Below are 55952 nucleotides of genomic sequence, written 5' to 3'. Positions count from 1 at the left end.
GGGTGGGGACCGGCGGCGAGGGGGGCTGCGGCGGCGGAGTGGGCTCCGGGCCCGGGGGCTGCGGAGTCGGGACCGGTGAGGGGTACGGGTCGGGTGGCTGCGGGTCCGGGCCGCCGGGCGTGGGTCCCGGTGGTACGGGCTCGGGGTACGGGTCGGTCATGGGGTCCTCCGGCCAGTCGGTCGACGTCGGCTCTGGACTACTCCCCGCGTACCCGACGCCCGGCCCGCCACTCACCCGCCCGGGGACGGCGACGGCCCCGGGCGGCCCTGCCGCGGGCCGTCGCGTGCCGTCTCGGCTGCCCGTCGCCGGGCCCGGCCAGGGGCTCGGCGGCACCGGCACCGTGGTCTTCGTGAGGTGTGCGGCCGGAGCCATGGAGCCCCGGGCAAGGACGGTCGCGCCGGTGCCGGCGGCCGAGCCGATCGCGGCCGCCGCACGGCGGGCGCGTTCGTCGTCGGTGTGGCCGGCCTCGAAACGCTCCCAGGCACCCTCGACGAGGGGGTGCGTACCCGGGCGGGGAGCCCTGCGGCTCCGGCCTCCTCCCGGATCAGTGACGCCGTGGGGCCGTGGAGGCCGTGGGGCCGTGGGGCCGTGGGGCCCAGGATGCTCCGCTCCCGGCAACTGCCTTGACCGGTGCAGCGGCCGGCTCGTCCGCCACCGCCACCCGGCCCCCGCGGCGGGCCCGGACGTTCTGCCGGGGCTCAGAAGCGGCCCGGGTGCTCCACCAGCCAGTGCTTCGCCGCGCGCAGCAGCCGAGGGTCGGCCGCCGGGGCCTCGTCGGGGTGGCGTTCGGCCCACTTGACGACGTACGGGCACAGGGGGGCGACGACGATGCCCTCGCGCGCGGCGAGGGCGTACAGCTCACGGGCCAGCGAGCCCGCGATGCCCTTTCCCTCGTGGGCCGGCTCGACGATGGTGTGCACGGGGACCAGGGCGCGCGCGGGCGATGCGAGGACGAAGTACTCGATGTGGCCGACGACTTCACCGTCCGTGCCCCCGCCGGTCGCCTCCAGGCGACCGGCGGCCCGGTCGTCGCGGATCTCGATCTCGCTCATCGGCACGCTCCTGGTCCGAGGGGGTGAGGATCAGGCCGGGACGGCCTGCGGGCTGCGCTCTTGGTCCGAGCCCGGCACCGGCTCGGACAGGTCGGCGCCCAGGGCCACGATGCGGTTGTCGCGGTCCACGTGCACGACCCGGGGTTCGAGTGCCCTGGCCTCGGCGTCGCTCACCTGAGCGTAGCTGATGATGATCACCAGGTCGCCGGGGTGGACGAGATGCGCGGCGGCGCCGTTGATCCCGATCACGCCCGACCCCCGCTCGCCTTCGATGACGTACGTCTCCAGACGCGAGCCGTTGGTGATGTCCACGATGTGCACCAGCTCGCCGGGCAGCAGGTCGGCGGCGTCGAGCAGCTCGGCGTCGATCGTCACGGAGCCGACGTAGTGCAGGTCGGCCTGGGTGACGGTGGCACGGTGGATCTTGGACTTGAACATGGTACGCAGCACGAGGACTCCCGGTTCGTCTGCTCCCTGCCTGCGTGTGCAGGTCAAGGGCGGTCCTCGGAGGCTACCCCGGATCGCTTGGCCGGTCAGCCGCCGTCGGGTGTTCCGGGACTCACATTGACGTGCCGCGGAAACCGGCCTCGCGCGCCGCGGACGGCGTGCCGCCGTCGTGCCGGTGTCAGGCGTGCCGCCGCCGTGCCGGTGTCAGGCGTGCCGCCGCCTCAGGGTCTCGGTGTGGAACGCCGCCGTACGGTCGGGCCGGTCGTCGCCGAGCAGGTCGGGGGCCACGTCGTCGCCAGGGCGGGCCGGGTGCCGGGCGAGGACCGTGGCACCACGGCGACTGCTGGATACCCCTGTTCGTCGTCCTGGAACGCGGGCACGAGCTCACCGACGAGCTGCGGGCCGACGTCGCGGCCGCGGTTCGCCCGGCCCCCGGCCGACACCGGACCCCCGTCGCCCGGCACCACGGGCGCCGTCGCGCCGGAGCGCACCGGGGCGGCTACGCCACCGGCTCCCCCGCGGCCGAGATGTCCGCCACGCCCGCGGACTGCTGCTCGAACTGGGTCCGGTACAGCTCCGCGTACCGTCCGTCCGCCGCGAGCAGTTGCTCGTGCGTGCCCCGCTCCACGATCAGCCCGGCCTCGACCACCAGGATCACGTCCGCCGCCCGCACGGTGGACAGGCGGTGGGCGATGACGACGGCGGTGCGGCCGGCCAGGGCCTCGGTCAGGGCCTCCTGGACGGCGGCCTCGGAGGTGTTGTCGAGGTGGGCGGTGGCCTCGTCGAGGATGACCACGCGCTGGCGGGCCAGCAGCAGACGGGCGATGGTCATGCGCTGGCGCTCGCCGCCGGAGAGGCGGTAGCCGCGCTCGCCGACCACCGTCTCCAGGCCGTCCGGCAGGGACCGGACGAGATCGTCGAGGCGGGAGCGGCGCAGCGCGTCCCACAGCTCGGCGTCGGTGGCCTCGGGGGCGGCCAGCAGGAGGTTGGCGCGGACCGAGTCGTGGAAGAGGTGGCCGTCCTGGGTGACCATGCCGAGCGTGGCCCGCAGCGAGGCGGCCGTGAGGTCGCGGACGTCGGTGCCGCCGATGCGCACCGCGCCCTCGTCCACGTCGTACAGGCGCGGCAGCAGTTGCGCGATGGTCGACTTGCCCGCGCCGGAGGAGCCGACGAGGGCGATGGTCCGGCCCGGTTCGGCGCGGAAGGAGATGCCGTGCAGGACCTCGGCGCCGCCGCGGGTGTCGAGCGAGGCGACCTCCTCCAGGGAGGCGAGGGAGACCTTGTCGGCGGAGGGGTAGCCGAAGCGGACGGCGTCGAACTCGACGGAGACCGGGCCGTCGGGCACGGCACGCGCGTCCGGCTTCTCCTCGATCAGCGGCTTGAGGTCGAGCACCTCGAAGACGCGCTCGAAGCTGACCAGGGCGCTCATCACCTCGACGCGTGCGCCGGCGAGCGCGGTGAGCGGCGCGTACATGCGGGTCAGCAGCAGCGCCAGGGAGACGACGGCGCCCGGCTGCAGGCTGCCGCGCAGGGCGAACCAGCCGCCGAGGCCGTAGACCAGGGCGAGGGCCAGCGAGGAGACCAGGGTCAGGGCGGTGATGAACACCGACTGGGCGGTGGCGGTCCGCACACCGATCTGGGCGACCCTGCGGGCCCGCGCGGCGAACTCCACGGACTCCTCCTCGGGACGCCCGAAGAGCTTGACCAGGGTGGCGCCGGGGGCGGAGAACCGTTCGGTCATACGGGTGCCCATGGCCGCGTTCAGTTCGGCCGCCTCCCGCTGCATGCGGGCCATCCGGCTGCCCATGCGCCGGGCGGGCACCACGAAGACCGGGAGCAGCACCAGGGCGAGCAGGGTGATCTGCCAGGACAGGGTGAGCATCACCACCAGCGTGAGCACCAGTGTGACCAGGTTGGTCACCACGCCGGACAGGGTGTTGCTGAAGGCACGCTGCGCGCCGATGACGTCGTTGTTGAGTCGGGAGACCAGCGCGCCCGTACGTGTGCGTGTGAAGAACGCGACCGGCATCCGCTGCACATGATCGAACACAGCCGTCCGCAGATCGAGGATGAGCCCCTCGCCGAGCGTCGACGAGAGCCTCCGGCCGAGGATGCCCAGGGCCGCCTCCGCGACCGCGATCACCGCGATGAGCAGGGCCAGGCGTACGACCTTGCCCTCGTCGTCGCCCGACACGATCGCGTTCACGACGCGTCCGGCCAGGACCGGGGTCGCGACGGCGAGCAGTGCCGTCACCACCCCGAGCAGCACGAACTGCGCCATACGGGCGCGGTGCGGACGGGCGAAGGCGGCGATACGGCGCAGCGTGGCACGCGCCACAGGACGCCGTTCCTGCTGGGCGGTCATGACACTGTGCAGCTGTGTCCACGCTGTGGTCTCCATGCTCATGGGAGAGAACGTAGAACCTCAAGAGCCGTCGAGGTCAACACTCCCGCCGCTCCGTCCCCTCGCACGAAGGACTCCATGGCTCTGCGTCCCCATCCGCTTCCCGTCCGTAAGACGCTGTCCGCGATCCCGCAACCCGCAGTTGGCGCGGTGCGGAGAACCTCTCCGGATGTGACCGCGGTTCAACTCCCCCAAGGCCCTCCGCCGGGACGACTCCCCCGTCGCGTCCCGGTCCGCCAGATCCTGTGCCTGGTTCCGCTGCTGCTGGTCGCCGTCGTCGCCGTGCGGCACCGGTCGGTTCTCGCGGAGGGCTTCGGTCATCTGCGGGCCGCAGAGTGGCCGTGGCTGCTGGCGGCGGCCGGAGCGACCTGTCTGACCTGGGTGGCGGCCGCGTTCACCCGGCAGGGCGCGGTCGTCGACCGGCTGCCCAGGCGGCGGCTGCTGGCCACGCAGTTCGCGGCCGGCTCGGCCAACCACCTGCTGCCGACCGGTCTCGGCGCGGGGGCGGTGAACCTGCGCTTCATGACGGTCTGCGGCATTCCGCTCGCCCGCTCCTCGGCCGCCCTGGCCCTGTATCTGCTGGCGGAGTCGGTCACCCGGGTGGCGCTGCTGATCACGCTGCTGCTCGCCTTCCCCGGCGCGCTGCGCCTCGACAGCCTGCTGCCCCGGGGTGCGACGGGCCCGCTGCTGGTCACGGCCGCCGCGGTCGCGCTCGGGGCCGCCACGCTCCTGGTGCTCGTACGGCGGCTGCGGACGCCGGCGCTGTCCTTCCTGCGGACGGCGCTGGGCGAGCTCCGCTCGGTGCACGCCCGCCCCTCCCGGGCGCTGGCCCTGTGGGGCGGTTCGCTCGCCTTCCCCGCGCTCCAGGCGGCCGGGCTGGTGCTGGTCGGCCTGTCGCTGGGGCTGCCGGTGCCGCCGCTGCACATGGCCGTGGCGTATCTGGCGGCCACGGTCGCCGTCGCGGTGGTGCCGACGCCGGGCGGGATCGGGTCGGTGGAGGCGGCGCTGATCGTGGCGCTGGTGGCGGCGGGCGCCCCGGTGGCCGTGGCCACGGCCGTCGTCCTCACCTACCGGATCATCACGGTGTGGCTGCCGCTGGTGCCGGGGGCACTGACGCTGGGCGCGCTGGTGCGGCTGAAGGTCATCTGAAGCAGGCAGGAGCGCCCCGGGCACGGGCGTCACCCCCACCCGCAAGAAGCCCCGCTCCGCAAGGCGCACCGATCCAGCCCAAGGCCATCCGCCCCGACGGACCGTCGCCGGTCCTCCGAACCGGGCCCACGTCACCACGGCACGGGCTCGCCGTCGCGGAAGAAACCCCGCTCCGCCCGCCGCCCGGCAGGATCGGCCCGGTGGAAACAGCGCTCACGGTGACACCGGGGCCCGACACCTACGAACCCGACGCCTCCCCCGGGCGCACCGATCCAGCCCAAGGCCATCCGCCCCGCCGGACCGTCGCCGGTCCTCCGAACCCGGCCCACGTCACCACGGCACGGGCTCGCCGTCGCGGAAGAAGCCTCCGCTCGGGCCGTCGTCGGGGACCACGCGGTGGCCGCGCCCGGCGAGCCGGCGTACGACCTCGTAGCCGATGCCGCGGTTGGCTCCGGTCACCACGGCGACGGGCGGTGCCGCGTCCTCGACCGCCATCGGGAACACTCCCTCGGTGGGGAACTTCAGCCTCGCACAGGAAAACACGCACAGGAAAAGGGGACCCGAGATGCCGGTCCGTACCGAGCGCCAGGGACACGTCACCACCGTCGTCCTGTCCCGCCCCGAGGCCCGCAACGCGGTGGACGGGCCGACGGCCGCCGAACTCGCCGATGCCTTCCGGGAGTTCGAGGCGGACGAGGAGGCGCGGGTGGCGGTGCTGTGGGGCGAGGGCGGCACGTTCTGCGCGGGCGCCGACCTCAAGGCGATCGGCACCGAACGGGGCAACCGCGTCACGGAGGACGGCGACGGCCCGATGGGCCCCACCCGGCTGCGGCTGTCCAAGCCGGTGATCGCCGCGGTCGCGGGCCACGCGGTGGCCGGCGGTCTGGAGCTCGCCCTGTGGTGCGACCTGCGGGTGGCCGAGCAGGACGCGGTCTTCGGCGTGTTCTGCCGGCGCTGGGGCGTACCGCTCATCGACGGCGGCACGGTCCGCCTCCCCCGTCTGATCGGGCGGAGCCGCGCGATGGACATGATCCTCACGGGCCGCCCGGTCCCGGCCCAGGAGGCGTACGACATGGGCCTCGCCAACCGCGTGGTCCCCACCGGCACGGCGCGCGTCGAGGCGGAGGCCCTGGCCGCCGCGATCGCCCGCTTCCCGCAGGCGTGCCTGCGCGGCGACCGGGCGTCGGTGCTGGAACAGGAGGGCCAGGACGAGACGGCGGCCCTGCGCGGCGAGCTCCGGCACGGCAGGAGCGTGCTGGCCCAGAGCCTGGAGGGGGCGGCCCGGTTCGCCTCGGGAGCGGGGCGGCACGGGTCGTTCGGGGACGTGTGACGGCTCCGGCGGAGCCCGACGCGGTCCTGTTCCGAACCCGGTTGCCGGGTACGGCAGGATGGGCGGCCGTACTGTCGACATACGAGCAGGTGGATACGTGACGACACTTCACATCCGGTACTCCGCGGCGCCGTCCGCCGCAGATCTGCTGTCCGGAGGTGACCGGTGAACCGCGCAGTCACCGTGCACGACCTGGTCATCGCCGGAATCGCGGTGGCCGCGGGCCTGCTGGCCGCGTTCCTGCTGCGCATCCTGATGCGCTGGCTGGGCAAGCACGCCGAGCGCACCCGCTGGAGCGGGGACGACGTGATCGTCGACACGCTGCGTACGGTGCTGCCGTGGGCGGCGGTCGTCGGCGGGGCCGCCTCCGCGGGCGCGGCGCTGCCGCTGACCGCGACCGTGCAGCACCACGTCAACCAGGTGCTGACGGTGGTGCTCATCTTCGCGGTCACCGTGACGGCGGCCCGGGTGATCGCCGGGCTGGTGCGAGCGGTCACCACCTCCCGCTCCGGCGTCGCGGGATCGGCCACGATCTTCGTGAACATCACCCGGGTGCTCGTCCTGGCCATCGGCTTCCTGGTGCTGCTGCAGACGCTGGGCATCTCCATAGCGCCGCTGCTCACCGCCCTGGGCGTGGGTGGTCTCGCGGTCGCGCTCGCGCTGCAGGACACGCTCGCCAACCTCTTCGCGGGCGTCCACATCCTCGCCTCCAAGACCGTGCAGCCCGGCGACTACATCCGGCTGAGCAGCGGTGAGGAGGGCTACGTCGAGGACATCAACTGGCGTCAGACGACGGTCCGCGCGCTCTCCAACAACCTCGTCGTCATCCCCAACGGCGAGCTCGCCCGGACGAACATGACCAACTACATGCGTCCCGAGCAGCGGCTGACGATCCTGGTGCAGGTGGGCGTCGCCTACGACAGCGACCTGGACCAGGTCGAGCGGGTGACGACGGAGGTCATCGGCGAGGTGATGACCGAGGTCGACGGCGCGGTGGCCGAGCACGAGCCCGCGATCCGCTTCCACACCTTCGGCGACTCGCGCATCGGCTTCACGGTGATCCTGGGCGTGGGCGAGTTCAGCGACCAGTTCCGCATCAAGCACGAGTTCATCAAGGCGCTGCACCGGCGCTACCGCGAGGAGGGCATCCGCATCCCCTCGCCCGCGCGCACCGTGGCGCTGCAGCAGGGCTCGGTGGTGATCCCGCAGCAGCGCCACGCGGAGGCGGGCGACGCGAGCGCCGTCCGCCTCGACTGACCTACGAGGTCGCCGAGTTGTCGTGGTGGCCGCTCGTCCGCCCGTGGGACGCGAGCGGGTGTCACGGGCGGGAGCGTCCGGTCCGGGTGACCGGGCATCCGCGGCGTCCCGGTGCCGTACCGCCACGCGGCAGGAAGCCGGACCGGCCCCGGCCGCGGACCTCCGCGGCGCCGGCGACGGAGCCCCGCGCCGTCGCCGCGGGAACCGCCCTTTCGGCTGCACCGGCGGCCTGACCGCCTGCACCGGCGGCCTGCCCGGTCGCGCCGGCCGCCCGCCCGATCGCGCCGGCGGCCGCCGCGGACGGGCCCGGGGGCGGTTCCGCCGCCCGGATCGGGGGGCCGGAGTGCGGGACGTGTGGCCGACCCCTTTCGAGCCCGCCTCGATCACGAGATATCTTGATGTCGAGCAATGTTGCAGACGTGGAGCGGAGCACCCGGTGACTGACTCGACCATCTTCTATACGCACACTGACGAGGCCCCGGCCCTGGCGACGTATTCCTTCCTGCCGGTGGTCCAGGCGTACGCCTCGCAGGCCGGTGTCGCCGTGTCCACGCGGGACATCTCGCTGGCCGGGCGCATCATCGCGGTCTTCCCGGAGTACCTCACCGAGGACCAGCGCATCCCGGACGCCCTGCACGAGCTGGGCGAGCTGGCCAAGACGCCCGAGGCCAACATCATCAAGCTGCCGAACATCTCGGCGTCGATCCCGCAGCTCAAGGCCGCCGTCGCCGAGCTGCAGGGCCAGGGCTACGCGCTGCCGAACTACCCGGACGACCCGAAGACCGACGAGGAGCGGGAGATCCAGGCCCGCTACGACAAGGTCAAGGGCTCCGCCGTGAACCCGGTCCTGCGTGAGGGCAACTCCGACCGCCGCGCCCCCGCCTCGGTCAAGAACTACGCCAAGACCCACCCGCACCGCATGGGCGCCTGGTCCTCGGACTCCAAGACCGAGGTCGCGACGATGGGGCGGGACGACTTCCGCTCCACCGAGAAGTCCGTGGTCGTCTCCGAGGCCGGCTCGCTGCGGATCGAGCTGGTCGGCGAGGACGGCACCACCACCGTGCTGCGCGAGTCGGTACCCGTCCTCGAGGGCGAGGTCGTCGACGCCTCCGTGATGCGCGCCGCCGCGCTGAACGAGTTCCTCGCCGCGCAGGTCGCCCGCGCCAAGCAGGACGGCGTCCTGTTCTCCGTGCACCTCAAGGCCACGATGATGAAGGTCTCCGACCCGATCGTCTTCGGCCACGTGGTGCGTGCCTTCTTCCCGAAGACCTTCGCGAAGTACGGCGAGGCGCTCGCCGCGGCCGGCCTGTCCCCGAACGACGGCCTGGGCGGCATCTACAAGGGCCTGGAGGCCCTGCCGGAGGGCGCCGAGATCAAGGCGTCCTTCGACGCCGAGATCGCCGACGGGCCCGAGCTGGCGATGGTCGACTCCGACCGCGGCATCACCAACCTGCACGTTCCGTCCGACGTGATCGTCGACGCGTCCATGCCGGCCATGATCCGCACCTCCGGCCACATGTGGGGCCCGGACGGCCAGGAGGCCGACACCCTCGCGGTCCTGCCCGACTCCTCCTACGCGGGCGTCTACCAGGCCGTCATCGAGGACTGCAGGGCCAACGGTGCCTACGACCCCTCGACCATGGGCTCGGTGCCGAACGTCGGCCTGATGGCGCAGAAGGCCGAGGAGTACGGCTCCCACGACAAGACCTTCGAGATCAAGACGGCCGGCACGGTCCGCCTGGTCGACCAGAACGGCACCGCCGTCATCGAGCAGCCGGTCGCCCCCGGTGACATCTTCCGCGCCTGCCAGACCAAGGACGCGCCGATCAAGGACTGGGTGAAGCTCGCCGTCACCCGCGCCCGCGCCACCGGCGACCCGGCGGTGTTCTGGCTCGACGAGACCCGCGCGCACGACGCCAACCTGATCGCCAAGATCGACGCCTACCTGCCGGAGCACGACACCGAGGGCCTGGACATCCGCGTCCTCGCCCCGGTCGACGCCACCAAGCTGTCGGTCGAGCGCATCCGCCGTGGTGAGAACACCATCTCGGTGACCGGCAACGTGCTGCGTGACTACCTCACCGACCTCTTCCCGATCCTGGAGCTGGGCACCAGCGCCAAGATGCTGTCGGTGGTCCCGCTGATGGCGGGCGGCGGCCTGTTCGAGACGGGCGCCGGCGGCTCCGCGCCGAAGCACGTCCAGCAGCTGGTCAAGGAGAACTACCTGCGCTGGGACTCGCTGGGTGAGTTCTTCGCGCTCGTGCCCGCCTTCGAGCAGTACGCCACGGCCACCGGAAACACCCGCGCCAAGGTGCTGGCCGACACGCTCGACCGTGCCACGGCGACCTTCCTCAACGAGGACAAGTCCCCGACCCGTCGCGTCGGCGGCATCGACAACCGCGGCAGCCACTTCTTCCTGTCCCTGTACTGGGCGCAGGAGCTGGCCCGGCAGACCGACGACGCGGACCTGGCGAAGGTCTTCGCCCCGCTCGCCGAGACGCTCGCCGCGAACGAGCGGAAGATCGTCGACGAGCTGATCGCCGTCCAGGGCCGGCAGGCCGACATCGGCGGCTACTACCAGCCCGACCCGGCCAAGGCCGCCGCGGTCATGCGCCCGTCGGCCACGTGGAACGAGGCGCTGGCCTCGCTGAGCTGACGTCCGCGGCCCGACGGCCGCGCCCCGCTCCCCGGCTCCGCCCCGGCAGGCACCGCGTCCGCCGGGGCGGAGCCGTGTCCGCGGTCAGTCCGCCCGCACCGGCTCCAGGTCCAGCGCGAGCCACCGCGCCAGATCCTCGATCTCCCGGCCGATCTCCCTGGTCATGGTCTTCGTGAACGGGGCGTCCTCGTGGAGGGCGTTGACCCGCAGGACGCCGGCCTTGCGGTCGGCCGTGGCGTCGAGCTTGCCGACCAGGCGGTCGCCGTGGAGGACCGGCAGGGCGAAGTAGCCCCAGCGGCGTTCGGCGGCGGGCTTGTACATCTCCAGCTGGTACTCGTACGCGAACAGCTCCGCCATGCGCCTGCGGTCGTGCACGAGGCGGTCGAAGGGGGACAGCAGGGCCGCGCGGCCCGTGAAGGGCTGCCCCAGCTGGGCCGGGTCGACCCGCCATGTGCCCCGGACGCCCTCGACGACGGCCGGTTCGCCCGCCTCGCCGACGTCGGCCGGCTCGACCTGGCACTCCGGTCCGCGGGCGCGGGCGATGCCGAGGGCTCTCAGCCGCCGCTCGTCGCGGATGCGCAGGGCCTCCTCGACCGGGACGGGCGCGGTTTCGGGGTAGACCCGGTCGGCCAGGTCCCACAGGCGGTCGCGGCCGCGGCGTCCGGCCACGGCGACCTCGCCGCGCTGCGCCATCAGCTCCAGGAGCTTGGTGACGTTGCGGTTGTGGCTCCAGCCACTCGACCGCCACGGCTCGGCGCAGGTGTCCGGCAGCGCGCGGGAGGGCAGCGGTCCCCCGGCGGCGAGCCGGTCGAGGACGTCCCGCCTGCAGGCGTCGTTGGCCGCGACCCAGGTCCGGTGGTACTCCCGCCACGACGACGGGGTCCCCCGCTCCGGCCACTCGGCCATCTCCGCGCGGTACAGCGCCATGTCCTCCGCCGGGCGGACCATCGCCTGCAGCTCCACCAGCGTCCGCTTCTCCAGCGCCGCGGCCAGCTCGCCCGGCGCGTACGCCGAGCCGATCCTGCTCCACGCCACGAGGTCGGCGTTCGGCGCGACGGCGGCGACCGGGTCGATCTGCAGCAGGGTCAGCCCGCGCACCACGCCGAGCAGTCCCTCCGGCCGTGCGGCGTCCAGGAGTTGGGCGCGCACGGCGATGCGCCGGGCGTCGGTGCGCGAGAGCTCGTGAACGGTCATGGATCGAGACTAGGGCGTGGGTCCGACACCGCTGCCGCGTACCGGGTCGCACCCTCGGGGCCCCGGAGTTCGCCGTCTTCATGACCCTGCCCGGACCGGTGGTGCCGCCGACCGCCGAGGGCCGTCGCCGTCGTGGACCGGCTCCGGCCGCGCGCCGGGCAGGCGGGGCCGCGGTCGTACGGAGGGCGCCACGCGATCATTGGCCGGGGGCCGCTTCCCCGGCCCCGGCCGCGTCGTCACCCCAGGAGCAGCAGCCCATGCCCCGCAGCGCCCCGTCCTTCGCCCATCTGCCCGGCGCCGCCGGCTCCCCCGTGATCCTCCATGTGCCGCACTCGGCGCGGGACGTCCCGGCCGAGGTCCGTGCCGGCATCGTGCTGGACGACGGGGCGCTGGAGCGGGAGCTGGACCACATCACCGACGCGCACACGGCCGAGATCGCCGAGGTGGCGGGCACGCTGTCGGCCCTCGCGCCCTGGAGGTTCGTCAACCGGCTCTCCCGGCTGGTCGTCGACCCGGAGCGCTTCCCCGACGAGCGGGAGGAGATGCTGTCGGTCGGCATGGGCGCGGTCTACACCCGGACCACGCACCAGGAGGCGCTCCGGTCGCCCGCCACCGACCCCGAGCCGCTGATCGCCCGCTACTTCCGGCCGTACGCCCGGGCCATGACCGAGGCGGTCGCCGACCGGCTCGACGCCACCGGACGCGCCGTGATCATCGACGTCCACTCCTACCCGGCCGTCCCACTCCCCTACGAACTGCACGGCACGGGCCCCCGCCCGCCGATCTGCCTCGGCACCGACCCCTTCCACACCCCGCCCGCGCTGCGGGACGCGGCACGGAAGGCGTTCGCTCCGTGCGGGCGGACGGGCCTCGACAGCCCCTTCGCCGGCACCTACGTACCGCTGGAGTTCCACGGCCGGGACCCCCGGGTCAGCTCCCTGATGGTGGAGATCCGTCGCGACACGTACATGACCGGGCCGGGCGGCCCCGACCGGCCGGGCCTCACCCGCCTGGCATCGGCCCTCGCGGCGCTCGTCGACGCCGTGTCCGGCCCCTGACCCAGCCCCGCCGGTGCCCCTGACGGCCCGGCCTCCGCCTGGAGCACTCCGGCGCGACAGCCCCCGCGCGCGGCCCCAGGGTGGAAGGCATGACCGAGGAGATCAGCACGTTGACGGAGCAGGTGCCGCCGCCGGTGCGGGAGTGGCCCGCGCTCGATCTGGACGGCACGGAGTTCGATCCGGCGCTCGCGGGGCTGATGCGTGAGGGACCGCTGACACGGATCCGGTTGCCGCACGGTGAGGGCTGGGCGTGGCTGGCGACCCGGTACGACGACGTGAAGCTGATCACGAACGATCCGCGGTTCAGCCGGGCCGAGGTCACCCGTCGTCAGGTGACCCGGCTCGCCCCGAACTTCGCGCCCCGGCCGGGCTCGCTCGCCTGGGCCGACCAGCCGGACCACAACCGGCTGCGCAAGCCGGTCGCGGGCGCGTTCACGGTGAGCGCGATGAAGCGGCTGCGGCCCCGGGCGCAGCGCGTCCTCGACGCCCTGGTGGACGGCGTCGTCGGCGACGGGCCGCCGGCCGATCTCGTCGAGCGGGTGCTGGAGCCGTTCCCGATCACCGTGGTCAGCGAGGTGATGGGCGTGCCCGTGGCCGACCGGGAGCGGGTGCACGCCTGGACGCGGCAGATCATCTCCACCTCCGGCGGCAGCGAGGCCGCCGACCGCGCCAAGAAGGGCCTGTACGGGTGGATCACCGACACCGTCCGCCGTCGGGCCGGCAGCGCCGACGAGGACGTGTACGCGCTGCTCGGTGCCGCCGTCGGGCGGGGCGAGATCAGCGAGGAGGAGGCCGTGGGGCTCGCCGGCCCGCTGCAGATCGGCGGTGAGGCGGTCACCCACAACTGCGGCCAGATGCTGTTCCTGATGCTCTCCCGGCCGGAGCTGGCCGAGCGGGTGCGGGATCCGAGGGCCCGTGGGCCCGTGCTCGACGAGCTGCTGCGTTTCATCCCGCACCGCTCCTCGGTCGGGCTGGCCCGCATCGCGCTGGAGGACGTGGAGCTGCACGGCCGGCGCATCGGCGCGGGCGAGCCCGTCTACGTCTCCTACCTGGCCGCCAACCGCGATCCGGAGGTCTTCCCCGACCCGGACCGGATCGACCCCGACCGCGCTCCCCACGCGCATCTGGCGTTCGGCAACGGCCCGCACCACTGCACCGGAGCCGTGCTCGCCCGCCTGCAGACCGAACTGCTCGTCGACACGCTGCTGGAGCGGCTGCCCGGACTGCGGCTCGCGGTGCCCGCCGACGAGGTCGTCTGGCGCCGCAAGACCATGATCCGCGGACCGCAGACCCTGCCCGTCACCTGGTGAGGGGCAGGGTCCGGCGTCCTCAGGCGGTCAGCCAGTCCGTGACGAGCACGCCTTCGCCGGTCCGCAGCCGTAGCGCGAACGGGCCGGCGGGGGGCTCGCCGTAGGTGAAGCGCCCCATGGCGTCGGTCTCCAGGGGCGAGCCGGAGACCGGGCCGCTGAGCACCTCGACCCCGGCCGTCTGGGGCGGCAGCACCTGCCCCATCAGGCCCTGCGCGGACAGTTCCACGTCGACGGTCACCCCGCCCGCGTGGAACGTCAGCATGCGCGGCACGTCCACCGCTCCCCGCACCGGGATCGCGTCGACCACCGAGTCGAAGGTCAGCTCGGCGATCTTCGCGTCGAGGTCGTGCAGCGCGAAGGCCTCCACGGCGATCTGGCGCAGTGCGGGCGGCACCGGGTCCAGGATGGCCGTGGCCCGGCGCAGCTCCTCCTCCAGCAGGTCGAGGTCCAGGTCCTCGCCCTGGAACCCGCCGTCGAAGGCGTCCTCGCCGCTGATGTCACTCATGTCGTCGTCCATGTCCCTCACGCCGCTCCCCGTGCCTCGAGTCGTGCCCGCAGGCGCCGCAGACAGCGCTGACGGAGCGGTCCGATGCTGCCCACGGCGATGCCCAGCGCCGCGGACACCTCCTGGTAGCTGGGCGGCGGCGTGGCCATCAGGATCCGCAGCAGCTGCCTGCAGCGTTCGCCCAGTTCCTCGAACTCCTGCCACAGGTGGCGGATCCGCTCGCGCTGGGCGGCCGCCTCCTCCAGGTCGAGGAACGACTGCTCGGGCGTACGGTCCTCGCTGACCCGGTCGAGCAGCTGCGGATCGTCCGTCGGGCTCAGTCGCCTTAAGCCCTTGAGCACCTTCAGGCACTCGTGCCGCGCGGTGCTGGCCAGCCATGCCCCGGCCTTCTCCGGCTCCCGGATCCGGCCCAGATGCTGGGCAAAACGGAACCAGGCCGTCTGGTACACCTCGTGCGCGTCGGCCTCCGAGAGCCGGTGCGAGCGCACGACGGACCACACCAGTGGGCTCAGCCCTTCCACGAGCGCCTTCCAGGCCGCCGCGTCACCGTCGACGGCGGACTGGACCAGCGCGCCGACATCTGCTCGGTCCACGGTTCCACCCCTCGAGTACGGCATGACATCGTACGCCGTGGAGGGGACCGTTCCGGACATCATGCTCCGGGGGACAGCTGCACGACCGAAGCCGGGCGCCAGCCGGCCGGGCGCAGCGCCGGTACATGTGCCCCGCGCACCTCCGCGAACTCGGTGTTCGCCGTCAGCAGCTGCCTGCACGCGGCGCGCGCGTCGCTCTCCTTGTTGGCCGTCATGTAGGCGGCGACCATGCCCGCGGCCACGGGCGCCGCGAAGGAGGTGCCGCTCCAGTGCGCGTAGCCCTCGAACATCACCTGGTCGGCCTTGGCCGCGGTGGGTGTGCCGGTTTCGCTGAGCGCCCCGGTGTGGCGCGGGTACTGGCAGGTGCAGGCGTAGGTGAAGCCGAAGCGGCAGGCGTCGTAGGTGGAGTGCTGGTACAGGTACGGCACCGGCGCGTCGAAGCCGGTCAGCGCGCTGGTCAGGCGCTCACCGGGGGCGTAGGCGCGCACCCACGCGCCGTGGTTGGAGAAGCAGGCGCCGAACTCGCCGTCGCTGCGCAGCGCGCCGACCGACAGGACGACGTCCGCGAATTCGGGCTGGGAGGCGTAGGCGGCGGGCCAGAAGGGCGTGGCGCTGGCGTTGTTGCCGGCCGCGGCGACCATCAGGGTGCGCTGTCCGCGCAGCTCCCGCATGAAGCCGTCGACCCCGATCAGGCCGTCGACGCGGCCGTTGGAGGTGCCGGCGGAGAGGCTGATGATGTCCGGCCAGCCGTGCTCGTCGACGGCGGCGAACAGCCGCTCGCCGAACTCCGACTCCAGGATCGCGCCCGCGTCGTTGAGGGTGCTGCGCACGGTGATGTCCGTGTTGGGCGCGACGGCCGCGAGCAGGCCGGCGATGAAGGTGCCGTGGCCGACGTACTGCAGCAGGTTGCCCTGGTCGTCGGTCTCGGTGCCGTGCAGGTCGCCCTGGACGTGGGCGAGGAGGGGCACCGCGCCGTAGTCGTGCGTGAGGCCGTTGTCGATGACCAGGACGCCCACGGCGCTGTCCGCGTCGTGACGGCCCTCGGCGGCGACCGGGTTGGTGCCCTGGGTGAGCGGGGCGGGCACCGGCTCGTCGCCGGGACAGGAGTTGACGGCGATCGACACGACGTGGTTGCGGCTGACCAGGCGGCGCCGCTGCCGTCCCTCGTGCTCGCGCATGGCCCGCAGGGCGTGCGCGACCGACCGGTCGCCGTGCCGGTCGCCGTGGCCCGGGTCGCCGACCTGGATGCGGGTGATGCCGGAGCGGTTGGTCTCCGGGCCGACCCGCCGCACGTGGTCGGCGGTGAGTCCGGTCGCCTCGGTGAAGTGCGTGCGCACGGTGTCCTCGACGAGCCGCGCCTCCTCACCGTCACGGGCGAGGACCACGCCCTTCTCGTAGATGAACTCGGCCGCGTCGTCGGGCCCCAGGGCCAGGGAGACGTCGGGCATCGAGCGCTGGATCTGGTCGAACTGCTCGCGGAATCGCTGTGGCGCCATGGTTGGCCCTCCCGGTGAGGCGGCGGTCGTCAATCAGAGTGTCGGGGCCTTTGGTTGATACAGCACCAAACCGGTGTGGCCGCTACCAGGGGCCACTACTATCCGTGGAGTGACAGGGGCAAGCGACACGGTGCTCGAACTGCTGCCGATGGTGTTCGCCGACCCGGGCGAGGCCCGGGCCCGGGCGCAGGGCGTGCTCGACGCCGGTCCGTCGCCCTGGCGGGCCTCCGTCGCCCACCAGGTGATCGGCATCTGGCAGCGCGACTGGGGCGACATGAAGATGGCGCTGCACCATCTGCGCCAGGCCCGCGACCTCGCGGCCCGCGCGCAGGCGCCCGACCGGGAGGCGGACGTCCTGGCCGCGCTCGGGGTCGCACTGGTGCACGCGGGGCGCACCCGGCAGGGCCTGGAGGCGCTGGAGCGCGGCGTCACCGTCAGCAGCGGCCACACCCGCGCGCGGGTGCTGTTCCGGCGGGCCTACGCCTCCTGGGTGCTGGGGCGCCACCGCGAGGCGCTGGAGGACGTCCGCCGGGCCGTCCCGGTGCTGCGGCAGGCCGACGACGTCATCTGGACGGCGCGCGCGCTGACGTTGCGGGCCACCGTGCATCTGGCGCTCGGCGCGGTGGACCGGGCGGACGCCGACTTCACCGCGGCCGAGGCGCTGTGGGACACCACCGGCCAGGACCACGACAAGGCGGACGTGGTGGAGAGCCGGGGCCTGGCCGCCTTCCGCCAGGGCGACATCCCCGCGGCGCTGCGGCTCATGGACGAGGCCGAGGAGCGCTACGCCAAGCTCGGCACGCCCTCCTTCATGCTCTCCATCCGGCGCTGCGACGTGCTGATGGCGGCCGGGCTCGCCCCGGAGGCGCTCACCGTCGCGGACGCGGCGATCGGGGCGCTGGACGGCATCGGCGGGCAGTCCACGCGCAAGGCGGAGCTGCTGCTGGCCGCGGCCCGCGCGGCCCGGCTCGCCGACGATCCGCACACCGCGATCGCGCGGGCGGCGCTGGCGGTGCGGCTGTTCGCCGGGCAGCGCCGCACCTGGTGGGAGACGCACGCCCAGCTGGTGCTGCTCCAGTCGCGGGTGGCCTCCGGGCGCCGCTCGGGGCGCCTGGTCGCGGACGCGGCGGCGGTGGCCGAACGGCTGGCGTCCTTCGGCGCCCCGGCCGCTCCGGAGGCCTCGCTGCTGGCGGGCCGGATCGCGCTCGGCCTGGGCTGGACGGCGGACGCGGAGCGGCATCTGACCGTCGCCGCCCGCTCCCGGCACGGCGGGCCGCCGCTGGCGCGGATGACGGGCTGGGCCGCGCAGGCGCTGCGGGCCCGCGCGGCCGGCTCGGGGCGGGGCGTCCTGGAGGCGTGCCGGCGCGGGCTCGACGTGCTCGACGACCACCGGATGACCCTGGGCGCCTCGGAGCTCAGGGCCCGCGCCACCGAGCAGGGCGCCGAGCTGGCCGCGCTGGCCCAGCAGGCCAGCCTCGACTCCGGCGGCCCGCGCCGGCTGCTGACCTGGAGCGAGCGGTGGCGTGCCACGGTCCTGGCCGCGCCGCCGACCCGGCCGCCCGCCGACCCGGCGCTGCTGGGCGATCTGACCGCGTTCCGCGAGATCGCCGCACGCGCGGAGGAGGGGCGCCGGGACGGCCGCCCGATCCCGGTGCTGGAGCGGGAGCAGCGGCGTCTGGAACGGGAGATCCGCTCCCGGACGCTGCACCTGCGCGGCGCCGCGCCCGGCGCCGAGGACCGCTTCGAACCGGCCCGGCTGCTGCGACGGCTGGGCGACGTACGGCTGGTGGAGCTCGCCGTGCTGGACGGGCGGGTGCAGGTGCTGCTGTGCGGGCAGGGGCGGGTGCGGCGGTTCGAGGCGGGGCTGCTGGCCGACGCCGAGACCGAGGCCGAGCATGTGCAGGCCGGACTGCGCCGGCTCGCCCACCCGGGCGCGGAGGGCCGGCTCCCGGTGGTCGAGGCCATGGGCCGCCGTCTGGAGGAGCTGCTGCTCGGCCCGGCCGCCGCCCAGCTGGGCTCCGGGCCGGTCGTCGTCGTCCCGCCGGGCCGGCTGCACAGCGTGCCGTGGGCGCTGCTGCCCAGCCTGCGCGAGCGGGTGCTGAGCGTGTCCCCGTCGGCGAGCAGCTGGCTGCGCGCCCGCGAGACCGAGCCGCCGCCCGGCGGCCGCCAGGTCCTGGTGCGCGGCCCGGGGCTGGCCACCGGCGGCGCGGAGGTGTCCGAGCTCGCCGACCGCTACGGCGCACCGCTGCTGCTGGAGGAGGACTCCGCGCGCGCCACGCGCGTCCTGGAGGCGCTCGACGGGGCGGCGCTCGCGCACATCGCCGCGCACGGCACCTTCCGCGCCGACAGCCCGCTGTTCTCCTCGCTGCGGATGGCCGACGGCCCGCTGATCGTGCACGACTTCGAGCGCCTGGACCGCAGCCCGTACCGGATCATCCTGTCCTGCTGCGACACGGCGCGGCTCGCCGCGGTCGGCGCGGACGAGCTCCTCGGCCTGGTCACCGCTCTGCTGCCGCTGGGCACGGCGGGCGTGGTGGCCAGCAGCGCGCCCGTCAACGACGCGGCGGTGGTGCCGTTGATGCTCGCGCTGCACAAGGGCCTGGAGACGGGCCTGTCGCTGGCGGAGGCACTGCGCGACGCACGCGCCGCCCTGCCCGGTGACGCGCTGCACCAGGCGACGGGCTGGGCGTTCACCGCGTTCGGCGCGGCCTGAACGGCCGGCGCCGCAGGGACGTCACGGCGCAAGGCGGCGGCCTGACCCCTCCCCCGAATACTGGGGGTCAGACCGCCGGTTCATGGGCGCGGCTCAGGCGGGCTGCTCCTCCGGCAGCTCGACGAGCCACGGCAGCGCGCCCCGGTCGCTCGCGCCGAGGCGGGCGTAGGCGCTGTAGAGGTGGTTGCCCACGGTGCGGATGGACAGCGTGAGCCGTTCCGCGATCTGGCGGTTGCTCAGGCCCGCGGCCGCGAGGGTGACGATCTGGCGCTGGCGTGCGGTCAGTTCACCGAGGACCAGGCCGGACAGGGCCGGGGTGCGGGCGCCCTGGCAGCGGCGGGCCAGCGCGACGGCACGCGTGCGTGAGGTGCGCGCGGCGTGCGGGTCGCGGTGCGCGCGGACGGCCTGCGCGTGCGCCTCGGCGGCGAACAGCTGGAACCCGCGCTCCTCCAGGGCCTCGGCCGCCCGGTCCAGGGCCGGCCCGTCCGCGCGGGCCAGCGCCTCGGCGTGCCGAGCGAACACGCCGCCGGCCGGGAGGCGTTCGGCGGCCTTCTCCGGCGCCCCGAGGCGGACGAGGTCGTAGAGCGCGTACGTGGTGTCCGTGCAGTCGCCGGCCGCGCCGTAGGTGCGCACCATGCCGTCGGTGACGTCGCCGATCGCGGCCAAGGCCGCGTCGGCGTCCCCGCGGGCCGCGGCCAGCCAGGCCGACGGCTCCCGAAGGTCCGGGCACTCCGCCAGGGTCTCCTCGGCCGTGTCCACGTCCCCCGACTGCGCGGCGGCCAGGGCGAGTTCGGTGCGGCAGGGCACGTCGTGCACGGCGCCCCGCAGCCCCTCCCCCGCCCAGGCCGCCGCTTCACGCAGCTCCCCCCGAAGCCGCGCGAACCGGGCGCGCACGGCGGCGTACCCCGCCGGTACCGTCGCGCCCTCCTGGGCCAGCCACTCCCCCACCGGCGTGGCCGCGGGTCGTACGTCCCCCCGCTCGATCCGCGCGGTCAGCGTGGCCGCCTCGGCCGCGAGTGCCGCCTCGCACTGGGCCGGCGTACGCGACAGCCGGGCCGCCCTGAGCCGGCCGGCCGCGGCGCGGAGCACCGGGCCGTGCAGCGGGTGCGCGAGGTGGACGGTGCCGTGGTCGTCGATGCGGATCAGGTCGGCGGCCTCGAGGTTCTCGAGGAGGTGCCGGTCGAGGCCGTCCAGGTGCTGCGGCAGGGGCTCGGCGAAGGCGAGTTGTTCGAGCGCGCCGCGCTCCGCCGGGTCGGCGTGCCCGAGCACCCGTGCGGCACGTTCGCGGACGGTCGCCGTGACCGGCACCGGGCCGCGCCAGGCCCAGGCGTCCGTGTCGGTGCCGCGGGTCACAAGGCCGTGCTCGCGCACCGTGTCCACCAGGTCGCGCAGCAGCCTCAGATCGCCCCGGCACAGGTGCTGGAGGCGGTTGAGGGTGAGCGGTTCCGGGCCGCCGCCGACGCCCGCGGCCAGCAGCTGCTCGGTGTCCTCGCGGGGCAGCGGCTCCAGGGCGAGGCGCGGAAGCAGCTCGCCGGTCCACAGCCGGGAGACCGCTCCGGGGCACGGCGCGCCGTCCGCGGCGACGGCGATCAGCCGGGTGCGGCCGTGCACGGCGAGCTGGTGCAGGAGGGCGGCGGAGGCGTCGTCCAGCAGGTGCGCGTCGTCGACCACCAGCAGGCGTACGCCCGACAGAAGGTGGACCGCCCGGTGCAGGGAGGCCGTCTCGGGCACCAGGTGGGCGAACGCGGCGAAGGGGATGTGACGGGTCTCGGGGGTCCCGGCCACGCGGACCCGCTCGCCGCCCCGCACCGCCTCGGTGACCAGCCGGGTCTTCCCGGAGCCTGCCGGGCCGGTCACCACGATGCCGTGGTGGCCCGCGGTCAGGGACCGGCGGATCAGCTCCAGCTCGTCCTCGCGTCCGGTGAACGGCCAGGGCAGTTCCAGGGTCTTCGCGTCGCGTTCGAAGGTCGTCACGGGAGTATGAGTGCGCGTACTCATTCCTGATACAGGGCGACTTGAGTAGACCTCGACTCAGGCGCCGGTGCCGCGCTCACGGCAGTCTGTCCGCATGACCGGACGCTACTGCTCCCTCGCGCAGCAGTCGGCCCCCGCCTTCACGCCGGGGCTGACCGCCGAGCGGCTCGGTGCGCTCATCGCCGGACGGGCGATGTGGGTCAACGGCACGGTCCTGCACTACTACTTCTTCGACGGCGCCGAGGACGGCTCGGTCATCCCCGTACCGGGTACGGGGCAGTCCCGCCGGGTGTCGTGGGTCGGCGCCGAGGAGCAGCGGGACGTGGTGCGCGCGTGCTTCCGGGAGTGGCAGGACCTCGGCACCGGGATCTCCTTCGTCGAGGTCGGCGACCGCTCCGAGGCCGAGCTGCGCATCGGCTTCCAGGTCGGTGACGGCTCCTGGTCGGCCGTGGGCAAGGACTGCCTGCAGGCCGGGCAGCAGGAGCGCACGATGAACTTCGGCTGGGACCTGACCGCGCCCGGGGAGCGCGGGACGGCCCTGCACGAGATCGGGCACGCGCTCGGCATGCTGCACGAGCACCAGAGCCCGTACGCCGGCATCCACTGGGACGACGAGGCGGTGTACGCCGACCTGGCGGGCCCGCCGAACTTCTGGAGCCGGGAGACCACGTTCTTCAACATTCTGCGCAAGCTGGACCCCGCCGAGGTCAACGGCTCGGTCTGGGACCCGCAGTCGATCATGGAGTATCCGTTCTCGGGCGGGCTGATCCTGGAGCCGGAGCAGTTCCGTGCGGGACTGAACCCGCCGGGCACGCTCTCACCCGCCGACAAGGAATTCGCGCTGCGCTGGTACCCGCCGGCCGATCTGCCGCGGCTGCCCGCTCTGGAGCCCTTCCGCTCCGTGCCGCTGCGCCTCGCGCCCGGTGAGCAGGCCGATTTCGTGATCGACCCGCCGGAGACCCGCGAGTACACCGTGGGCACCTTCGGCGCGAACGACTGCGTCCTGGTCCTCTTCGAGGAACGCGACGACGAGCCCCGCTACGTCGCGGGCCGCGACGACGGCGGGCAGCCGCACAACGCCACGATGAAGGCCCGGCTGGTCAAGGGCCGCCGCTACTACGTCCGTGTCCGTCTGTACTCCGCGTGGGGTCCGGGGGAGACAGCGGTCATGTGCTGGTGACAGCACGGACCGCCCCCCACGCGGTCGGCCGGCCCACAAGTCCGGCGCCGGGGGAGCGGTTGGAGGACGTCACCTTCGGGGGAGGGGGACGTCCTCCAACCCATGTCCGCGCACCCGTCCGGGACGCGACGCGTTCGACCGGCGCGGACGGCGGGCCCGTCGCGGACGGCGGGAGGCCGCGTTCACGGCCCGCCGGTTACCGGCCCGCGACGGTCAGCGCATCGGGACCGCCATGTACTGGTACTCCAGGAACTCCTCGATGCCGGCCCGGCCGCCCTCGCGCCCGAGCCCGGACTGCTTGACGCCTCCGAAGGGGGCCGCCGGGTTGGAGACCAGGCCCGTGTTGAGGCCGACCATGCCCACCTCCAGCCGCTCGCCGACGCGCAGGGCCCGGTCCAGGCCCTCGGTGAAGAGGTAGCCGACCAGTCCCCAGGGGGTGTCGTTGGCGCGGGCGACGACCTCGTCCTCCTCGTCGAAGGTGAGGATCGCCGCCACGGGTCCGAAGATCTCCGTGCCCATCAGACGGCTGCCGGGATCCACGTCCGTGAGCACGGTGGGCGGGTAGAAGCAGCCCGGTCCCTCGGGGGTACGGCCGCCGACGAGCACGCGGGCGCCGCGTTCCACCGCGTCGGCCACCAGCTCCTCGACCTTGGCACGGCCGGCCCGGTCGACGAGCGGACCGACGTCGACGCCGTCGCGCGTGCCGGGACCCACCACGAGCGCGTCCATCCGTGCCGCCAGCCGCCGGGCGAACTCCCCGGCCACGGACCGGTGGACGAAGAACCGGTTGGCCGCCGTGCAGGCCTCCCCCATGTTGCGCATCTTGGCGACCATCGCGCCGTCCACGGCCACGTCGAGGTCGGCGTCGTCGAAGACGATGAACGGCGCGTTGCCGCCCAGCTCCATGGAGGTCCGCACGACGTTCTCGGCGCACTGGGCCAGCAGCAGCCGGCCCACCGCTGTGGACCCGGTGAAGGACAGCTTGCGGATGCGCCCGCCGCGCAGCAGCGGTTCGCACACCTCTCCGGCCCGGGAGGTGGTGACGACGTTCAGCACGCCGTCCGGCAGCCCGGCCTCCTTGAGGATCGCGGCGAGCGCCAGGCCGGACAGGGGCGTCTGCGGGGCCGGCTTGAGCACCATGGTGCAGCCCGCCGCCACGGCGGGACCGATCTTGCGGGTGCCCATGGCAAGGGGGAAGTTCCACGGGGTGATGAGCAGGCAGGGGCCCACCGGGCGGCGGGTGAGCAGCATGCGGTTGCGGCCCTCGGGCAGGGTGCCGTAGCCGCCGTCGACACGCACCGCCTCCTCCGAGAACCAGCGGAGGAACTCGGCGGCGTAGGCGACTTCGCCGCGGGCCTCGGCCAAAGGCTTGCCCATCTCGGCGGTCATCAGGCGGGCCAGCTCGTCGGTGCGGTCGAGGATGATCTCGTGGGCGCGGCGCAGGATCTCGCTGCGGGCGCGCGGCGCCGTACGGGCCCACTCCTGCTGGGCGGCGACGGCCGCGTCCTCCGCGAGGCGGGCGTCCTTGGGGCCCGCGTCGGCGACATGCGCGAGGATCTCGCCGGTCGCGGGGTCGTCGACGGCCAGGGTGGCGCCGTCCACGGCGTCGACCCAGGCTCCGCCGATGAACAACTGCGTGGGTGTGTCGGTCATGGGGTGTCTCCTGGTGGCCGGAGCTGCGGTGGTCGGAACTGCGGTGGCCGGGGGCGGGCGTCCGTCGCCGGCCCGTCTACCCGGCCGTCCCGGCCGCCACCGCCTTCGCCCACGCCTGGAGTCCTTCGTCCACCGCGCCCTCGTCGACGACCAGCGCGGGGATCATCCGCACGACCTGGTTCCAGGCCCCGCACAGCAGCAGGAGCAGTCCCTCGTCGACGGCGGCCCGTTGCACGCGGGCGGCGGTGTCCGGGTCGGGGCCGCCGTCCTCGGTGACGAACTCGCTGGCCAGCATGAGGCCGAGGCCGCGTACGTCGCCGATGGCGGGCGTGCGGTCGGCGACGTCCTGGAGACCGGCGCGCAGGCGTGCGCCCATGGCGTCGGCGTTCTCCACGAGCTTCTCCTCGCGTACGACGTCGAGGGTGGCGCAGGCGGCCGCGCAGGCCACGGCGTTGGCGCCGTAGGTGCCGCCCTGCGAGCCCGGCCACGCCTTGCTCATCAGCTCCTCGGAGGCTGCGATGCCCGACAGGGGGAAGCCGCTGGCGAGGCCCTTGGCGGTGACGAGCACGTCGGGGGTGACGCCGAAGTGGTCGTGGCCCCAGAAGCGGCCGGTGCGGCCGACGCCGGTCTGCACCTCGTCCAGGATGAGCAGGAACCCGTGGCGGTCGGCCCGCTCGCGCAGGCCCTCCAGGAAGGCGCGGTTGGCGGGCACGTAGCCGCCCTCGCCGAGGACCGGTTCGACGACGACGGCGGCGGTGTCGGCGGGCGAGGAGATGGTCTGGAGGGTGTAGTCGAGTTCGGTCAGGGCGAAGCGGGTCGCGGTCTCCTCGTCCCAGCCGTAGCGGAACGCCGTGGGGAACGGGGTGACGACCACGCCGCCCATCAGCGGGGAGAAGCCGGAGCGGAAGCGGATGCCGGAGGTGGTCATGGAGGCGGCGGCGACGGTACGGCCGTGGAACCCGCCGTGGCAGACGAGCACGTTCGGGCGGCCGGTGGCCTGGCGGGCCAGCCGCAGGGCGGCCTCGACGGCCTCGCTGCCGGAGTTGGTGAAGAACAGGCTGTCCAGACCGGCCGGCAGCACCTCGCCGAGCTTGTCGACGAGCTGCCTCAGGGGCCGGTGCATGACGGTGGTGTACTGGCCGTGGATGAGCGTGCCGACCTGTTCCCGGGCCGCGGCCACGACCTTGGGGTGGCAGTGGCCGGTGCTGGTGACGCCGATGCCGGCGGTGAAGTCGAGGTAGCGGCGGCCGTCCTCGTCGTAGAGGTGGACGCCCTCGCCCCGGGCCGCCACGACGGGCGTGGCCTGGCGGAGGTGCGGCGACAGTGCGGTCATGGGGGGCCTCCTGGGCCGTACGGGGTACTCCGTTCCTTCGAGCGTCCCGGCCGCCGCGGACGACGACAACGCCTGAACTGTCCGGCGGCAGGACGGTGTTCGGACGTTGTGTCAGCCGCAGCGCCGCCCGGTCCGCCGATCCGGGCCGCCGGAACGCGGTTCCGGTCCCCCCTGTGCAGGTCAGCGCCGCTTGTCACAGTGTCCGGGCGGGCAGGTAGGCCCTATGCGCGAGAACGAGTCCCCCCTGCGCGAGACCACCGGCACGCCCACCGGCACGGCGAGCCGCCCGCTCACCGTCGCCGACGCGCTGGCCCTGCCGGTCCTCGCCGCCGGGCAGCCACAGGTCGTCACGGGGGTGGCCCACCTGGACCGGCCGGTGCGCTGGGTGCACATCACGGAGCTGACGGACCCGGCGTCCTTCCTCAAGGGCGGCGAACTCGTCCTGACCACCGGCATGCCCCTGCCCGAGGAGCCGGCGGGCGTGCGCCGGTACGTCGACGAGCTCGCCGAGGTCGGGGCCGCGGCCCTGGTCATCGAGCTGGTACGGCGCTACCACCGCCCGCCGCCCGCCCTCGTGGACGCCTGCCGGGCCCGCGGCCTGCCGCTGGTCACGCTCGCCGCGGACGTCAACTTCCTGGACGTGACCCAGGTCGTCCACGCGCTGCTCCTGGGCAACCAGGCGGACGCGATGCGCCGGACCCAGCGCATCCACGAGGCGTTCACCGCGCTCACCCTGCGCGGTGCGGGGCCCGAGGAGGTGGTGCGCGCGGCGGCGGAGATGAGCGGCCGGACCGTCGTCCTGGAGAACCTGGTGCACCAGGCGCTGATCTGCGAGCCCTCCGGCTGCACGGTGGAGGAGGCGCTCACCGGCTGGGAGCGGCGCTCGCGGGCCGTACCGCCCCGCGAGCGCACCGAGGTGGGCGGCCCCGAGGGCTGGCTGGTGGCACCGGTGGAGTACCAGGGCGAGCGCCGGGGGCGCGTGGTCATGCTCCCGGTCCACGCGGGTTCCGCCGCCTTCGGGCCCGAGGACGTCACCGTCCTGGAGCGGACGGCGATGGCCCTGACCATCGCCCGCCTCATCCACGCCACGCCCTGGGAGCGCACCGCCCACCGGGGCGCCCTGCGCGACCTGGCCGAACAGCGCCACCGCTCCCCCGCCGCCGCGCACGCCCGGTTCGCCGCGCTGGGCCTGCCCGTCGCGGAGTGCTCCTTCGTCGCCGTCCGGGTGGACCTGCGCACGGAGGCCGGCGACGCGGAGGCGGAGAGCCGGCTGACCGAGGATCTGCGGGCGGCCGGGGTGCCGGCGCTGGCCGGCGTCCTGGCGCCCGGCCGGCTCGGCGTGCTGCTCGGTCTGCGCGGTCCGGCCGGGCCGTGGCGGCCGGCGGCCGAGCGGCTCAGCCGCGCCGTGCTCGCCGTCGATCCGCAGGCGGTGGTCGGCGTCGGCTCCGAGGTGGCGGACCTCTCCGACGCCGCCCGCTCCTTCCGCGAGGCCGGGCGGGCGGCGGAGGCGGTGCCCCCCGGCACGCCGCCGCCCGAGGGCCGCTCCTTCCACGAGCTGTCCGACATCGGCCTGCGCCGCCTGCTGTTCGCGCTGCGCGAGGACGTCCGCGTCCAGGAGTACGCCGAGCGCCTGCTCGGCCCTCTGGTCGAGCACGACGCCCGGCACGGCACGGACCTCCTGACGACCCTGCGCCACTACCTCGACGCGGCCGGCAACAAGACCACCGCCGCCCGCCGCGGCGGGCTCTCCCGCGAAACGGTCTACCAGCGGCTGCGCGCCGTCGAGCGCCTGCTGGAGTGCGACCTGGAGTCGGGCGAGCGGCGCACCGAACTGCATGTGGCGCTGGCGGCACTTGATGTTCTGCGGACGGGCTGACCGGCGGTGCACCTCCGCGCCGCGTCTGCGGCCGGCGGCCTATACCGCGCGCCGCCGCCGGGACCGAGTCGCCTCCATCCCGTGATTCGAGAGATTTTCGTCCACCATATGGACAACCCTTGGGGTGGGCGCTCTTTTCTGGCACGATCCCTACTAGCCAGGTAGGAAAACTAGGAATCGGGGGGCGATGAGAACGCTCAAGCGCGCACAGCGGCCGCTCCCCCTCCTGACCTCGCGTCGCCACATCGACTTCGGCCACACCTCCAGCGCCATCTGTCGATCCGTCTGAAGGCCGTCCGCAGAACGTCCTTCGGCCCCCGCGGCACCACGCACCCTCCCGCCCGCCCGCCGATCCGTGACGGCACCGCCGTCACCGTAGGCCGGCGAGAAACACCGTGCGTCCCCCTCCCGCGCCATCGGCGTCTTCCTGCCCCGCCCGTTCCCCGAGAGGACACCTCCGTGTCTGCCGTACGACCGCTCAAGACCCTGCGCGCCCTCGCCGTCGTCACGGCGCTCCCCGTTCTGCTCACCGCCTGCGGCTACGGTTCGAAGGCCGTCGACGACCGGCGGAACGCGGTCGCGGCAGGCGCCAGGAAACTCTCCGCCGACGAGGTGAGGATCGGCTACTTCCCCAACCTCACGCACGCCACCGCGCTGGTGGGCGTCCAGCAGGGCCTGTTCCAGAAGGAGCTGGGCGGCACCAGGGTCAAGCCGTCGACCTTCAACGCGGGCCCCTCCGAGATCGAGGCGCTCAACGCCGGTTCCCTCGACATCGGCTGGATCGGCCCCTCCCCCGCCGTCAACGGCTACACCAGGTCGAACGGCAAGAACCTCAAGATCATCGGGGGTTCGGCGTCCGGCGGGGTCAAACTCGTCGTCGACCCGAAGAAGATCAGGTCCCTGGACGACCTGAAGGGCAAGAGGATCGCCACGCCGCAGCTCGGCAACACGCAGGACGTCGCGTTCCTCCACTGGATCGGGGAGAAGGGCTGGAAGGTCGACCCGCAGAGCGGCAAGGGCGACGTCTCCGTCGTCCGTACGGACAACAAGATCACCCCGGACGCCTACAGGGCCGGTTCGATCGACGGGGCCTGGGTGCCGGAGCCGACCGCGTCGAAACTGGTCGCCGAGGGCGGCAAGGTGCTGCTCGACGAGTCGGCGCTGTGGCCGGACAAGAAGTTCGTGATCACGAACATCGTCGTGTCGCAGACGTTCCTCGCGCGGCACCCGGACGTCGTCGAGGCCGTGCTGCGCGGTTCGGTGAGGACCAATCAGTGGATCAACGCCCACCCGGACAAGGCGAAGGCGTCCGCCGACGCGGCGCTGCAGAAGCTGTCGGGCAAGGCACTGCCGGCCGACGTCATCGACCCGGCATGGAGGTCGATCCGGTTCACCGACGACCCGCTGGCCTCGACGCTCGACACCGAGGCGGAGCACGCGGTGACGGCCGGCCTGCTGGACGAGCCCGACCTCAAGGGCATCTACGACCTCGCCCCGCTGAACAAGGTCCTCCGGGCCGCGGGCAGGCCCACGGTCGACGACGCCGGTCTCGGCGCACGGTAACGACCCACCGGACCGGACGAGTTCCCAGGAGATGACGACCATGGCCACAGCGATCGGCGAACCGGTCGAGAACGGTACGGCGGTGGCGCACGCCGCCCGCATCGAGCACGTCTCGAAATCCTTCCCCGCCCCGGGCGCGCCCGGCGGGCGGCAGCTGGTTCTGGACGACATCAGCATCGATGTCGCGCCGGGTGAGTTCGTCACCCTGCTGGGGGCCTCCGGCTGCGGCAAGTCCACGCTGCTGAACCTGGTGGCGGGCCTGGACCGGCCGAGCGCCGGGGGCATCACCACCGACGGGCGCCCGGCACTGATGTTCCAGGAGCACGCCCTGTTCCCCTGGCTGACGGCGGGCAAGAACATCGAACTCGCCCTGAGACTGCGCGGGGTGGCCAAGCCGGAACGCCGCGGCACGGCCGAGGAACTGCTGGAACTGGTCCGGCTGCGGGGCGCGTACGGCAAACGCGTCCATGAGCTGTCGGGCGGTATGCGCCAGCGCGTCGCGCTGGCCCGCGCCCTCGCCCAGGACAGCAGGCTGCTGCTGATGGACGAGCCGTTCGCGGCGCTGGACGCCATCACCCGGGACGTGCTGCACGACGAACTGACCCGCGTCTGGACCGAGACCGGCCTGTCCGTGCTGTTCGTGACGCACAACGTGCGCGAGGCGGTCCGCCTGGCCCAGCGCGTCGTCCTGCTGTCCTCCCGCCCCGGCCGGATCGCCCGTGAATGGACGATCGGCATCCCGCAGCCGCGCCGCATCGAGGACACCGCGGTCGCCGACCTGTCCGTCGAGATCACCGAAGAACTGCGCAGGGAGATCCGCCGCCATGGCCGACACTGACACGACCCCGGCCCAGGACGCCACCGGCGTCGAGGCGGGCCTCGACGCCCTCGAAACACCCTCCACCACCCGGACATCCCTGCGCGAGACCCTGACCCGCAAGGTCCTGCCGCCACTCACCGCCCTCGCCCTGGTCCTGGTGGTCTGGCAGTCGCTGGTGTGGAACGGGACCGTCCCCGCCTACAAACTGGCCTCGCCGGCCGAGGTCTGGGGCGAGCTGCGCACGGCCTGGCTGCAGGGCACCCTGCTCGACTACATCTGGACCAGCGTCTCGCGCGGGCTGCTCGGCTTCCTGCTGGCTCTCGTCATCGGCACGCCGCTCGGCCTGCTGGTCGCCCGGGTGCCGTTCGTCCGGGCGGCCGTCGGCCCGATCCTGTCCGGCCTGCAGTCGCTGCCGTCGGTGGCCTGGGTGCCGCCCGCCGTGATCTGGCTGGGCCTGAACGACTCGATGATGTACGCGGTGATCCTGCTCGGCGCCGTCCCCTCCATCGCCAACGGCCTCGTCGCGGGCATCGACCAGATCCCCCCGCTGTACCTGCGGGCCGGGCGGACGCTCGGCGCGACCGGGCTGCGCGGGGTCTGGCACGTCGTCATGCCGGGGGCGCTGCCCGGTTATCTGGCCGGGCTGAAGCAGGGCTGGGCGTTCGCCTGGCGGTCCCTGATGGCCGCCGAGATCATCGCCTCCTCGCCCGATCTGGGCGTCGGCCTCGGCCAGTTGCTGGAGAACGGGCGCACCAACAGCAGCATGTCCCAGGTGTTCCTGGCCATCTTCCTGATCCTGCTCGTCGGCATCGCCGTCGACCTGCTGATCTTCAGCCCGCTGGAGCGGTGGGTGCTGCGCGGCCGCGGGCTGCTGGTGACCCGCTGAGCCCGCGCCGTGCGCTCCTGTCACACTCGTGCGGTGACCGGCCCGGATGACATCGCCCGCGAGGCCCTGCTGCGGCGCGGCTTCGCCCTGGAGTAGGCGACCCTCGGCTGGAACGTCGCCGGCATCCTGATCCTCGCCCGGTCCGCGGTCTCGGCGAGGTCCGTCGCCCTCGCCGGCTTCGGCCTGGACCCCCTGATCGGGATCGGCGCCTCCGTCGTGGTGATCTGGGAGCTGTCGGGAACGGGCGAGGACCGCCGGCGCCGCGCACTGCGCCTGATCGGTACCGGCTTCGCGCTGCTCGCCCTCCACCTGCTGGTGCAGTCCACCTGGGTGCTGGCCGCCGCGTTCCACCCCCGGCACTCACCGCGGGGCATCGGCCGGACCGCGGGCACCGCCGTGGTGATGTTCGCCCTGGCCCGCGGCAAGACCGGCACCGGTGCGGCTCTGGGCAACCCCGTGCCGGCCACCGAGGGCCGGGTCACCCTGATCGACGGGCTGCCGGCCACCGCCGTACTGCCCGGTCTCGTCCTGCACGCCGCGGCCGGCTGGTGGTGGGCGGATCCGGCGGCCGGTTACGTCCTGGTCCTCTACGCGGCTCGTGAGGTGAGGGAGATGTTCGGTGCCGACAGGGCGGCTCACCGGCGCACGAAGAAGCCGCCCTCCCACGGATGAGAGAGCGGCCGACGACCTGCCTCGAAGCTGGTCGGGACGACAGGATTTGAACCTGCGACCCCTTGACCCCCAGTCAAGTGCGCTACCAAGCTGCGCCACGTCCCGGTGCGTCTCGCGGTGAACCGCGTGATCGCGCACGTCAACCTTACCGTACGGGCAGCGGTGTTCGCGTCGGCCCGGCGCCCGCGCGAGGGGCCGGGCCGACGCCGTGCGTCAGCCGCGAACGGCGGGCGCGGCCGCCTGCGGCCCCCTGGCCGCCGGGGCGTCCGTGGAGCTCGCCGCGGCGGCGAGACGGCCGGGGCGGGCCGCCGGGACGAGCAGCGCCACGAGGGCCGCGCCCAGGCAGAGGACGGCCAGCAGGGCGAACCCGTGCGTGTAGCCGGAGGCGTAGGGCAGGCCCGAGGGCTGGAGGTGGCCGGTGACCAGCACGCTGGTCACCGCGGCGCCGATGGAGCCGCCGATGGTGCGGATGTTGGCGTTCATGCCGGTCGCGGCGCCGGTCTGGGAGGCCGGGACGCTGCCCACGATCAGGTTGGCCATCGAGGCGAAGGCCAGTCCGATGCCGAGGCCGAACACGCCGGATACCAGGGCGACTTGCCACTGCCGGTCGTGCCAGGCGGCGAGCATGCCCAGGGCCAGGGCACCGAGCGCGGCACCGGCCGTCAGCAGGGCCTTGGCGCCCACGACCGGCTCCAGGCGGCCGCTGAGGATGCCGGAGAAGAACATGGTCACCAGCATGGGCAGCATCAGCAGGCCGGAGGCCGTGACAGTGGCACCGAAGCCGTATCCCGCGGAGCCGGGCGTCTGCACGAAGCCGGGCAGGAAGGACCACAGCGCGTACATGCCCGCGCCGAACAGCAGCGCCACGGTGTTGGTGGTCCACACGGCGGGCAGCCGCATGACGCGCAGGTCGATCAGCGGGGTGCGGGAGCGGGCCTCGGCCAGCAGCCAGGCGGCGAACAGCACCGCCGCCGCGGCGAACAGGCCGATCGCCTTGGCCGAACCCCAGCCCCAGGTGCCCGCCTGGCTGAGCGGCAGCAGCAGCGCGACCAGCCAGGCCGACAGCAGGCCCGCGCCCAGCCAGCTGACGCCGCCCTCGGCCCGGGTGGGCGACTCGGGGACGTAGCGCATCGCGATCAGGACGGTGGCCGCGACGACGGCGACCGGGATCCAGAAGAGCCAGCGGTAGTCGAGCGCGGAGACGATCGGCCCGGCGGTGACGATGCCGACGCCGCCGCCCGCGGCGATCACGGCGGACAGGTTGCTGATGTTGCCGCTGACCCGCGAGGCGTCGAACTCGTCACGGATGATCCCGAAGGAGAGCGGGAAGAGCGCACCGCCGACGCCCTGGACGACGCGGGCGACGATCAGTACGCCGATGGTCGGGGCGAGCGCGGCGATCAGGCAGCCGAGCAGCACGACGAGCAGGACGGCGACGAGCGTGCGCTTCTTGCCGATCAGGTCGCCGACGCGGCCGAGGATCGGGGTGAAGACCGAGGCGGACAGCAGGTAGGCCGTCATCACCCAGGTCGCGGTGGACTGCGAGGTGTGCAGCGCGTGCTGGACCGTCGGCAGGGCCGGCGCTATCAGCGACTGCAGCATGGCGAACACACCGGCGCCGGTCGCGAGGACGGCGAAGGTGAGACGGGTGGACTTGCGGGGCATGGAAGTGCCTCTCCGAACGAACGGGGTGCGGCCGAGGTCCTCGGGCACGGTCGTACGGGCCCGCGGCGCCTGCTGGGCACCTGGGGGCACGCCGACGGCCGCGGTGAGCGGTCGCGGAAAGGTGGGGATGTGCCGGGTGCGGCCGCACGGATCCGCGGCGATCGCACTCGCACTGGTAAAGTGGAGGTACCCCTCCACTGTAGCGGAGGCGCACCTCCGTTTCAACTCGTCCCGCCCGGGAGGCAGCAGTGTCGGCCCAGCCGTACCCCGTCCGTGAGCTCGTGGCGTCCCGGCGCCCGCACCGCAAGGACGCCGCGCGCAACTACGACGCCCTGCTGGCCGCCGCGCGCGAGGCGTTCGCCGAGCACGGCGCCGAGGCGTCCCTGGAGGACATCGCCAAACGGGCGGGCGTCGGTATCGGCACCCTGTACCGGAACTTCCCCTCCCGCCGCGAGCTGTTCGAGAGCGTCTACGCGGACGAGGTCAACGAGCTCGTCCGGGTCGCCGAGGAGGTCGCCGGCCGGGAGCCGTGGGAGGCACTGACCTCCTGGCTCGCCCGGTTCACGGACTACATGGTGACCAAGCGGGCGGTGCGCGAGGCGCTGGACGAGGAGTCCGAGATCTTCGACGCCTGCCGCGAGTCGATGTACGCGGCGGGCGGGCCGCTGTTCGCGCGGGCCCAGGAGGCGGGCGTGGCCCGGGGGGACATGGACTTCGGCGACCTGATCCGCATGGTCGCCGGCATCACCGGGACGGTCTTCGCCGACGACACCCAGCGCGACCGCGTGCTGGCCATCGCGCTGGACGGGGTGCGGACCGGAAGCTGAGGCGGCCCGGTGGCGGGCCGCGCTCCCGCGATCCGGCGCCGGCTCACGCCCCGAGGTACCGCAGCACCGCCAGCACCCGCCGGTTCGCGTCCTGCGACGCCGGCAGGCCCAGCTTGGCGAAGACGGCGGCCACATGCTTCTCCACCGTGCCGGCCGAGACCTCCAGCGCCTGCGCGACGGCCGCGTTGGACCGGCCCTCCGCCATCAGCGCCAGCACCTGGCCCTCGCGTGCCGTCAGCGATTCCAGGGCCTCGGCCCCGCGCGCGGCGCCGGCGAGCTGGGTGACGACCTCGGGGTCGAGGGCCGTGCCGCCGCCCGCCACGCGGTGCAGGGCGTCGGTGAACTCGGCGACGTTCGCGACCCGGTCCTTGAGCAGACAGCCCACTCCGGCCGAGCCCGCGGCCAGCAGTCTGGTGTGACCCACCAGCTCAGGGCGTAGTACTGGACGGCGGCGACGGGCAGCTTGACCAGCACGTACGCCACCGAGCGCCATCCGGCGGCGTCCCGCAGCCGCGCGTCGAGACGGGTGAACGCCCGCCCCCGCGGGCCTGAGCCGCGGGGGCGCCGGCACCCGCTCCCCCAGCAGACGCGCGGCCAGCCCGCGGTGCGCGGCGGCGACGGCGCGGGCGAGCCCGGTCGCGGTGACGACGAGCAGCAGGCCGAGCACGGCTCCGGCGAGGGAGACGGTGAAGGCGGCGCCGATTGCGAGCAGCACCAGGACGAGGACGAACCCGACGAGCGCCACCGGGAGGCCGGCCAGACAGTACGCGGCCTCGCTCCAGGCGCGGGCGGTGAGCTCAGCCCGCAGCACGGCCCACAGGCGAGCCGCCCCCGTATGTGTGTCGTGCATGGCCCCAGTGTCCCGTCCGCCGGGACCACCGGGCCGGTGGCCGTGCCGTCAGCCCGCCGCGGCGACCGCGTCCGCGACGACGCCGGCGACCCGTGCGGGCTGCTCGACCAGCACGGCGTGCCCGGCCTCGGGCACCGTCACCATACGGACGTGCGGGCAGGCCTCCAGGCCCCGCCGCTCGCCGTCCGTCAGGCCGACCTCGTCGTGGTCGCCGCGCACGACCCAGGCCGGCACGGCGGCCTCGCACAGGCGTGGGACCAGGGACGGGTGGCGGTCCAGGTACGCGTAGTAGCCCCGTACGATGCGGCGGCAGGTGGCCGGGTCGTTGGCGGCCATGTCCGCGGCCAGCGCCTCGGCGCGGTGCGCGGGCAGTTCGCGTTTCATGGCCTTCGGCAGCAGCGTGAGCATGGCGGCCCAGCTCGCCCCGCCGAGTCCGGGCACCCGTCCCAGGGCGTTCATCACGGCCAGGAACGTGACCTCGTCCCGGCGCGAGAAGGCCGGGGACAGCAGCACCAGCGGCCCCCGGAACAGGCCCGCCGCCGCCATCTCGACGGCCACGTTCGCGCCGAGGCTGTGGCCCACGACGACGTCGCAGCCCGACTCGGCGGCGAACCGCGCCAGCAGCCGGGTGTAGGAGTCCACGCTCACGTCGGCGGGTGCCGTGGTGCCGCCGAAGCCGGGCAGGGTGACCGCGACCAGCCTCAGCCCCGCCAGGGCCGGTTCGGACATGACGTCCGCGTAGAACTCGGTCGAGCACAGCCCGCCCGGGATCATCAGCACCCGGTGCGGTGCCTGCTCCGGGCCCGTACGCCGGATGTCCCACCGCTCGCTCATACTCCGAGCGTGACGCCGGTCGCCGGCCCCCGCATCCGCTGCGGTGGCCGGCGTCCGGGCCCGTCCCCCCTGACCGGGGACGGCCCCCGTTCAGTGCGCGGTGACCAGTTCCGGGTCGCTGGTGGCCGGGGTGGCGGACCTCGCGGTGCGCAGGGCCGCCACGCCGATGAAGACCATGGACGAGACTCCGGCCAGGGCGAAGGCGGTGAAGCCCCAGTCGCCGTGGCCGGCGGCGAGGAGCCGGCCACCGAGCCAGGGGCCGAAGACGGCGCCGAAGCGGCCCATGCCGGAGGTCCAGCCGACCGCGGTGGCGCGGCTGTCGGGGGCGGAGCGGAGGGACACGGTCGCGTAGATCATCGTCTGGGCGCTGTTGAGGAAGACGCCGGTGAGGAAGACGATCAGCGTGGTGACGCCCATCGACATGTGCACGCTGAGCAGGAAGACGCCCGCGGCCGTCAGGGCGAACCAGATCGCGGAGATGCGCGGGGCCCCGAACCTGTCGGCCGCGCGGCCGGCGACCAGCATGCCCACGATGCCGCCGAGGTTGAAGACGACGACGAAGGTCAGGGCGCTGGCGAGCGCGTAGCCCTGGGTGCGCATCAGGGTGGGCAGCCAGGTGGCGACGCCGTAGACCAGGAGAAGACCGCCGAAGGAGGCGAGCCAGTACAGCAGGGTCTGGATCCACTCGCTGCCGCGGAAGAGGCTGGCCAGGGCGTCCCAGCGGTCGGCGGCGGTCTTCCTGCCGGTGGCGGCGGGCAGGTCGACCTCGTAGCGGTCGGCCAGTGCGCGGGCCTCGTCCGTACGGCCCTTGGCGACGAGGAAACTCAGCGACTCGGGCAGGAGCTTGACCAGCACCGGCGCGAAGACGAGCGGGACGACGCAGACCCAGAAGGCCGCGCGCCAGCCGACCGGGTCGACCAGCCACCTGGCCACGTACGCGGAGAGGATGCCGCCCGCGTGGTGCGCGGTCATCAGCAATCCGATGACGAGGGCGCCGCGGCCGCGGGGCGCGTAGTCGCCGACCATGCTGATCGCGGTGGGCAGCAGCCCCCCGAGGCCGACGCCCGCCAGGGTCCGGCCGAGGCCGAAGACGGCGACGCTGCCGGAGATCGCGCAGATCGCGGAGGCCAGCGAGAACAGCGTCACGCAGCCGATCATCAGCTTCCTGCGGCCGATCCGGTCCGCGACCGTCCCCGCGGCGAGCGCGCCGACCAGCATGCCGAAGGTGGCGTAGCTGCCGAGGTCGCCGGCCTGGTCGGCGGTGAGGCCGAAGGTCTTCGTCTCCAGCAGGTGGGGCAGGACGGAGCCGTAGATGAACATGTCGAGGCCGTCGAAGAGCACGGCCAGCCAGCACAGGCCGACGACCAGGAGGGCCAGTCTGCTGCCGCGGGCGGATGGTGCGAGGGGGGACATCTTTGTTCTTCCTCTCGTGCGGGGTGCGCCAGACGCTAAGGAGCCACGCCCGAAGAGTCAACGTTTTTGTCAACAATCTCATCGACAATCCAGGAGGGGCCTGGACGCGACGGCTTCGGGGTGGCTCCGGCGGGGGCGCGGTCAGCCGACCGGCGGCGTCCCGTGCGTGTGGAAGGACTCGATGGTCTTCAGGCCCCAGGCCTGGCCCTGCCTGCGCTCCTCCTCGGTCCAGGTGACCAGCGGCCAGTCGGGCGCCAGGACGAGGCGGGTGAGCGGGTTGCACAGCTCGATGCGGTTGCCGCCCGGCTCGTAGACGTAGAGGAAGAACGTCTGCTGGATGGCGTGCTTGTGCGGGCCCGTCTCGATGAACACGCCGCTGTCGATGGCGAGATCGGCGGCGCGCAGGATGTCCTCGCGGGTGTCGGTGGCGAAGGCGATGTGGTGCAGCCGTCCCTCGGAGCCGGTCCAGTCCTCGGTGTAGACGACGTCGTACGACTTGTTCGTGTACGTCAGCCAGCGCGCCGCGATCCGGCCGGAGTCGAGCCGGATCTGCTCCGTGGCCCGCGCGCCCAGCACCTGTTGCTGGAACTCGGCGTTCGCGAGCACGTCGGCGGCGAGGAAGTTGACGTGGTCCAGGCGGCGCACGCCCACGCCCCGGTTCGGTTTGGCCTGCGGCTGGTTCTTCAGCGCCGGGCGCAGCTGTGCGGGGGCCCGGTAGTACTCGCTCTCCCAGTACAGCGCGTGCTCGTGGCCGTCCGGGTCGGTGGTCAGGTACAGCTTGCCCAGGCCCGGTTCGTCCTCGGCCCACGTCCCGCTGCCGCCCGCCGCCTCGATCGCCTCGACACGGCGGCGCAGGGCCTCCTCGCCGGAGGTGCGCAGGGCGAGCCGGCCGAGGCCGGGCCGCTCGCGGGCGGTGAGGACCAGGCTGTGGTGCTCGTAGTCGTCGAAGGTCCGCAGGTAGACCGTGCCGCCGTCCTGGCCGTTGACCGTGAGGCCGAGGTAGTCGGTGAAGAAGGCGACGCTGGCGTCCAGGTCGGGCGTGAACAGCTGGGCGTGGCCGATGTGGGCGATGTCGCCGAGCGGCGGGGTCATCGTGGACCTCCTTCGGGTCGCGGGGGGATCGGCGCCGTCTCGGCGGACCGCGGGAAGACGGTCCCGTCGAAGATCTTCCGGGCGGTGCGCACCACGGCGGTGCGCCGGGCCGAGGGCAGGCCGTCGGCCCCGGTGGCCAGGCTGCTCTCGATGTCCAGGAAACCCGTGGGGTGTTCGATACGGACCCGGTCGTCGTCCGGGTCGACGTGCGCGAGGTCCGCGCCCACGCCGCCCTCGATCCGCAGTCCGGCCGCGACGCCGGCCGCGCCGAGCACGCCGATGGAGGTGTGGCAGCGGATCGGGATGAAGGTGCGCGTGGTGACCGCGCCGCCGTCGCGCGGCGGGGCGAGCAGCGTCAGCTTGGGCACGGTGGTGCCGGAGACGTCGCCGAGGCCCATCAGGCGGCCGGCCTCCAGGCGGATCTCGCGCAGCCGGTCGGCGAGCGCGAGATCCGCCTCCAGGTCCTTGGGCGACTCGTAGCCGGTGACCTTGAGCGACGAGGCGGCGATGAGCACCGTCGGCATGCCGTTGTCCACACAGGTCACGGGGACGCCGCCGATCTCGTCACGGACGCTGCCGGTGGGCAGCAGCGGATTCGCGCCCGGCGGGAACTCGATCACCACGGCGGCGGCCGTCCCGGGCACGCCCGAGATCTCGGCGTCGCCCGTGTAGTCCACGCGGCCGCCCGGGGTGGGGAAGGTCGCGACGGCGTGGTCGCCGGAGTTGACCATGCGGATACGGACGGAGGTGCGCTCCCCCGCCGCCGGGACCAGTCCGCGTTCGACGGCGAACGGCCCGATGCCCGCGAGGATGTTGCCGCAGTTCTGACGGTCACTCACCTCCGGCCGTTCGACGGCGACTTGCAGGAAGAGGTAGTCGACGTCGGCCCGCGGGTCGGCGGACGGCGAGACGACGGCCACCTTGCTGGTGAGCGGGTGCGCGCCGCCCAGGCCGTCGATCTGCCGGTCGTCCGGGCTGCCCATCACCCGCAGCAGCAGCGCGTCGCGCAGGGCGGGTTCGGCGGGCAGGTCGTCGGCGAGGAAGTAGGCACCCTTGGAGGTGCCGCCGCGCATCAGCAGACAGGGCAGCTCCTCGGTCACGGCCGTCCTCCCTCGTACTCCTCGTACGTCCGGTACTCGACGCCGAGTTCCGTCAGCTTCTCGCGCAAGTGGTAGCGGTCCAGGCCGAGTTGGCCCTCCAGGAAGGCGGCGCGGGACCTGGCCTCCTTGGCCTCGCGGGCCTCGGAGCGCTCGACCGTCTCGCGGGCGCGTTCGCGCGGGACGACGACCACGCCGTCGTCGTCGGCGAGGATCACGTCGCCGGGGCGGATCACCTGGCCGTCGACGGCGACGGGCACGTTGACCGAGCCGCCGGTGGCCTTGACGGTGCCCTGCGCCGAGACGGCCCGGGACCAGGCGGCGAAGCCCATCTCGCGCAGTTCCTGGGTGTCCCGGATGCCGGCGTTGATGATCAGGCCCTTGACGCCCCGCCGGTGCAGCGCGGTGGCGAACAGCTCGCCGAACATGCCGTCGGTGGACGGGGAGGTGGTGGTGACCACCAGGACGTCGCCCTCGCCGCACTGCTCGACGGCCGCGTGGATCATGAGGTTGTCGCCCGGCCAGCTCAGCACCGTCACGGCCGTGCCCGCGACCCGCACCCCCTGCTGGATCGGGCGGATCTCGGGACCGAGCAGGCCGGTGCGGCCCATCGCCTCGCTGACGGTGGCCACGCCGTGGCCGGCCAGCGCCTCGACGTCCTTGCCGTCGGCCTTCGGCGGGTTGGTGACGATGACGCCGCTCATGCCAGCTCCTTCGCGGTCTGCGGGTAGGGGCGCATGTACGCCTCGGCCATGGTCCTGTGGGCCAGCCCCAGGTTGGGGCCGGCGTTGCGCTTGAGCTGGACGCCGCGGCGTACCGCGAGGTCGGTGTAGTAGTCCCACAGGTGCTGCTGGGCGCCCAGGCACTCCATCGCCTTGCGCTTGGTGTCCCAGACCTCGGTGATGTCGAGCAGCACCTCGGGCCGGAAGCCGCTCATCTCGGGCTGGTGCGGCTCGAAGTAGAAGACCGGAGGGGCGCCGATGATGTCGCCCGCGCCCGGGTAGCCGATGGCCTGCGCGAGGATACGGGCCTCCATCGCCATGCGGTGGGCGGCCGGGTGGTCGCCGTTGTACGGGTCCTCGACGGGGTGGGTGAGCACGACGTCGGGCTGGGTGCCGCGGTAGACGGCGACGAGCCGGTCGGTCAGCTCGGCGGTGGCCACCAGCGGGTAGTCGCCGGCGTCGAAGAAGTGGATCTCGGCACCGAGGGCGGCCGCGGCGCGCTCGGCCTCGCCCCGGCGTATCGCCTTGATCTCCTCCAGTTTCCTGCCCTCGCGCCACGCCTTGGCGGACTCGCCGCGCTCGCCGAAGGTCAGGCACGCGATGGTGACCTTCTCCCCGCGGGAGGCGGCCAGGGCGATGGCACCGCCCGCTCGCCACACGAAGTCCCCGGCGTGCGCGGTGACCACGAGTGTGGAGCGCGGGCCTGCGGGCGCGTTGGCCTGAGTCATTGCTGCTCTCTCCTTGCTGGACAGGTGGGCGCCCGCCTCTCCCACGTCCGGCGCGTGTGCGTCAGTCGCGCAGCGCCTCGATCACGCTGGTGAGGTGGGCGCGGACGGCCGCCTCGGCCGCCTGCGGGTCCCTGGTCCTGATCGCCTCGATCATCGCCAGATGCTCGTTCAGGGAGTGCTGCGGACGCCCCGGGCGCAGCGCCAACTGGAAGCGGTGGCGCACCAGTTGGGCGTTCAGCCGCTCCAGCAGATCCACCGCCGTGCGCTGGCCGGAGAACTCCCGGACCCTGGCGTGCAGCTCCTGGTTGAGCTCGGAGTAGGTCACCGGCTCACCGTCGGCCACGGCCTTGGTCATCGCCGTGCCCAGCTCGGTCAGCTCGGCGAGCTGCTCGTCACTGGCCAGGGTGGCCGCCTTCGCCGCGCACAGCCCCTCCAGGACCATGCGGCACTCGGTGATGGCGACCGCCTCCTCGACGGTCACCACCCGCACCCGCGAGCCGCGGTTGCGGATCCGCTCCACGAGGCCCTGGGCCTCCAGATCGATGAGTGCCGCACGGATGCTGGCCCGTGTCACCCCGAACTGCTCGGCGAGTTCGTTCTCCACCAGCCGCTGCGCCGGTGCCATCTCGCCGTGCAGGATCGCCTGCCGCAGCTGCGCGAGCGCATGCTGCTTGGCCTGCTCTCCGGTGCTCGGACGGGCTTGCTTCGGCATCCTTGCCCTCCCTGAGTGAGTGCCTGTCGAACGTAAATCTAGCGAAACAAGATTGTCAACAATTTTGTCTGCCGTATTGCGGGCACAGCGCGGCCACGGCACGGGCCGATACGGCCGGGACACCGGGCGATCAGGGACGGGCTGACCGGGTCAGAGGCCGGGAAACTCCGGCTCCCCGCCCTCGTACGCCGCGCGCAGCACCGCGAGCGCGCCCTCCTCCGTGACCGCGCGCGGATTGGCGTACGCCCGGCCCGCCGTCTCGGCCGCCGCTTCCGCCAGGTCCGTCTCCTTCAGGCCCAGTTCGGCCAGCGAGCGGGGCGCGCCCAGCCGTGCGGCCAGGGACCGCAGGGCGTGCGCCGGTTCGGTGGCGGACAGGGCGCGGGCCACCGCGGCGGCCGCCTCCGGGGCCGCGGGGGCGTTGTAGGCGAGGGCGTAGGGCAGGACCACCGTGTGCGTCTCGGCGTGCGGCAGGCTGAAGGTGCCGCCCAGGACGTGGCACAGCGCGTGGTGCAGGCCCATGGAGGTGGCGCCGAGGCAGGAGCCGCACAGCCAGGCCCCGTACAGGGCCCGGCCCCGGGCCTCCAGGGAGTCCGGGCGGTTCGCGACCGCGGGCAGGGCGCCCGCCATGGCCCGTACGCCCTCCTCGGCCATCAGCGCGACCAGGGGCGAGGTGTCGGGGGCGTAGAGCGCCTCGACGGCGTGGGCGACGGCGTTGATACCGCTGGTGACGGAGAGCGGCGCGGGCAGGGAGACGGTGAGTTCGGGGTCGTAGACGACGCTGCGCGGCAGGACGACGGGGTCGCGGCCGGTGCGCTTGGCGCCGTGCTCGGTCAGGCCCCAGACCGGGGTCATCTCCGAGCCGGAGTAGGTCGAGGGGACCGCGATCAGTGGCAGGCCGGTGCGCAGCGCGATCGCCTTGCCGAGGCCGATCGAGGAGCCGCCGCCGACCGCCACGCAGCCGTCGGCGCCCGCCGCGCGGGCCGCCTCGACCGCGCGGGCGGCGACGTCGGCGGGGACGTGCATCCGGGCGCCGTCGTGCAGGCCCACGCAGGCGGGCCCGAGGGAGTCGGCGACCGCGCGGGCGGTGGCGGCGCCGCGGCTGCCGCAGACCACCAGCAGGCGGCGCAGGCCGAGCGCGGCGGCCTCGCCGGGGGTCGCGGTGGTGGCGGCACCGGGCCGGAAGACGACCCGCACGGGCCGGGACTCGTAGGAGAAGTCCAGGACGTCCCTCACGACCGCTCCAGCACGAGGTCGAAGCGGGCGTGCCGGAAGGGGTTCGCGACGCCGAACTCCCCCGCCAGGCCAGGATCGTCCGTCCTGGCGAAGTCCTTGACGAGGCTCGGCTTGACGGCGAACACGGCGTCGGAGTCGAGGTGGTCGGTGCCCGCGACGAAGATGTGCGTGGTGACCGGAACGTGCCCTTCGGCCGAGGCGATGAAGTGGATGTGGGCCGGGCGGTAGGGGTGCCGGCCGGTCGCCCGCAGCAGGTCGCCGACCGGGCCGTCGGTCGGGATCGGGTACGGGCTCGGCACGCAGGTGCGGAACCGGAAGCGGCCCTCGGCGTCCGCGGTGAACAGTCCGCGGCCGTTGCCCGGCGGCTGCACGTCCGGGCGCTGGACGTCGTAGAAGCCGTTGCCGTCGGCCTGCCAGACGTCGATCACCGCGCCCGGCAGGGGAGTTCCGTCCCGGGACAGGACCCGGCCGCTGACCACGCAGGGCTCGCCGCCGCCCACCAGGTCGATGTCGGCGCCCAGTTCCCGCACCGGCGACGCGGTCATGTGGAAGGGGCCGAGGACCGTGGACTCGGTGGCTCCGGCGGCACGCTCGCCGTTGATCGTCTCGACGAGCATCGACAGCCCGAGCACGTCCGACAGGAGGATGAACTCCTGCCGGGTGTCCGTGCACGTCCGGCCCGTCCTGGTGAGGAAGGCGACGGCCTTCTCCCACTCCTCCTGCGTCAGCCGCGTCTCGCGCGCGAAGGCGTGCAGGTGGCGGATCAGGCCGGCGAGGAGCTCGCGCAGCCGCGGGTCGGTAGTGCCGGCCAGGCTGGCGACGGCCTCGTCGGTGACGGTCGGTCCGGTGACGGTCGGTTCGCTGGTCGTGCCGGTGGTGTCGCTGGTCATGGCAGCTCCCTTCCCGGATGCGCGGGTCAACCGAACCAGACGGTGAGCCGTACGTGTTCGTCCCCGTGACCGGCCGCGAGGTGCCGCATGGCGCCCCACACCTCTGCCCAGCATCCCTCGTCCGGCGGGGCGAGCATCCGGGCGGTGAGGACCACGGGCCGGTACACCGCGCCGTCCAGGTGCACCTCGGCGCCGGGCGGCCACTCCGGCGGGGCGAGCAGCAGGCCACCGCCGCCGAAGATCTCACCTGCGGCCGTGCGCAGGGTGGGTGTCACCCGTACGAGGTGCTCGCCGCCCGGGTCCGAGCGGTGCGTCCAGTACCAGGCGGGCCGGGAGGCCAGCGGTTCGTCCCAGTCGACCGCGCCGGCCTCGGCCCAGCTGACGTGCGTGTGGCTGTGCTGGTGATCGCCGAGCGCGACCTCACGCACCGGGTCCGACACGTCGTCGGGCAGCCCGCGGTCGGCGAAGAGCGGGCGCTCCACGTCGCCGGTCCCGCGCACGCCGAAAAGGCAGTCCCAGGCGACGTAGTCGCGCGGCGGGCCGAAGTCCAGCAGATCGAACTCCATCCGCCAGCGTCCGTCGGCGCGGCGGCTTTCGATGGCACCATCCATGTCCGTCCCCACGCGGCAGACCCTATGGCAGGACGGGCGGTCCGTGACGCCATCATTCGATGATCGCGTGCGCCACGACCCTGATCTCGCTCGCGCCGGGCGGCGCGTCCGCCGGTCCGGCGCCCACGGCCACGGGCCGGGTGCGATGCGAGCCGGTTGCGATGCGAGCCGGGGGCGGTCACCGGGCGGAGCGTGAACAGCGGCACGCCGTTCGGCACGGACGCCGCCGCCCACCCCGCTGGGCTGCCACCGGCCCCGTCCCGCGCCCGCCGGCGGCGGTGCGGTCCGCCGTCGCGATGAGGGGGCGAGGGCGGGGCGAGGGCGGCGGAGACCGGAGCCGTGGGCGCCGCCGAGGAGCGCGGCCTCCCCGGTGTCGTGGCCCCGGCGGGCGGCGACGGCCGCGGCGGAGTCGGCCGGGCGCCACGGTCACCCCGGTCCGGGTGGCGCGCCGGTTCGCGGCGCCGCGACGAAGTGTCCCCCGACCTGGGCCGATACCGCACACAGTGTCCACGCACGGCCGGTGGGCCCGCTGGTTAGGGTCGCGTCATGACCCACAGCTTCGTTGTGCACGTCCCGGACGCCGAGCTCGAGCCGGAGCCCCTCGATCCGGAGCAGATCGTCTCCGGCACGCCGGAGGTGACCGGCAAGGTCGTCTGGGAGTCGGCGGACGGCCGGCAGATCCGCGGTATCTGGCAGATCACGCCCGGCGTCGTCACCGACACCGAGGCGGACGAGCTGTTCGTCGTGCTCAGCGGGTCGGCGACCATCGAGTTCGAGGGCGGCCCGACGCTGCGGGTGGGGCCCGGGGACCTGGCCGTGCTGCGCGAGGGCGACCGTACGAGGTGGACGGTGCACGAGACGCTGCGCAAGGCGTACGCCATCAACCTCTGAGCGCCCGCGGGCGGTTACTCCGCCGGCGGCGCCGCGGTCGTGCCGCGGATCTCCAGCGCCGGTGCCGCCAGGTGCAGTCGCCCCGCTCCCCCGGCCCGCTCGAAGCGGTCCAGGAGGAACCGGGCGGCGCGCCGGCCGACCTCGTGCCCGGCGTTGTCGACGGTGGTCAGCCAGACGTGCCGCAGCCGGGAGATGCCGGTGTTGTCGTAGCCGACGACGGACACGTCGTGCGGGACGCGCAGGTCGAGCTCCTCGGCGGCCGAGAGCGCGCCGACGGAGGCGATGTCGTTGACGGCGAACAGCGCGGTGGGCCGCTCACGGCGGCTCAGCAGCCGCACGGTGGTGCGGTAGCCGCCCTCCTCCGTCATGTCGCTGGGCTCCACCACCGCCTCGTCCGCGAGGCCGTGCGCGCGCATCGTCGCCTCGAAGCTGCCCCTGCGCAGCTCACCGACGGCGCCGTAGCCCGCGATGTGCGCGATGCGCCGGTGGCCGAGCCCGACGAGGTGCTCGGTGACCAGCCGGGCGCCCCGCTCGTCGTCGCACGCCACCACGTCCACACCGGCCGGAGCGGGTTCGCGCGCCCCCGCCACGACGACCGGGACGCGCTCGGCGGCCGTGCCCAGTGCGGCCGGGTCCGGCAGGGTGCCGACCACGACCAGCCCGTCCACCCGCAGGTCGAGGAGGGGGTCGAGGGGGTCCTGGCCCGCGCGGCGGTTGAGGCGGGCGTCGGCCAGCAGCATGCGCAGCCCGTTGTCGTGCAGCAGCGGATTGAGGCCGTCGAGCAGGTCGACGAACCAGGGGTTGCGCACATCGTTGAGGAGCACGCCGACGGTGCGCGTGCGCTGCTCACTGAGACTGCGCGCCGCGGCGTTGGGACGGTAACCCAGCTCGCGCGCCGCCCGCAGCACGGCGTCCCGCTTCTCCGGCCGGACCGGTCCGGAGCCGCGCAGCACGAGCGAGACCAGCGACTTGGACACGCCGGCGGCCTCGGCCACGTCGCGGATGGTCGGCGGTTTCATGGCCTGGACCGTTCCACGGACCGGAGGGCTTGTCAAAGGGGCCGGTGGGCTTTCGAGCGGATCCGGTGAGGGTTGACAGGCGCGGATGCGCGCCCTCAGGGTGGCCTGGACAGATCGTGGACCGTTCCAATCAGTGCCGAAGAGAGGCCGTCATGGTGGATTCGCTCGGTGTCGCCGTCATCGGGTTCGGCTGGATGGGCCGGGTGCACACCCAGGCGTACGCCCGCGTCCCGCACCACTACCCGCGGCTGGGCCTGCGCCCGCGGCTGGTGACGGTCGCCGAGGAGGTGCCGGGCCGGGCCGAGGAGGCCGCCGCGCAGTTCGGGTTCGCCTCCACGACGCGGGACTGGCGCGAGATCGCCGAGGACCCGCGGGTGCGGGCCGTCTCCATCACCGCCCCGAACTTCCTGCACCGCGAGATCGGTGTCGCGATGGCCGAGGCGGGCAAGCACATCTGGATCGAGAAGCCGGTCGGCCTGGACGCGGCCGACGCGCGGGCGGTGGCGGACGCGGTCGCCCACGCCGGCGTGCAGGGCGCGGTGGGCTTCAACTACCGCAACGCGCCGGCCGTCGAGACCGCCCGCGCGCTGATCGCCTCCGGGGAGATCGGCCGCGTCACACACGTCCGGGTGCGCCTGTTCAGCGACTATGCCGCCCACCCCGAGTCCGCGCTGACCTGGCGCTACGAGAAGGAGCGCGGCGGCAGCGGCGTGCTGGGCGACCTCGCCTCGCACGGCGCCGACCTGGCCTGCTTCCTGCTCGGCGACATCGAGTCGCTGATGGCCGACACGGCCGTGTTCATCCCCCGGCGGGCCCGCCCCACCGGCGCCACCGCCGGCCACACCCGTGCCGCCGGCGGCGAGCTGGGACCGGTGGAGAACGAGGACTACGTGGGCTGCCTGCTGCGCTTCGCCTCCGGCGCGCGCGGCGTGCTGGAGGCCTGCCGGGTCTCGGTCGGCGAGCAGAACAACTACGGCTTCGAGGTGCACGGCACCGAGGGCGCCCTCCTCTGGGACTTCCGCCGGATGAACGAGCTCGGCGTCAGCCGCGGCACGCACTACCAGGACCAGCCCGTCAGCACGGTGTACGTCGGGCCCGGGGCCGGTGAGTTCGGCGCGTTCCAGCCGGGCGCGGCGAACGGCATGGGCTACGACGACCTGAAGGTGATCGAGGCCCACCGCTTCCTGCGCTCGATCGCGGAGGGCAAGCCGTACGGAGCCACCCTGCCGGACGCCGTGCGCAGCGCCGCCGTACTGGAGGCGATGCTCCGGTCGGCCGAGAGCGGCGCCCGGGTCACCGTGCCGGATGCGTGACGGACGTGGCCGCCAGCAGCCGGACGCCGGTGACGAGGGCGTCGACGACGGGGCGCGGCGGGTTGTCGGGGATCTGCGGGTCCCCGCCCGGCTCGCGGGTGCGGGCGGAGAGCGGGAGTTCGACCTGGACGCCGCCGTCGCGGGGCAGGTTGACCGGGTTGCGGGCGTGCACGCCGCGCAGGCCGGTGGGGATCTCGGCGAGGTCGGTGACCGGGTCGAACTCCGGCCGCAGGGCGCTCAGTCCCGAGGCGAGCAGGCGGGCGGCCGGGCGGTTGGCCCCGCCGAGGAAGATGGAGCGCGGCGCCGCCCGTCTCATGTGCCCGTGCAGCGAGACCGCGACGGTGACCCGGGACAGGAACAGGCGCAGCAGGGCGCAGTGCTCCACCGCCATGCGCGGGGAGGGGATGTGCACCGGCTCGGGCACTCCCGGCTGGGTGAAGACCAGGCTGGTGGCGCCGCAGCGCCCGGCCACCGACCGGGCGAGCTCGGCGGTGCCGCCCTCGTTGCTGCCGTGCAGCGCGAGCAGCCCGATCTCGCCGCCCGTCGTGAGCGTGGCGAGCAGGCGGACGCCCTCGATCTCCACGAGTTCGGTCCTCGTCATGCCCCGTCTCCTCACCCCGTCGCCCGTGGTGGCATGTTGTACGGCGTCACCACCTGGATCACCGAGGGCAGCGTAGGCCCGGCGGGCGGCAGCGCGCCGTGCGCACGCATGACGACGTGGCAGGCCTCGCGCATGTCCTGGCGCAGGTCGTGATGGAGGACGGCGGACAGGCGCTGCCCGCGCAGCAGGCGGGTGTTGTCGTGGTCGAGGTCGTGCGCCACGAACACCGCGCACGTGCGGCCGAGGTCCTCGAAGGCGCGCAGGGTGGCGATGTTGCCGCCGCCGATGGAGTAGACGGCGCGGATGCCCGGATCGCGGGCGAGGGCGGCGCGCACCAGGTCGTACTGGGTGGTGTCCAGGCCCTGCCCCTCGGCGATCTCGACCAGCGCGCGGTCCGGGTGGCGGGCGCGCATGGCGCTGCGGAAACCCATCTCGCGCTCCTCCTCGTTGCGGAAGAAGCCGCTGCTGAGGCTGGTGAGCACATTGCCGGGCCGCTCGCCGAGCCATTGGCCCATGAGATAGGCGGCGGTGGCGCCGGCGGCGCGGTTGTCGATGCCGACGTAGGCGAGGCGGGCGGTGGCGGGCAGGTCGGTGAACAGGGTGACGACGGGGATGCCCGCCTCGGCGAGCCGGCCGACGGCGGCGGTGATCTCGGGGACGTCCGGCGCCTTGAGGACCACGCCCTGCGAGCCGCGCCGGGCGATCCGGTCCAGGGTCGCGGTCAGCTCCGCCGCCGGGCCGGTCTCGCGGAAGTGGAGGCGCGAGCGCACCACGGCCGGGTGCAGCGCGGGCAGCTCCGCCTCCAGGGCGGTGCGGACCGCGGTGGAGAACCGTTCCGGCGCCTGCATCACGATGTCGATCATGAAGGTGCGGCCGACCAGACGGACCTGGGTGCGCTGCCGGTCCAGGTCGCCGATGGCCTGCCGGACCTCCCGCGCGGTGCTCTCGCGCACCCCGCCCCTGCCGTTGAGGACCCGGTCGACGGTGGCCTCGCTCAGGCCGGCCTGCCGGGCGATCTCCCGGATCGGGAAGGGGTGGCCCATGCGCGGGCTCCTCTCGCGGGGATTTCGAGCGGCTTCTTGAGGGGTTTTTGATGGCAGCGTGCCGGTTGTTCGCCAGGTTTGTCATGACAAGAATGACAGGGCGGCCCGGCACTGTCACCGAGCGCCGCGTGGCACCTCCGACCGAAGGAACGACGATGTCCCCCACCTCCGTGGATCACGGCACCGGGCTGTCCGGGCAGCACGGCGGCCCGGCCGGCCTCCGCGGCCCGGCCGGGCGGGGCACCGGCCTCGGCTGCGCCCCACCGGTCGACGGCCCCGCCCGGCCCGTGCGGGCGGACGCCGGCACGCGCGCGCCGCGCGCGTCATGGACTCCTGCGGCTCCACGGCAGGAGCCGCGGGCCGGCGCCGAACGCCGGGAAAGCTGAAAGGACCTGGAGCACATGGGACTTCTCGACGGCAAGGTCGTCCTCGTCAACGGCGGGAGTCAGGGCGTCGGCGCCGCCGTCGCCCGGGCCGCGGTCCGCGAGGGCGCGGCGGTCGTCGCCGTGACCGGCCGGCGCCCGGCCCCGGGCGAGGCGCTGGTCGCCGAGCTGACGGCCGGGGGCGGCAAGGCGATGTTCATCCGTGCCGACCTCGCCGACGCCGAGCAGGCGAGGACCGCGGTGGGCGACGTGGTCGCGGCCTACGGGCGCGTCGACTGCCTGGTCAACTCGGCGGGGCTGACCTCGCGCGGCACACTGCTGGACACCACGCCCGAACTGTTCGACCAGCACATCGCCATCAACCTGAAGGCTCCCTTCTTCGCCATGCAGGCCGCCGTCGCCGACATGGTCTCCCGCAAGGCCCCCGGCACGGTCGTCAACATCATCACGTCCTCGGCGCACGGCGGGCAGCCCTTCCTGGCGCCCTACGTCGCCGCGAAGGCGGGCCTGATCGGCCTGACCCGCAACGCCGCGCACGCCCACCGCTGGGACCGCGTCCGCATCAACGGCCTCAACATCGGCTGGACGCAGACCGAGGGCGAGGACGCCACGCAGCGGCGCTTCCACGGCGCCGGGGACGACTGGCGCGAGGAGGCCGGGGCCAAGCTGCCCATGGGCAGGCTCGGGCAACCGGACGAGATCGCCGACTTCGTGGTCCTCCTGCTGTCCGACCGGTCGGGCGTGGTCACGGGTTCGGTGATCGACTGGGACCAGAACGTGCTCGGCGGCCTCGACTGAGCACCGGCAACACACCCGCACCCTCTCTAGGAGCAACACCTCATGCGCATGGGAATCCTCGGCCTCGGCCGCATCGGCGCCTTCCACGCCGAGACCCTCTCCGCCCTCGACGCGGTGGAGTCGCTCGTGCTCACCGATCCGTTCGCGGACGCCGCCAAGTCCGCCGCGGAGCGGTTCGGCGGCGAGGTCGTGGACTCGCCGGAGGCCCTGCTCGCCGCAGGCGTGGACGGCATCGTGGTCGCGGCCGCGACGGACGCCCACCCCGGGCTGATCCTGGCCGGGGTGGAGGCCGGCATCCCCGTCTTCTGCGAGAAGCCCGTCGCGAAGACCATGGCGGAGGGCGTGCGGGTGCTCCAGGCGATCGAGGGCAGCGACGTGCCGGTGCAGATCGGCTACAACCGGCGCTTCGACGCCGGGTTCGTCGCCGCCCGCGCGGCGGTGCGCGGCGGCGGGCTCGGCCCGCTGCACACGGTGCGCTCGACCACCCTGGACCCGGCGCCGCCGCCGGCCGCGTACATCGCCGCGTCCGGCGGCATCTTCCGCGACTGCTCGGTGCACGACTTCGACATCATCCGCTGGGTGACCGGCCGCGAGGTCGTCGAGGTGTACGCCGCCGGCGGCAACCGCGGCGCCGCGTACATCAAGGAGGCGGGCGACGCCGACACCACCGGCGCGATCCTCACCCTGGACGACGGCACCCTCGCGGTGGTCTCCAACTCCCGGCACAACGGCCGCGGTTACGACGTGAGGATGGAGATCCACGGATTCCAGGACTCCATCGCGGTCGGCCTCGAGGACAAGCTGCCGCTGCGCTCCGTCGAGCCCGGCGTGACCTTCCCGGCCGGCACCCCGCACGACTTCTTCATGGACCGCTTCACCGCCGCCTACCGCGCCGAGCTGACCGCGTTCACCGAGGTCGTGGCGGGCAGCCGCCCTTCGCCGTGCACGGTCGCGGACGCGCTGGAGGCCGGCTGGATCGCCGACGCGTGCACGCTCTCGCTGCACGAGCACCGGCCGGTGACGATCGCCGAGGTGCGCACCGCCTGACGACAGCCCCTGCCTCGTGCTCCGGGCGTCGGCCGGCCTCCGGCGCCCGGAGCACGAGACTGTGTCGACGACCACGTCGCCCGCGACGGTCACCACCACGGGAACCTCCCGTACCACCATGAGATCCACTCATGTCCCGACCGACCGAGGAGCGACCACCATGCACCACACCGAGATCTCCCGGCCCCGCGGCCCCCGCCGCGTGATCGTCGTCGGAGGCGGGCCGAGCGGTCTGGCGGCCGCACGCGAACTGGAGCGCGCCGGGCACCGGGTGACGGTCCTGGAGGAGCAGGACACGGTCGCCGGGAAGTGCCGCAGCCTGGAGATCGGGGGCCTGGCCCACGACCTGGGCGGCCACATCTGCACCAACCGGTACGAACGAACGGCGCAGTTGATGGACGAGCTCGGCGTGCGGACGGAGCGCACCACCCGCTACCGCGTCCTCGACGTCGAGCGCCGCACCGCCTCCCGCCAGGCCATGTCGTTCTTACGCGACCCGGCCTTCCGCCGCTACCGGACCCTGCGCGAGCGGGAGTTCTCGCGCATCGCCGAGCCGGGCCTCGCCCACTCCGCGCGGGCGCTCGCCGCCCCCGTCGCCGACTGGCTCGCCGAGCACCGCCTCCAGTCCATGGCCGCGTCCTTCGGCCCCGGTTTCACGGCGGCCGGCTACGGCTATCTCGACGACGACGTGCCCGCGCTGTACTTCGTCAAGTACGCCGAGATGACCGGCCTGCTCTCGCCCGGCCCCGAACTGCTGGGCCACGAGGGCTCGTTCACCGTGGCGGGCGGGTTCGCGACGCTGTGGCGCCGGGTCGCCGCGGAGCTGAGGGACGTGCGGTGCGGGGTGCGCGTGACGTCGGTGGAACGGCACGCGGACGGGGTGCGGGTCCGGACGGACTCGGGCCCGCTGGCCGCCGACGAGCTGGTGCTCGCCGTGGCACCGGACCGCGTCCTGCCGGCCCTGGACGCCACCGACCGGGAACGCGACCTGGCCGGCCGGGTCCGCAGCAACGCGTACCACACCACCGTCGCCACCGCCTCCGGCCTGCCCGGCGACGCCTTCTACTTCCTCGCCCCCACACCGCGCACCGTGCGGCGAGGGGCCACTGCGTCTCGTACCACCACCGCTACCCGGACAGCGACGTACGGACCTTCTACTCCTACGGCCGCTCCGAGGACGTCGCCGCGCTGCTGCGGCAGGACGTGGCCCGGCTCGGCGGGCGCCTCCAGGAGGTGCACCTGCACCAGCCGTGGTCGTTCATGCCGCACTTCGGCAGCGACGACCTCAGGGACGGCGCCCTGGACCGCCTCGACGCGCTCCAGGGCCGGGCCCGCACCTGGTACACCGGCGGCCTGCCCGCCTTCGAGCTGGTCGAGTGCGCCGTCGCCCACGCCCAGGACCTCGTCCGCCGCCACTTCCCGCCGGTCCAGGGCACACTGACCCCGCAGGAACTGCTCAAGGAGGAACGCACGTCATGAGTGAAGCGGACCGCGCACCCCTGCGCATCGGCGTCCTGGGCGCCGCACGCATCACCGAACGCGCTCTGCTGGACCCCGCCCGCTCGGGCGGCCACCGCCTCGTCGCCGTGGCCGCGCGCGACCGGTCCCGCGCCGAGGCCTTCGCCGCCGAGCACGGCGTGGAGCGGGTCGTGGACTCCTACACGGAGCTGCTGGCCGATCCCGAGGTCGAGGTCGTCTACAACCCGCTCGCCAACGGCCTGCACGGTCCGTGGAACCTCGCCGCCCTCGCGGCCGGCAAACACGTCCTGAGCGAGAAGCCGTCGGCGAGCAACGCCGAGGAGGCCGCCGAGGTACGGGAGGCGGCGGCCAAGGCCGGAACCGTCTTCATGGAGGCCTTCCACTACCTCTTCCATCCGGTCACCCGGCGCCTGCACGAGCTCCTGGCCGACGGTGAACTGGGCGAGCTGCAGCGGGTGGAGACCGTGGTCGCCATCCCGGCGCCCGCCGACACCGACCCCCGCTGGTCCCTCGCCCTGGCCGGCGGCGCCATGATGGACCTCGGCTGCTACGGCGTGCACGCCCTGCGCATGCTCGCCCCCTGGACGGGCGGCCCGCCCCGCCTGGCCGCCGCACGGGGCGGTGAACGGGCGGGCGCACCGGGAGTCGACGAATGGCTCGACGCCGATCTGGAGTTCCCGAACGGCGCCACCGGCAGCGCGCGCTGCCACATGGCCCACGACGAGCTCGAGATGAGCTGCCGTGTCGTCGGCACCCGGGGCGAGGCCCTGGCCCCGAACTTCGTCCTGCCCCAGCTCGACGACCGGATCGTGGTCCGCACGGACCAGGGCGAGCGCACGGAGCGGCTGGGCACCAGGTCGTCGTACACCTACCAGCTGGAGGCGTTCGCGGCGCGGATCCGTGAGGGCAGGCCGCTGCCGCTGGACGCGGACGACGCGCTGGCGACGATGACGCTGATCGACGACTGCTACCGGGCCGCGGGGTTCGCACCGCGGCCGCGCACCGCGCCGTAGCCCCGTCCGGCACGCGGCCATGGCTCTGAGATGATCGGCGCCATGGCCGCGCAGATCACCCCCGCCCACGTCACCGACATCCGGCAGGTCCTCGCCGAGCACCGGCGCTACTGGGGCGAGCGGGACCTGCGCGCGCTCCATCTCCTCGCCCTGGTGCAGGAGTTCGGCGAGACCTGCCTGGTCGCCCGCTCCGCCGACGGCGGCGTCCTCGGCTATCTGATCGGCTTCGTCACGCCGGAGCGCACCGGATACGTGCATCTGATCGCCACGCGGGACGACGCCCGCGGCACCGGCCTGGGGCGCGAGCTGTACGCCGCCTTCACCGAGGCGGCGCGGCGGCAGGGAGCGGTCCGGCTGAAGGCGATCACCAGCCCCGGCAACACGGGGTCGGTGGCGTTCCACCGCAGCCTCGGCTTCGGCGTACGGGTGGAGCGGGACTACAACGGGCCCGGCGAGGACCGGGTGGTGTTCTCCCGGGCGCTCAGCTGACGTCGTAGAGAGCCGGCCGCCGCGCCAGCTCCACCTCCACCCGGCCGCCCTCCGCGAGGGAGCGCACGCCCGCCTCGCAGACCGCGGCGACCGCGTAGCCGTCCCACACGCTCGGGCCGGTGACCTGGCCGCGGCGGGTGGCGTCGGCCCACGCCTGCACCTCGCGGTCGTAGGCGTCCGCGAAGCGGTCGGTGAAGTCCTGGGCGATGGTGCCGCCCCAGCGGCCGGCCATGGTGGTGACCATGGCCTGGCCGTCGCCGATGCGGGCGGTGCCGCGCTCGCAGACCACCTCGGCCTGGACCTGGTAGCCGAAGCCGCAGTTGACGAAGATCTCGACGTCGACGATCGCGCCGCCGTCGGTCTCCAGGACGACGAACTGGGGGTCCTGGACGGCCTGCGGTGCGTTCGCCGACGGTGCCGGGCGCAGGACCGTGACGGCCGTGATCTCCTGGCCGAGCAGCCAGCGGGTGACGTCCATCTCGTGCACGACGGAGTCGTTGATGAGCATCTCGCTCGTCCAGCCCGGCGGGGAGGCGACGTTGCGGTGCCGGTTGTGGAGCATCAGAGGGCGGCCCAACTGGCCGGTGCTCAACAGGGACTTGAGTTTCATGTACTCGGCGTCGTAGCGCCGCATGAAGCCCACCTGGACGCGGCGGTGGCCCAGTTGCCGCTCGGCCTCCATGACGCGCAGCGCGGAGGCCGCGTCCGGGGTGAGCGGCTTCTCGCACAGCACCGGCAGATCGCGGGCGAACGCCGCCAGCAGGGCCGCCTCGTGGGCGGGGCCCGGGGAGGCGACCAGGACGGCGTCCACGTCCGCCGCCGCCATCGCGGCAGCCGGGTCGGTGTGGGCGGTGCAGCCCTCCACACGGGCCGCGACGGCCTTCGCCCGCTCCGCGTCGACGTCGACGACGGCGCTCACCCGCGCACCGCTGACGGCCTCCTCGATACGGCGGACGTGGTCGGCTCCCATCTTTCCGGCGCCGACGACGGCCACTTTCAGCGTCTCGAGCCGAGCCATGGTGGCCCCCTTCGGATGGTCAGGCGCCGGGGCGGTCAGGCACCGCAGGACCGCAGGAACTCTCTGGTGCGCGTCGCGATGGGCAGCGGCGCATCCGGCTCGCAGGGGTACATGTCCTGCTCGACGACGGCGAACAGTTCGACGTTCAGCTTCTGCGCCGCCTCCAGCACCGGGCCCAGCTCCGGTACTCCGGTGGGCGGTTCGCACATCACGCCCTGTGCGACGGCCGGCCCGAACGGCGTGCCCCTGGTCTGCACGTCGGCCAGGACCTCCGGGTCGACCTGCTTGAGGTGCAGATAGCCGATGCGCTCGCCGTAGGTCTCGATCAGCTGGACGCTGTCGCCGCCGCAGTAGGTGTAATGGCCGGTGTCCAGGCAGAGGTTGACGAGGTCGCCGTCGGTGGAGTCGAGGAAGCGCTCCACGTGGTCCTCGGTGTCGATGTGGGTGTCGGCGTGCGGGTGCACCACGATGTCGAGGCCGTAGGTCTCCCGCACCTCGTGGGCGAGGCGTTCCATGCCCTTGGTCAGGTGCGCCCACTGCTCGCCGGTCAGCTCCGGCGGCTCCAGGATCTCGGCGGTCCTGTCGTCCCGCCAGAAGGAGGGGATCACCACCAGGTGCCGTGCGCCCGTCGCCCGGGCGAGCGCGGCGACCTGGCCGACCTGGCGCCACGTCTCGTCCCAGACGGCGGGGCCGCGGTGCAGGCCGGTGAAGACGGTGCCCGCCGAGACCTTCAGCTCGCGCCGGGCGAGCTCGTCGGTGAGCCGGGCCGGGTCCGTGGGCAGATAGCCGTACGGGCCCAGCTCGATCCACGCGTACCCGGCCTCGGCGACCTCGTCCAGGAAGCGTTCCCAGGGCACCTGCCGCGGGTCCTCGGGAAACCACACGCCCCAGGAGTCGGGGGCCGAGCCGACCCGGATGCGGTCCAGGGCGGCCACCATGTCAGGCCTTGCCTTCCGGGCCGGCGGCAAGGGGTGCGGTGAGGTCTTCGGGCTCCGGGAGTTCCTCGACGTCGACGCCGCTGACCTGGGACAGCTCGTGTTTGAGTGCGGCGAGTTCGGCGCC

At 73.8% G+C, this 55952-nt stretch carries 49 protein-coding genes, 1 tRNA gene and 1 pseudogene; 21 read left to right on the top strand and 30 right to left on the bottom strand.

The window, feature by feature from the left end; all coding sequences use genetic code 11:
* Positions 1–699: 699 nt before the first annotated feature.
* The 3 genes from ACIRPX_RS09010 to ACIRPX_RS09000 form a co-directional block, all read right to left on the bottom strand.
* Entirely contained in the window at positions 700–1053 is a 354-nt protein-coding gene (locus tag ACIRPX_RS09010; RefSeq protein WP_404190418.1) for a GNAT family N-acetyltransferase, read from the bottom strand.
* A gap of 30 nt (positions 1054–1083) precedes the next feature.
* Positions 1084–1503: an aspartate 1-decarboxylase gene (gene panD, locus ACIRPX_RS09005; RefSeq protein WP_404190416.1), complete on the bottom strand. Its 420-nt coding sequence runs from the start codon at positions 1501–1503 to the stop codon at positions 1084–1086.
* A 496-nt stretch (positions 1504–1999) separates the two neighbouring features.
* The gene (locus ACIRPX_RS09000) at positions 2000–3907 is read right to left on the bottom strand and encodes an ABC transporter ATP-binding protein (protein ID WP_404190413.1); all 1908 of its coding nucleotides are present in this window, start codon (positions 3905–3907) and stop codon (positions 2000–2002) included.
* 168 nt (positions 3908–4075) lie between these two features.
* Here ACIRPX_RS09000 and ACIRPX_RS08995 point away from each other — a divergent pair, with 168 nt between their 5' ends.
* Positions 4076–5053, top strand: coding sequence for a YbhN family protein (locus ACIRPX_RS08995; RefSeq protein ID WP_404190410.1), 978 nt, complete (start codon positions 4076–4078; stop codon positions 5051–5053).
* Between the two features lie 330 nt (positions 5054–5383).
* Here ACIRPX_RS08995 and ACIRPX_RS08990 read toward each other — a convergent pair whose 3' ends face one another.
* Positions 5384–5548, bottom strand: a complete 165-nt coding sequence (locus tag ACIRPX_RS08990; protein WP_404190407.1) for a hypothetical protein — start codon at positions 5546–5548, stop codon at positions 5384–5386.
* Between the two features lie 70 nt (positions 5549–5618).
* Between ACIRPX_RS08990 and ACIRPX_RS08985 the strand changes: the two genes are divergently transcribed.
* The 3 genes from ACIRPX_RS08985 to ACIRPX_RS08975 all read left to right on the top strand — a co-directional run bounded on the left by ACIRPX_RS08985 (position 5619) and on the right by ACIRPX_RS08975 (position 10296).
* Positions 5619–6383, top strand: a complete 765-nt coding sequence (locus ACIRPX_RS08985) for a crotonase/enoyl-CoA hydratase family protein (RefSeq protein ID WP_404190405.1) — start codon at positions 5619–5621, stop codon at positions 6381–6383.
* A gap of 165 nt (positions 6384–6548) precedes the next feature.
* Positions 6549–7640: a mechanosensitive ion channel family protein gene (locus ACIRPX_RS08980; protein ID WP_404190402.1), complete on the top strand. Its 1092-nt coding sequence runs from the start codon at positions 6549–6551 to the stop codon at positions 7638–7640.
* Between the two features lie 436 nt (positions 7641–8076).
* Positions 8077–10296, top strand: coding sequence for an NADP-dependent isocitrate dehydrogenase (locus tag ACIRPX_RS08975; protein ID WP_404190400.1), 2220 nt, complete (start codon positions 8077–8079; stop codon positions 10294–10296).
* 84 nt (positions 10297–10380) lie between these two features.
* Here ACIRPX_RS08975 and ACIRPX_RS08970 read toward each other — a convergent pair whose 3' ends face one another.
* Positions 10381–11490, bottom strand: coding sequence for a DNA glycosylase AlkZ-like family protein (locus ACIRPX_RS08970; protein WP_404190397.1), 1110 nt, complete (start codon positions 11488–11490; stop codon positions 10381–10383).
* Between the two features lie 257 nt (positions 11491–11747).
* Here ACIRPX_RS08970 and ACIRPX_RS08965 point away from each other — a divergent pair, with 257 nt between their 5' ends.
* Together ACIRPX_RS08965 and ACIRPX_RS08960 are read left to right on the top strand one after the other, a co-directional pair.
* A complete protein-coding gene (locus ACIRPX_RS08965) occupies positions 11748–12548 on the top strand; it encodes an N-formylglutamate amidohydrolase (protein WP_404190394.1) in 801 nt (266 codons plus the stop codon).
* Positions 12549–12637: 89 nt separating this feature from the next.
* Positions 12638–13858 (top strand): cytochrome P450, encoded by a 1221-nt coding sequence (locus ACIRPX_RS08960; protein ID WP_404190391.1) that lies wholly within the window; start codon positions 12638–12640, stop codon positions 13856–13858.
* Positions 13859–13877: 19 nt separating this feature from the next.
* Here ACIRPX_RS08960 and ACIRPX_RS08955 read toward each other — a convergent pair whose 3' ends face one another.
* From ACIRPX_RS08955 to ACIRPX_RS08945, 3 genes are read right to left on the bottom strand one after another with little or no spacing between them, the layout of a single operon-like run.
* Positions 13878–14363 (bottom strand): hypothetical protein, encoded by a 486-nt coding sequence (locus ACIRPX_RS08955; RefSeq protein WP_404190388.1) that lies wholly within the window; start codon positions 14361–14363, stop codon positions 13878–13880.
* Between the two features lie 17 nt (positions 14364–14380).
* Positions 14381–14980, bottom strand: coding sequence for an RNA polymerase sigma factor (locus tag ACIRPX_RS08950; protein WP_404190385.1), 600 nt, complete (start codon positions 14978–14980; stop codon positions 14381–14383).
* A gap of 35 nt (positions 14981–15015) precedes the next feature.
* The gene (locus ACIRPX_RS08945) at positions 15016–16452 is read right to left on the bottom strand and encodes a S8/S53 family peptidase (protein ID WP_404190382.1); all 1437 of its coding nucleotides are present in this window, start codon (positions 16450–16452) and stop codon (positions 15016–15018) included.
* 148 nt (positions 16453–16600) lie between these two features.
* On the opposite strand from ACIRPX_RS08945, the gene ACIRPX_RS08940 reads away from it, so the two are divergent.
* Entirely contained in the window at positions 16601–19165 is a 2565-nt protein-coding gene (locus tag ACIRPX_RS08940) for a CHAT domain-containing protein (RefSeq protein ID WP_404191190.1), read from the top strand.
* 93 nt (positions 19166–19258) lie between these two features.
* Here ACIRPX_RS08940 and ACIRPX_RS08935 read toward each other — a convergent pair whose 3' ends face one another.
* Positions 19259–21163, bottom strand: coding sequence for a LuxR C-terminal-related transcriptional regulator (locus ACIRPX_RS08935; RefSeq protein WP_404190380.1), 1905 nt, complete (start codon positions 21161–21163; stop codon positions 19259–19261).
* Between the two features lie 70 nt (positions 21164–21233).
* On the opposite strand from ACIRPX_RS08935, the gene ACIRPX_RS08930 reads away from it, so the two are divergent.
* Positions 21234–22319, top strand: coding sequence for a M12 family metallopeptidase (locus ACIRPX_RS08930; protein ID WP_404190377.1), 1086 nt, complete (start codon positions 21234–21236; stop codon positions 22317–22319).
* A gap of 213 nt (positions 22320–22532) precedes the next feature.
* Here ACIRPX_RS08930 and ACIRPX_RS08925 read toward each other — a convergent pair whose 3' ends face one another.
* Complete coding sequence (locus ACIRPX_RS08925) at positions 22533–23972, bottom strand: NAD-dependent succinate-semialdehyde dehydrogenase (protein ID WP_404190374.1); 1440 nt, start codon at positions 23970–23972, stop codon at positions 22533–22535.
* Positions 23973–24048: 76 nt separating this feature from the next.
* Positions 24049–25305, bottom strand: a complete 1257-nt coding sequence (locus tag ACIRPX_RS08920; protein ID WP_404190371.1) for an aspartate aminotransferase family protein — start codon at positions 25303–25305, stop codon at positions 24049–24051.
* A 223-nt stretch (positions 25306–25528) separates the two neighbouring features.
* On the opposite strand from ACIRPX_RS08920, the gene ACIRPX_RS08915 reads away from it, so the two are divergent.
* From ACIRPX_RS08915 to ACIRPX_RS08895, 5 genes are all read left to right on the top strand, one after another.
* On the top strand, positions 25529–27181 hold the full coding sequence (locus ACIRPX_RS08915; RefSeq protein ID WP_404190368.1) for a PucR family transcriptional regulator: 1653 nt from the start codon (positions 25529–25531) through the stop codon (positions 27179–27181).
* Between the two features lie 459 nt (positions 27182–27640).
* Positions 27641–28744: an aliphatic sulfonate ABC transporter substrate-binding protein gene (locus tag ACIRPX_RS08910; RefSeq protein WP_404190366.1), complete on the top strand. Its 1104-nt coding sequence runs from the start codon at positions 27641–27643 to the stop codon at positions 28742–28744.
* 31 nt (positions 28745–28775) lie between these two features.
* Complete coding sequence (locus ACIRPX_RS08905; protein WP_404190363.1) at positions 28776–29582, top strand: ABC transporter ATP-binding protein; 807 nt, start codon at positions 28776–28778, stop codon at positions 29580–29582.
* On the top strand, positions 29569–30450 hold the full coding sequence (locus ACIRPX_RS08900; protein WP_404190361.1) for an ABC transporter permease: 882 nt from the start codon (positions 29569–29571) through the stop codon (positions 30448–30450). Before ACIRPX_RS08905 ends, ACIRPX_RS08900 begins: the two co-directional genes overlap by 14 nt.
* A 216-nt stretch (positions 30451–30666) precedes the next feature.
* Positions 30667–31122, top strand: coding sequence for a hypothetical protein (locus ACIRPX_RS08895; protein WP_404190359.1), 456 nt, complete (start codon positions 30667–30669; stop codon positions 31120–31122).
* Between the two features lie 28 nt (positions 31123–31150).
* Here ACIRPX_RS08895 and ACIRPX_RS08890 read toward each other — a convergent pair.
* Positions 31151–31227 (bottom strand) — tRNA-Pro (locus ACIRPX_RS08890).
* Between the two features lie 108 nt (positions 31228–31335).
* Positions 31336–32787 (bottom strand): MFS transporter, encoded by a 1452-nt coding sequence (locus ACIRPX_RS08885; protein WP_404190356.1) that lies wholly within the window; start codon positions 32785–32787, stop codon positions 31336–31338.
* A 248-nt stretch (positions 32788–33035) separates the two neighbouring features.
* Here ACIRPX_RS08885 and ACIRPX_RS08880 point away from each other — a divergent pair, with 248 nt between their 5' ends.
* Positions 33036–33614, top strand: a complete 579-nt coding sequence (locus ACIRPX_RS08880; RefSeq protein ID WP_404190353.1) for a TetR/AcrR family transcriptional regulator — start codon at positions 33036–33038, stop codon at positions 33612–33614.
* Between the two features lie 43 nt (positions 33615–33657).
* Here the strand turns inward: ACIRPX_RS08880 and ACIRPX_RS08875 are convergent, their stop codons facing one another.
* The 11 genes from ACIRPX_RS08875 to ACIRPX_RS08825 all read right to left on the bottom strand — a co-directional run bounded on the left by ACIRPX_RS08875 (position 33658) and on the right by ACIRPX_RS08825 (position 43808).
* On the bottom strand, positions 33658–34464 hold the full coding sequence (locus ACIRPX_RS08875; protein WP_404190350.1) for a response regulator transcription factor: 807 nt from the start codon (positions 34462–34464) through the stop codon (positions 33658–33660).
* A 48-nt stretch (positions 34465–34512) separates the two neighbouring features.
* Complete coding sequence (locus tag ACIRPX_RS08870) at positions 34513–35298, bottom strand: alpha/beta fold hydrolase (protein WP_404190347.1); 786 nt, start codon at positions 35296–35298, stop codon at positions 34513–34515.
* 90 nt (positions 35299–35388) lie between these two features.
* Positions 35389–36711, bottom strand: coding sequence for an MFS transporter (locus ACIRPX_RS08865; RefSeq protein WP_404190345.1), 1323 nt, complete (start codon positions 36709–36711; stop codon positions 35389–35391).
* A gap of 141 nt (positions 36712–36852) precedes the next feature.
* Positions 36853–37803: a catechol 2,3-dioxygenase gene (locus ACIRPX_RS08860; protein WP_404190342.1), complete on the bottom strand. Its 951-nt coding sequence runs from the start codon at positions 37801–37803 to the stop codon at positions 36853–36855.
* Positions 37800–38903, bottom strand: a complete 1104-nt coding sequence (locus tag ACIRPX_RS08855) for a 4-oxalomesaconate tautomerase (protein WP_404190340.1) — start codon at positions 38901–38903, stop codon at positions 37800–37802. Before ACIRPX_RS08855 ends, ACIRPX_RS08860 begins: the two co-directional genes overlap by 4 nt.
* Positions 38900–39604, bottom strand: a complete 705-nt coding sequence (locus ACIRPX_RS08850) for a 4-carboxy-4-hydroxy-2-oxoadipate aldolase/oxaloacetate decarboxylase (RefSeq protein ID WP_404190338.1) — start codon at positions 39602–39604, stop codon at positions 38900–38902. Before ACIRPX_RS08850 ends, ACIRPX_RS08855 begins: the two co-directional genes overlap by 4 nt.
* The gene (locus tag ACIRPX_RS08845; protein ID WP_404190335.1) at positions 39601–40350 is read right to left on the bottom strand and encodes a PIG-L deacetylase family protein; all 750 of its coding nucleotides are present in this window, start codon (positions 40348–40350) and stop codon (positions 39601–39603) included. Before ACIRPX_RS08845 ends, ACIRPX_RS08850 begins: the two co-directional genes overlap by 4 nt.
* A gap of 61 nt (positions 40351–40411) precedes the next feature.
* A complete protein-coding gene (locus tag ACIRPX_RS08840) occupies positions 40412–41062 on the bottom strand; it encodes a GntR family transcriptional regulator (RefSeq protein ID WP_404190332.1) in 651 nt (216 codons plus the stop codon).
* Between the two features lie 150 nt (positions 41063–41212).
* Positions 41213–42295, bottom strand: coding sequence for a maleylacetate reductase (locus ACIRPX_RS08835; protein WP_404190329.1), 1083 nt, complete (start codon positions 42293–42295; stop codon positions 41213–41215).
* Positions 42292–43185 carry an intradiol ring-cleavage dioxygenase gene (locus ACIRPX_RS08830; protein WP_404190326.1) on the bottom strand — a complete coding sequence of 298 codons (894 nt, stop codon included), beginning with the start codon at positions 43183–43185 and terminating at the stop codon, positions 42292–42294. Before ACIRPX_RS08830 ends, ACIRPX_RS08835 begins: the two co-directional genes overlap by 4 nt.
* A gap of 26 nt (positions 43186–43211) precedes the next feature.
* A complete protein-coding gene (locus ACIRPX_RS08825) occupies positions 43212–43808 on the bottom strand; it encodes a hypothetical protein (RefSeq protein ID WP_404190324.1) in 597 nt (198 codons plus the stop codon).
* A gap of 534 nt (positions 43809–44342) precedes the next feature.
* On the opposite strand from ACIRPX_RS08825, the gene ACIRPX_RS08820 reads away from it, so the two are divergent.
* Complete coding sequence (locus ACIRPX_RS08820; protein ID WP_404190321.1) at positions 44343–44687, top strand: cupin domain-containing protein; 345 nt, start codon at positions 44343–44345, stop codon at positions 44685–44687.
* Positions 44688–44701: 14 nt separating this feature from the next.
* Here ACIRPX_RS08820 and ACIRPX_RS08815 read toward each other — a convergent pair whose 3' ends face one another.
* Positions 44702–45706 carry a LacI family DNA-binding transcriptional regulator gene (locus tag ACIRPX_RS08815; protein ID WP_404190318.1) on the bottom strand — a complete coding sequence of 335 codons (1005 nt, stop codon included), beginning with the start codon at positions 45704–45706 and terminating at the stop codon, positions 44702–44704.
* Between the two features lie 152 nt (positions 45707–45858).
* Between ACIRPX_RS08815 and ACIRPX_RS08810 the strand changes: the two genes are divergently transcribed.
* Positions 45859–47019, top strand: a complete 1161-nt coding sequence (locus ACIRPX_RS08810) for a Gfo/Idh/MocA family protein (RefSeq protein WP_404190315.1) — start codon at positions 45859–45861, stop codon at positions 47017–47019.
* On the opposite strand, the gene ACIRPX_RS08805 is transcribed toward ACIRPX_RS08810, so the two are convergent.
* The gene (locus ACIRPX_RS08805; RefSeq protein WP_404190312.1) at positions 47000–47620 is read right to left on the bottom strand and encodes a poly-gamma-glutamate hydrolase family protein; all 621 of its coding nucleotides are present in this window, start codon (positions 47618–47620) and stop codon (positions 47000–47002) included. The two genes, ACIRPX_RS08810 and ACIRPX_RS08805, sit on opposite strands and share 20 nt — an antisense overlap.
* Before the next feature lie 11 nt (positions 47621–47631).
* Entirely contained in the window at positions 47632–48663 is a 1032-nt protein-coding gene (locus ACIRPX_RS08800) for a LacI family DNA-binding transcriptional regulator (RefSeq protein ID WP_404190309.1), read from the bottom strand.
* 401 nt (positions 48664–49064) lie between these two features.
* On the opposite strand from ACIRPX_RS08800, the gene ACIRPX_RS08795 reads away from it, so the two are divergent.
* The 5 genes from ACIRPX_RS08795 to ACIRPX_RS08775 all read left to right on the top strand — a co-directional run bounded on the left by ACIRPX_RS08795 (position 49065) and on the right by ACIRPX_RS08775 (position 53872).
* Positions 49065–49844 (top strand): SDR family oxidoreductase, encoded by a 780-nt coding sequence (locus tag ACIRPX_RS08795; protein WP_404190307.1) that lies wholly within the window; start codon positions 49065–49067, stop codon positions 49842–49844.
* A gap of 42 nt (positions 49845–49886) precedes the next feature.
* Positions 49887–50891, top strand: a complete 1005-nt coding sequence (locus ACIRPX_RS08790) for a Gfo/Idh/MocA family oxidoreductase (protein WP_404190304.1) — start codon at positions 49887–49889, stop codon at positions 50889–50891.
* 160 nt (positions 50892–51051) lie between these two features.
* Positions 51052–52332, top strand: coding sequence for a flavin monoamine oxidase family protein (locus ACIRPX_RS08785; protein ID WP_404190301.1), 1281 nt, complete (start codon positions 51052–51054; stop codon positions 52330–52332).
* A 34-nt stretch (positions 52333–52366) separates the two neighbouring features.
* Positions 52367–53383 carry a Gfo/Idh/MocA family protein gene (locus tag ACIRPX_RS08780; protein WP_404190298.1) on the top strand — a complete coding sequence of 339 codons (1017 nt, stop codon included), beginning with the start codon at positions 52367–52369 and terminating at the stop codon, positions 53381–53383.
* Positions 53384–53425: 42 nt separating this feature from the next.
* Positions 53426–53872, top strand: coding sequence for a GNAT family N-acetyltransferase (locus ACIRPX_RS08775; RefSeq protein WP_404190295.1), 447 nt, complete (start codon positions 53426–53428; stop codon positions 53870–53872).
* On the opposite strand, the gene ACIRPX_RS08770 is transcribed toward ACIRPX_RS08775, so the two are convergent.
* From ACIRPX_RS08770 to ACIRPX_RS08760, 3 genes and pseudogenes are all read right to left on the bottom strand, one after another.
* A complete protein-coding gene (locus tag ACIRPX_RS08770; protein ID WP_404190292.1) occupies positions 53865–54890 on the bottom strand; it encodes a Gfo/Idh/MocA family protein in 1026 nt (341 codons plus the stop codon). The two genes, ACIRPX_RS08775 and ACIRPX_RS08770, sit on opposite strands and share 8 nt — an antisense overlap.
* A 35-nt stretch (positions 54891–54925) precedes the next feature.
* The gene (locus ACIRPX_RS08765) at positions 54926–55828 is read right to left on the bottom strand and encodes a sugar phosphate isomerase/epimerase family protein (RefSeq protein ID WP_404190290.1); all 903 of its coding nucleotides are present in this window, start codon (positions 55826–55828) and stop codon (positions 54926–54928) included.
* A 1-nt stretch (position 55829) separates the two neighbouring features.
* Positions 55830–55952 (bottom strand): annotated as a pseudogene (locus ACIRPX_RS08760) (sugar ABC transporter ATP-binding protein); the annotation flags it as partial.

Source organism: Streptomyces sp. NPDC101225 (genome assembly GCF_044767585.1).
GTDB lineage: Bacteria > Actinomycetota > Actinomycetes > Streptomycetales > Streptomycetaceae > Streptomyces.
Note: the sequence above shows the minus strand (reverse complement) of the source record. Positions and strands in the feature narration are given on the sequence as shown.

Excerpts from the sequence above, each read along its gene's own strand:
- ACIRPX_RS08935 (WP_404190380.1), bottom strand. The coding sequence starts at position 21,163 with ATGAGTACGCGCACTCATACTCCCGTGACGACCTTCGAACGCGACGCG.
- ACIRPX_RS08955 (WP_404190388.1), bottom strand. The coding sequence starts at position 14,363 with ATGAGTGACATCAGCGGCGAGGACGCCTTCGACGGCGGGTTCCAGGGC.
- ACIRPX_RS08830 (WP_404190326.1), bottom strand. The coding sequence starts at position 43,185 with ATGACCAGCGACACCACCGGCACGACCAGCGAACCGACCGTCACCGGA.
- ACIRPX_RS08925 (WP_404190374.1), bottom strand. The coding sequence starts at position 23,972 with ATGACCGACACACCCACGCAGTTGTTCATCGGCGGAGCCTGGGTCGAC.
- ACIRPX_RS08815 (WP_404190318.1), bottom strand. The coding sequence starts at position 45,706 with ATGAAACCGCCGACCATCCGCGACGTGGCCGAGGCCGCCGGCGTGTCC.
- ACIRPX_RS08775 (WP_404190295.1), top strand. The coding sequence starts at position 53,426 with ATGGCCGCGCAGATCACCCCCGCCCACGTCACCGACATCCGGCAGGTC.
- ACIRPX_RS08970 (WP_404190397.1), bottom strand. The coding sequence starts at position 11,490 with ATGACCGTTCACGAGCTCTCGCGCACCGACGCCCGGCGCATCGCCGTG.
- ACIRPX_RS08850 (WP_404190338.1), bottom strand. The coding sequence starts at position 39,604 with ATGAGCGGCGTCATCGTCACCAACCCGCCGAAGGCCGACGGCAAGGAC.
- ACIRPX_RS08800 (WP_404190309.1), bottom strand. The coding sequence starts at position 48,663 with ATGGGCCACCCCTTCCCGATCCGGGAGATCGCCCGGCAGGCCGGCCTG.
- ACIRPX_RS09000 (WP_404190413.1), bottom strand. The coding sequence starts at position 3,907 with ATGAGCATGGAGACCACAGCGTGGACACAGCTGCACAGTGTCATGACC.
- ACIRPX_RS08810 (WP_404190315.1), top strand. The coding sequence starts at position 45,859 with ATGGTGGATTCGCTCGGTGTCGCCGTCATCGGGTTCGGCTGGATGGGC.
- ACIRPX_RS08860 (WP_404190342.1), bottom strand. The coding sequence starts at position 37,803 with ATGACCCCGCCGCTCGGCGACATCGCCCACATCGGCCACGCCCAGCTG.
- ACIRPX_RS08930 (WP_404190377.1), top strand. The coding sequence starts at position 21,234 with ATGACCGGACGCTACTGCTCCCTCGCGCAGCAGTCGGCCCCCGCCTTC.
- ACIRPX_RS08945 (WP_404190382.1), bottom strand. The coding sequence starts at position 16,452 with ATGGCGCCACAGCGATTCCGCGAGCAGTTCGACCAGATCCAGCGCTCG.
- ACIRPX_RS08840 (WP_404190332.1), bottom strand. The coding sequence starts at position 41,062 with ATGCCGAAGCAAGCCCGTCCGAGCACCGGAGAGCAGGCCAAGCAGCAT.
- ACIRPX_RS08820 (WP_404190321.1), top strand. The coding sequence starts at position 44,343 with ATGACCCACAGCTTCGTTGTGCACGTCCCGGACGCCGAGCTCGAGCCG.
- ACIRPX_RS08915 (WP_404190368.1), top strand. The coding sequence starts at position 25,529 with ATGCGCGAGAACGAGTCCCCCCTGCGCGAGACCACCGGCACGCCCACC.
- ACIRPX_RS08950 (WP_404190385.1), bottom strand. The coding sequence starts at position 14,980 with ATGCCGTACTCGAGGGGTGGAACCGTGGACCGAGCAGATGTCGGCGCG.
- ACIRPX_RS08870 (WP_404190347.1), bottom strand. The coding sequence starts at position 35,298 with ATGAGCGAGCGGTGGGACATCCGGCGTACGGGCCCGGAGCAGGCACCG.
- ACIRPX_RS08985 (WP_404190405.1), top strand. The coding sequence starts at position 5,619 with ATGCCGGTCCGTACCGAGCGCCAGGGACACGTCACCACCGTCGTCCTG.
- ACIRPX_RS08940 (WP_404191190.1), top strand. The coding sequence starts at position 16,601 with ATGGTGTTCGCCGACCCGGGCGAGGCCCGGGCCCGGGCGCAGGGCGTG.
- ACIRPX_RS08865 (WP_404190345.1), bottom strand. The coding sequence starts at position 36,711 with ATGTCCCCCCTCGCACCATCCGCCCGCGGCAGCAGACTGGCCCTCCTG.
- ACIRPX_RS08885 (WP_404190356.1), bottom strand. The coding sequence starts at position 32,787 with ATGCCCCGCAAGTCCACCCGTCTCACCTTCGCCGTCCTCGCGACCGGC.
- ACIRPX_RS08960 (WP_404190391.1), top strand. The coding sequence starts at position 12,638 with ATGACCGAGGAGATCAGCACGTTGACGGAGCAGGTGCCGCCGCCGGTG.
- ACIRPX_RS08780 (WP_404190298.1), top strand. The coding sequence starts at position 52,367 with ATGAGTGAAGCGGACCGCGCACCCCTGCGCATCGGCGTCCTGGGCGCC.
- ACIRPX_RS08875 (WP_404190350.1), bottom strand. The coding sequence starts at position 34,464 with ATGCACGACACACATACGGGGGCGGCTCGCCTGTGGGCCGTGCTGCGG.
- ACIRPX_RS08905 (WP_404190363.1), top strand. The coding sequence starts at position 28,776 with ATGACGACCATGGCCACAGCGATCGGCGAACCGGTCGAGAACGGTACG.
- ACIRPX_RS08920 (WP_404190371.1), bottom strand. The coding sequence starts at position 25,305 with ATGACCGCACTGTCGCCGCACCTCCGCCAGGCCACGCCCGTCGTGGCG.
- ACIRPX_RS08900 (WP_404190361.1), top strand. The coding sequence starts at position 29,569 with ATGGCCGACACTGACACGACCCCGGCCCAGGACGCCACCGGCGTCGAG.
- ACIRPX_RS08805 (WP_404190312.1), bottom strand. The coding sequence starts at position 47,620 with ATGACGAGGACCGAACTCGTGGAGATCGAGGGCGTCCGCCTGCTCGCC.
- ACIRPX_RS08790 (WP_404190304.1), top strand. The coding sequence starts at position 49,887 with ATGCGCATGGGAATCCTCGGCCTCGGCCGCATCGGCGCCTTCCACGCC.
- ACIRPX_RS08845 (WP_404190335.1), bottom strand. The coding sequence starts at position 40,350 with ATGACTCAGGCCAACGCGCCCGCAGGCCCGCGCTCCACACTCGTGGTC.
- ACIRPX_RS09010 (WP_404190418.1), bottom strand. The coding sequence starts at position 1,053 with ATGAGCGAGATCGAGATCCGCGACGACCGGGCCGCCGGTCGCCTGGAG.
- ACIRPX_RS08965 (WP_404190394.1), top strand. The coding sequence starts at position 11,748 with ATGCCCCGCAGCGCCCCGTCCTTCGCCCATCTGCCCGGCGCCGCCGGC.
- ACIRPX_RS08765 (WP_404190290.1), bottom strand. The coding sequence starts at position 55,828 with ATGGTGGCCGCCCTGGACCGCATCCGGGTCGGCTCGGCCCCCGACTCC.
- ACIRPX_RS08795 (WP_404190307.1), top strand. The coding sequence starts at position 49,065 with ATGGGACTTCTCGACGGCAAGGTCGTCCTCGTCAACGGCGGGAGTCAG.
- ACIRPX_RS08785 (WP_404190301.1), top strand. The coding sequence starts at position 51,052 with ATGCACCACACCGAGATCTCCCGGCCCCGCGGCCCCCGCCGCGTGATC.
- ACIRPX_RS08770 (WP_404190292.1), bottom strand. The coding sequence starts at position 54,890 with ATGGCTCGGCTCGAGACGCTGAAAGTGGCCGTCGTCGGCGCCGGAAAG.
- ACIRPX_RS08990 (WP_404190407.1), bottom strand. The coding sequence starts at position 5,548 with ATGGCGGTCGAGGACGCGGCACCGCCCGTCGCCGTGGTGACCGGAGCC.